Source organism: Tatumella sp. UCD-D_suzukii (assembly GCF_000611875.2).
GTDB lineage: Bacteria > Pseudomonadota > Gammaproteobacteria > Enterobacterales > Enterobacteriaceae > Tatumella > Tatumella ptyseos.
Genome location: NZ_JFJX01000067.1, coordinates 230,687 through 288,357, shown reverse-complemented (window position 1 = coordinate 288,357; position 57,671 = coordinate 230,687). Strand labels below are relative to the sequence as shown.

The window sequence follows — 57,671 nt, the reverse complement described above, 5'->3', positions numbered from 1 at the left end:
GTTAGCTCGTTTCAAGGGAGGACGTTCGGCGGATGTGCTAGCCTTTGAAGCACTAGGCTCAGTCACTGTAGAATATGTTTACAACCTCCTTTATCAAGAGACTTTCTTTAATTTCATGATGCTTACCTCTAAAGGTGTCAAAATGCCTCGTGGTGACAAAAAAGCGATAATGGGCTGGCAGTGCGTACATCCCGATAAGAAAATTTCAAACGCTTTCTCAAAAGCAGTTGGTGAATATTATTCATTCATTGAAATTAACAATGCGCAGAATAAAACGTTATCCCAACTCCGTGACACCCTCCTCCCTAAACTTCTCTCCGGCGAAATCACTCTGCCCGAAGCCGAGTTGGCGGTAAGCGAGGCGGAAAATGTATAAAGTCGATACGCCCACCAACAGTTTGCACTCCCTGCAGGAAGTGTCGTTCAGCAGCCTCGGTTTTACCGAGCGCTACCACCTGCAGGAGTGGCTGGCAAAAAACCCGCAGGCATTGACCCGCGATCACGACGATGAATTGCTGATTATCCAGAAAGAATTTGCCGGTTTTGACGACACCAAAGAGCGTCTTGACCTGCTGGCGATCGACAAACAGCGCAATCTCGTGATCATCGAAAACAAGCTCGATGACTCCGGGCGCGACGTGGTGTGGCAGGGGCTGAAATATGCCGGTTACTGCGCCAATCTGCGCAAAGAACAGATCCTCGATATCTTCCAGCTCTATCTCGACAAATACGAACCGGAAGAGACCCGTCCGGCGGCGGAAGTGATGGCGGAGTTTCTTGAGTGCGAAAGCCTGGATGAAGTGCAAATCAACCAGAGTCGCATGCAGCGAGTAATGATGGTGGCGGCCAGCTTCCGCAAAGAAGTCACCAACACTGCGCTATGGCTGATGCAGTTTGGCCTGCGGGTACAGTGCTTTAAGGTGAAGCCCTACAAATTCAACGACGATGTGTTTGTTGATATTCGCCAGGTAATCCCCACACCCGAAGCCGAATCATTCATGATTGGTATGGCACAGAAAGAAGCGGAAGAACAGTCCACCAGCGGCGAGCTGAAGAGCCGCCACCTGCAGCGTAAAGCTTTCTGGGCTAAAACATTAGAACGCCTTAAAGCCAGATCTTGCGCGCTGTACAACAATATCAGCCCGTCGACTGATCACTGGCTCAACGCCGGGTCAGGTATCAGCGCACTTTGTTACACTATGGTTTTTAGTAAGAAAGAAACACGCGTTGAATTCTGTATTGCCAAATCCTCGGCGGAGAGCAATACCTTTGCGTTTAACTGGTTGTATGAACGCAAAGAGCAAATCGAAAACATCTTTGGGCATGAATTGAAATGGGAACCACTGCCGGGCAAAAAATCATGCCGTATCTCTTTTGCCACGCCCGCCACCAGTCTCGACGAGAGCAACTGGCCAGCGATGATCGACTGGCTGCTGAAAAACCTGATAGCGCTTGAAAAAGCACTCGATCCTTTTATCGCCCCATTGAATATGGTGCTGAAAGATATTTCCAACGCACCGGAAGAAACAGAAAAACCTGAGACAGAGGAAGCCTGATGCTGAGCGAAGACGATTTGGAGCAGCAATGCCTGAAGTGGTTTGCTGAACAGGATTGGGAAGTGCTGCACGGGCCAGATATCGCCCCAGATGGCAACAATCCACTGCGTGCTTCATTTCATGATGTGTTTCTGCGCCCAGTGATGCTGGAGCAGTTGCAAACTATCAACCCCCATCTCCCTGTTTCCGTGCTGGAAGAGTTGATACTGCGTATTACCCGTCCCGAAAGCCCGGATCTGGTCGTTAGCAATAAGGCCTTTCATCACCTGCTACTCGACGGTGTGCCCATAGAGTACAAACGCGAAGATAAGACGGTTCACGATAAAGCTCTGCTGATGGATTTTAACCATCCTGGTAATAACCGCTTTATGGTCGTGAACCAGGTGGCTATTCAGGGGATAAAACAGGTCCGTCGCCCGGATATTATTGGCTATATCAACGGCCTGCCCGTGGCGGTGATTGAGCTGAAAAGCCCGATTGATGCCAATGCCGATATCTGGGCTGCGTTTAACCAGCTGCAGACCTATAAAAACGAACTCAGCGACCTGTTTATCTGCAACGAAGCGCTGGTGGTGAGCGACGGGCAGAATGCGCGTATCGGCTCGCTGACCGCTGATGAAGAGCGCTTCCTGCCGTGGAAAACCGTGGCTAACGAAGACGACAAGCCGCAGTTTGACTGGCAGCTTAAAACCGTGGTGCAGGGCTTCTTTCACCGGGAACTGCTGCTCGATTACATTCGCTACTTTGTGTTGTTTGAAAATGACGGTAAACGGCTGATCAAGAAGATTGCCGCTTATCACCAGTTCCATGCGGTCCGTGAAGCTGTCGCGGCCACTATTGTGGCATCTACCGGAAAACATCTGCAGTTGCGGAGTAACATCCAGCCCGGCAGTAAAAAAGCGGGCGTGGTGTGGCATACCCAGGGTTCCGGTAAAAGTATCTCCATGTGCTGTTACGCCGGGAAACTGCTACAACAGGCAGAGATGAACAACCCGACCATCGTGGTGGTGACCGACCGTAATGATCTCGACGGGCAGCTCTACTCCACCTTCTGCCAAGCGCAAGATTTACTGAAACAAACGCCGTTACAGGCCAACGACCGCGAAGAATTGCGTGAGCTGCTCAATGCCCGTGGATCCGGCGGTATTATTTTTACTACCGTGCAGAAATTTGCGCCGTTGGATAATGAGCAGAACCATCCTGCACTTAACGCACGTAGCAACATCGTGGTGATTTCCGATGAAGCGCACCGCAGCCAATATGGCCTGAGTGCCACGCTGGACAGACAAACGGGTTTCTATAAATACGGTTATGCCAAACACATGCGCGATGCGCTGCCGAATGCCTCATTTATGGGCTTTACTGGTACGCCGATAGCGTCTGAAGATAAAGATACTCGCGCGGTGTTTGGTGATTACGTCTCTATCTACGATATCCAGGATGCTGTCGATGACGGTGCGACGGTGCCGATTTACTACGAATCCCGACTGGCAAAACTCGACCTGAATCATGAGGAGTTGGAAACACTCTCCGATCAGGTGGATGAGCTGGTGGAAGATGAAGAGACCGGCCAGCAAGAGAAAACCAAAGGTGACTGGAGCCGTCTGGAAAAGCTGGTGGGTTCTGAACCGCGTATTAAGCAAGTTGCCGCTGACTTGGTTCAGCACTTTGAAACTCGTAACGCAGCCATGAATGGCAAGGCGATGATTGTCGCCATGAGCCGCGATATCTGCGTGAAGTTCTACAATGCCATCGTGGCGATTCGCCCGGAGTGGCATAGTGAAGATGTCGAACAAGGGGTAATCAAAGTCATCATGACCGGCTCGGCATCGGATAAAGACCCTCTCCAACCACACATCTACAATAAGCAGACCAAAAAGCGTCTTGAAGCGCGCTTTAAAGATTTGAATGATCCCCTGAAACTGGTGATCGTCCGTGATATGTGGCTGACCGGATTTGATGCACCATGCTGCCACACCATGTATATCGACAAACCGATGCGTGGCCATAACCTAATGCAGGCTATTGCGCGTGTTAACCGCGTATTCCGGGATAAGCCGGGAGGGCTGGTGGTGGATTATATCGGTATTGCGAACGAACTTAAGCAGGCGCTGAAAACCTATACCGACTCAAAAGGAAAAGGGCAGACCACGGTGGATGCCCGGGAAGCCTTTGCCATCCTGTTAGAAAAAATCGACATCATCCACGGGATGTTTGCGCCCTCAGCAGGAAAGTCCGGCTTTAGCTACGCGGGTTTTTCTGCCGATCCATTAGCGTTCTTACGCGATGCAGTGAACTACATTCTGGGCCTGGATGACGGTAAAAAACGTTATCTCGATGTTTCATTGGCGATGAGTAAAGCCTGGTCATTATGTAATACCCTGGATGAGGCGAAACCCTTACAGGAAGAATTCGCGTTTCTCTCAGCGGTCAGGGTGGGGCTTATCAAGCTTGATCCCAAGGAAAAATTTAGCCAGTCTGAAAAAAATTCTCTGCTAAGTAAGATCCTTGATAACGCGGTTATTGCGACTGGGGTTGAAGATGTCTTCGCGCTGGCCGGGCTGGATAAACCCAATATCGGCCTGCTATCGGATGAGTTTCTGGAAGAAGTACGGGAAATGCCGCAACGTAATCTGGCGGTGGAACTGCTGGAAAAACTGCTCAATGATGGCATTCATGCCCGTTCTGGTAATAACGTGGTACAGCAGAAGAAATACTCTGATCGCCTGAAAGCGGTTTTACTCAAATACAATAACCGTGCCATTGAAACCGCGCAGGTGATTGAAGAGCTGATAGAGATGGCGAAAGCGTTCAAGGAAGCGATGGCACGGGATGATGCGCTGGGATTAAATCCGGATGAAATCGCTTTCTATGACGCGCTGGCCGAGAATGAAAGCGCGGTGCGTGAATTGGGTGATGATGTTCTTAAGAAACTGGCCATCGAGGTTACGTTGAAGCTTCGTAAATCAACGACCGTCGACTGGCAGGTTCGGGAAAGCGTACGGGCGAGATTACGGATTCTGGTTCGTCAGACACTGCGTAAGTACAAGTATCCGCCTGACAAAACACCCTATGCCGTTGAACTGATACTGAAACAAGCAGAGATGGTGTCCAACAGTTGGACTGTGTGATGTGCTGTTCATTTATTTTTTCGGTCACTGTTTTCACAAAAGGTGAAACCTTAAAAAATCATAATATACAATAAGTTAACAATAATGATCACCTGAAAGTCGATCTAAGAGTGATCATATGAAAATATGTTTGGCTACATGATCACTTTTGAAGTACTTAGTGCGAAATTGGCCGCATATACATTTTCAAGGCGATTGGGCCGCAATACAGTTCAAACTTCATGGCGTCCGGTGGTTGGTCATTGGATCAGCCATGTTTTTTTCTGGGGGTTTGTTTCGATTAAGCTGTGCAATCTGTTAACTGAACTTATTGGCCCATTTATCGCTTACAGTTTTTTCTGGTTTAAATGCTCCGGTGCGATCGGTGGCTATTACATTACTGCGCGGTATTCAGCTTGGTATAGTAAGCCCATATTTAATTGTGACCCACTTGAATACATTAATATAGCTTAGGCCTGAACTAATATTCACTCCCATCATCAATTTTTTATCATCTCTACCCCTCAACTTCCAGTGTTTAGGTTCATTAAATGTATTATTAAGCCGTGTAAGATTTTTGGGATTAAAAGCCAGATGAAATAGATCATATTCATGCTGAAGTCGAACCCAATTTTCAGGTACGCCACCGAGCACATAGCTCAGTCGAAGCGCTAGTTCTGTTGTGATACGTGTATATCCAGTTACTATATAATGACAAGTAGACAAGGGCATTTGCATCGCTTTTGCAAACTGTGTCAGACTAACCTCTCTGAAAACCAGAATAGCTTTAATTCTTTCAGCAGGAATCAGACTGTCAAGGTTTTCATAGGCCAGAATTATTTTATTTAAGGAGCGCAAGGCTTTTCGCCTGGCTTGTCTTGCTTTTTCATAACTATGCTTAGTTGGCATTAAATTACCCCTATTGATATTCAGAATATATATGTTATGAGTAAAAATGTTATCACGACATCAAAAACCAGCTAAAATGTAATTCATAGTGGGTATAACTCTGCTGGCTCTCAGGACAAAAAAATGCCGATATTTACCCTTACAACGCTTAATTAATTATTGGCAGTATTTGACTTAATGATTTCTTTTGCTTTTGTTGACTTCCTAAAATTCGTCGATTTCCATGTCGTTTAGTGTACATGTTAAAACGTTTTTTAGTCGTGTTCTTGGCAAGATAGCTCAATCGATAGATAATCTGTCCAAATAATCTGTTATCACCGAGCTGCCAAAAATAATAACAGTTTTTTGGCAGGCTAAATGTCCCTTCTGAAACTTCATACCAACACTGTTCAATAAATTTATTTAGCTTTCCTGGGCGGTTTATTTTTTGCCCATTAACCATTAATACACAGTGATAGTGCTGACATGGACTGTTGCCATGCTCACGGACCCATATCAGATGAAACCAAGTTTTCGCATAGTTATTATGCAATTTTTTAGTTAGCATCTTACTAAACTGGCTGATGATGAGGTTTGTTTCGCTATGTTCTTTGATATGCAGGTCGAAACGAACCACCAGCACTTTAGTTGAACGGCTAAATATTTCCAGAACTGTATCCAAAATACTTCGCATAATTTTTGGATCAGGATGGATCATATGTTGTGACCATTCATATACCGGCAGCGCATGATCCTGATAAAAAAAATAACCGAGTTTCTTTCGTGACACCTGAAACAGGCCTGAGGAAGTGATACTAGCCATATATTATAAATAATCCTGATCGCATATTAACTTTAACACCCAGTGTTACACAGTCTAACGGGAATTATATTACATTTAAAAATTGAAATATTTACTCATCAAAAAGGCGAGAGAAAGCGACAGGAAATTCACCTGTCGCATTGACTTAACTCATTCAGCTCACGGATAATTTTTGACGTATTTAATTAATTCCGGAGGCCAACCAATCACCCTTTTACCTACTTTAAGTGGCGCTGGGAAATTACCATTTCTAATCCAACGATTAAGTGTGGAGACGCCAATTCTAAGGTGTTGGCATACATAATATTTACCATGATATCTAATGAGCGATACTGGTGTTAAGTTTATATAGGTAGGTATAGTCATTATTAATGATACCTTAACGCTGGTTACACCAGAGTAATAAATCTGATAGTAGCCATGCGCAACTACTATTACCTAACCTTTTGCGTTGAGGGAAGTAGCCCTCTCTTTCAAGCTTCCACGCCTGAGAGCGCGAAATAGCTGTAATTTTATGGCGTTCGCTTTCTCTAACTAATCGGTCTGTTTCAATACCGTAAAAAGCGAGAATTTCTTTTTTCGTATAATTTTTGAGGTTCATGCCCATCCTCCGTAGGATTTAGTTGTTGATGGGCATTTTCAATTGCTTCTGATTATGCAGGTACGCACCCAGGGGCTGGGTAAAACTTATCTGCTTTAGATTTAATCAGCTCATACCCCTTTTTAACCTGTTTCCGAATCTCGCGAGTTATTAATTCTAAAAAAGGCATATGTATTTTTTTATCACGAGCCCCGAAAGTACTCTCGTTGCCATAGGTTTCCACATGTGCTCTCACTTCGGTGGCAAAATCGTCATGTATCTCATATGCAACTTCCGAAGCCGAGAGCTTAACTTCTAACGGTTGCCTATACAGAACTTCGCGAACCAGACGACAGATTAGGCTTAAGCGGAATCTTGCACGTTTTTTAGAGGCAAGCCCGCCCACTCTCCCTGCATCAACAAAAGATTGGAAAAAATCACTCTCATTTTTGTAAGTTTTAAAACCGTTCTTCTTAGTTGACGAACAATATTGCTCATCATGGCCGAAGCCTGAATCATGGGTGCAATAAATTGCTCCGGAAGGTAAGGAGGGGTTAACTAAGAGTACTGGGTTGATGCGGCTCATACGGTTCATGCCTTCTCGATTTTCTTATTTATTGACTTAAAAATGAAAATTTAGCTCAAACAAAAGTGAGGTCTGATCTGTCCAGATAATGGAGCTAAACGTTACCTGACCCATTACCTGACCCAAATTACAGGCAAAGAAAAAGGAGTCAGACGATTTCTCATCTAACTCCTTGTTTTATCTGGTGGCCCCTGCTGGACTTGAACCAGCGACCAAGCGATTATGAGTCGCCTGCTCTAACCACTGAGCTAAGGGGCCAGTGAGTGGCGGGGATTATAAGGTATCTCTGGCGGCTAATCCAGCACCTCCGGGTTTAGTTGCTGTTTTTTACAGCAATTGTCACAGAGTGCGGCGGATCCGTCGTGCGGCCAGTCACCGGGCCTCTCAGCCTGGCGGGGCCTGCAACACCTGGTAGCAGTAAATTATCGCGCCGGCGCGATGATTTTTATAACATTTATCCGGGAAAATAATTACGCCTGTATCAATTCGGAGATAACCCATGAAGTTCCCCGGCAATATCCCTTCAGTGATCGAAAAAAGCGGATTAATGGTCATCCTGATTTCCACCATTATTGCGTTAGTCAGTCATGTCGTTACCATGATCATGGATCGTCAAATCACGGTCAGCGATATCCTGCTGTTGTTTATGTACCTTGAGTTTATTTCGATGACGGAAACCTACTGGAAGATGGGCCAGTTACCGGTACGCATGCCGCTGTATATCGCGATGGTCGGTATTGCCCGTCATCTGATGACCGAACCCAGCGATATTAAACCGCAGGAAATCGTTCTTTATTCCCTGGGGATCGTGCTGCTGGGCGTGGCCGTGCTGATTGTCCGCTACGGGCACTTCAAATACCCGTATAAAAACCACGAAGCCGACGAAGACAGCTAACACCCCGCCCGGAACGGCCGGCCAGTGGCCGGCTGCTCTCTTTGCTTTATCACCGCATCAATACCGCTTACTGCCTCTCACTCTTTCCCGATAATTTTTACAGGACAGAGGAAGCAGCGCATAATTATCCGCGAAATATTTGCTCTCCCCATGCCCAGGGACTTTGAAATGATGGAATCAAAACGCGAACAACGAATACAACGCCTGCTGCAGGAAATAAGCTCTGCCGGACAGCTTCACCTGCACCGGGCCGCGGCGTTGCTCGGCGTTTCCGGAATGACCGTCCGCCGGGATATCAGCCAATACCCGCAGCAGTTATTATTACTGGGCGGATATATTCTCAATGCCACTCCGCGCACCACTGACCACTATTTCATTTCTGATCAGGCCACCCGCCAGGTGGCCCGGAAAAAACAGATTGCACAGCTGGCAGCCACGCTGGTCACCAAAAATGAGACCGTCTTCTTTGATTGCGGAACGACAACGCCGCATATTATTGCCGCGATCAATGACGATTTGCCGTTGACTGCCCTCACCGCATCCATGAATACGTTTCTGGCATTACAGGAAAAATCGTCCTGTCGGGTGATCCTTAGCGGGGGTGAGTTTCATCCGGATAATGCCATTTTCACCCCGACCGGAACGCATCCGTTACTGGACGAATTCTGCCCGACGCTGGCCTTTATCTCTGCCGCCGGTCTGGATGAACATCAGGGGGCGACCTGCTATAACTTCAATGAGCTGGCCATGAAACACCATGCACTCAAGCGTGCTGCCCGCAAGGTACTGGTGATGGATAGCAGCAAATTTGGCAAAGTCTTTCCGGCACGGATCGCCAGCATTACCGCTTTTGATATGTTGTTAACTGACAGGCCTTTGCCTGCCACACTGGCGCAGCAACTGGCGGAGGCGGGTGTAGAGGTGCTGATCGCCTGAGCCTTCCGGTCGTCCTGACCGCCGCAGTGGTCACCGCCCCGCTCTTTGCCTATGATGGGATCTTCCCCCTATCACAGGATATCCCGATGAAAGTTGCTCTCGGACAGTTCGCCGTCAGTCGTGAATGGCAGGAAAATGCCGATACCTGTCTGGCCTTAATGGCCCAGGCCGCCGGGGCCGGGGCCGATTTACTGGTTTTACCGGAGGCTATTCTCGCCAGAGATAATACTGCCCCTGCCTATGTGGTGGAAGCCGCCCAGCCGGAAGATGGCCCGTTCCTGCGCCGGTTACTTGCCGCCAGTGAAGGCAACCGCTTAACCACTATCTTTACCCAGCATGTCCCGGCCCCGGGAGAACGGGCTATCAATACCCTGTTTGCCCTGCATCAGGGGCAGATTATTGCACGCTACGAAAAGCTGCATTTGTACGATGCCTTTGCCGTACAGGAATCCGCCCGGGTGAACGCCGGGCAGCGGATCCCGCCCCTGATCACGGTGGCCGGAATGCAGGTCGGTCTGATGACCTGTTATGACATCCGTTTTCCGGAAATGGCCCGACGGCTGGCGCTGGACGGGGCAGATTTACTGGTACTGCCCGCCGCCTGGCTACGCGGGCCACTCAAAGAAAAACACTGGCAGATGCTGACGACTACCCGTGCGCTGGAGAATACCTGTTACCTGGTTGCTGTCGGAGAGTGCGGACCGAAGAATATCGGGAACAGTCTGGTCGCTGATCCGCTGGGCGTGGTGATTGCCAGTGCAGCCGAAGCGCCGGCCCTGATTTTTGCTGATATCGATGCCGGGCGACTGCGTTACGCCAGAGAGGTGCTGCCGGTGCTGGAAAACCGCCGGTTTGCGGCGCCAACACTTCGTTCGTCCTAATCATTTATCGCGGTAGCGCTCACTGCTGCTGCGCTTTTTCTTTTTTATCAGATTATTTTTTTACTTGTCATAACAAAAGGATATTAGCCAGAACAATCGTCAGGCTTTACAAGCTGCCCTGCACTTTTTATAGTCAAAAAACACAAAAAATCATCAATATATATTATCTGATCATCACCGCTGCTTTTGACTGAAAGGGATAACGCTTGAAAACTGCAATTGCGATCCATGGCGGTGCCGGGACCATTACCCGCCAGGCGCTGAGTAAAGAAAAAGAACAACAGTACCGCCAGGCCTTAGAAGATATTATCCGCGCCGGTCAGCAAATTTTACTGGCCGGCGGCAGTGCGCTGGACGCGGTGACCGAAACCGTACGTCTGCTGGAAGAGTGTCCTCTGTTTAACGCAGGTAAAGGTTCGGTGTTTACGCATCAGGCCACCCATGAGCTGGATGCCTGTGTGATGGATGGCCGCACACGTCAGGCCGGTGCCGTGGCTTGTGTCAGTCAGGTACGTAACCCGGTGCTGGCTGCCCGGGCCGTGCTGGAAAAAACACCTCATGTCTTACTGGCGGGTGCCGGTGCGGAGACTTTCGCAGCCGAACAGGGTCTGGAAACGGTTCCTCCTGATTTTTTCTCTACTCCGCAACGCTATGCCCAGTTACAACAGGCACTGCAACAGGGCGATATTCTGCTCGATCATCAGCAGGATACCGCCGACCCGCAAGGTGACCCTATCGACCCGCGCAACAAGTTCGGTACCGTCGGGGCTGTGGCACTGGATAGCGCCGGCCACCTGGCGGCAGCAACATCTACCGGCGGTATGACCAACAAACGTCCCGGACGCGTAGGCGATACTCCCCTGCCTGGTGCCGGCTGTTATGCCGACCGCCGGGTTGCGGTGTCCTGCACCGGCACCGGTGAAGTCTTTATTCTGACTCAGGCCGGATACGATATCTCTGCTCAGATGAACTATGCAGGCCGTTCCCTGGAACAGGCTTGCGATCATCTGATGCACACTCTGGGTGAAATGCAGGGTGTTGGTGGTCTGATTGCTATCGATGCCGGGGGTAACCTGGCACTGCCGTTTAACAGCGAAGGGATGTATCGGGCTTCTGCCAGCGGTCATGAGCCACCACAGGTGGCTATCTACCGTTATCCGCCAGCCTCCTGAGGAAATATCATGACTGATTTGCAGAATATCCTGCTCCACGATCCTGACCGGGTTCTGGTGGCTGAAAACCTGAGCGTGACCTTCCGTCAGGATAATCAGGTTTTTCAGGCCGTGGATTCCTTATCTCTTTCCGTCAGCCACGGCGAAACGCTGGCACTGGTCGGGGAATCCGGCTCCGGTAAATCCGTCACCTCGCTGGCACTGATGGGGCTTATCCGGCAGGCCGGTGGCCGTGTCACCGGCGATCGCTGGCTGCGCCGTCGCAACGGCGATCTGTTTGATCTCGGCAATGCGGATCAACAACAACTGCGCCGGATCCGCGGTTCCGACATCGCGATGATCTTTCAGGAGCCGATGACGTCACTAAACCCGGTTTTTTCTGTCGGTGAACAGATTGCCGAGTCCCTGCGACTTCATCAGGGAAAAACAGCGCATCAGGCCTGGCGTGAAGCCCGGGAATTACTGGATCGCGTAAGAATCCCGGCAGCAGCGGACACTATGCAGCGCTATCCCCACCAGCTATCCGGAGGAATGCGTCAGCGGGTCATGATAGCCATGGCACTCAGTTGCCGTCCTGCCCTGCTGATTGCCGATGAACCGACCACCGCACTGGATGTCACTATCCAGGCTCAGATACTGAACCTGATCCGCGAGCTGCAACAGGAAATGCATATGGGGGTGATTTTTATCACTCACGATATGGGCGTGGTAGCCGAAATGGCCGACAAGGTGACGGTCATGCACCGTGGTCGCCAGGTGGAATCCGCACCGTTACGGGAACTATTCCGCCAGCCCCGGCAGGAATATACCCGCGCCCTGCTGGCTGCCGTGCCAAAACTCGGCGCCATGCGCGGTCAGCCATTGCCGGCAAAATTTATTTTACCGGGAGAAACCGCCCCGGTCAGCGCACAACCGGATACGGTACAACGTGATCGTCCGCCGGTACTGGAGGTGCGTGATCTGGTCACCCGCTTTGATATCCGCGGCGGCTGGCTGAATCGCGTGCAGCGGCAGGTACATGCGGTGGAACACATCAGTTTTGATCTTTACGCCGGAGAAACCCTGGCGCTGGTCGGGGAATCCGGCTGCGGCAAATCCACCACCGGTCGTTCTCTGCTGCGACTGGTGGAAAGTCAGGGAGGATCGATTACCTTCAATGGTCAAAGGATCGATAAGATAGGCGGATCCGCACTGGCGCATTTACGCCGGGATATTCAGTTTATTTTTCAGGATCCTTACGCCTCACTCGACCCCAGGCAGTCCGTCGGGTATTCCATTATGGAGCCGTTACTGGTTCATAAGGTGATGGACCCGCAAGCCGCGGCAAAGCGTGCCGAAGAATTACTGGTGCGCGTCGGCCTGGAGGCCGGACACGCCGCACGCTATCCCCATGAGTTTTCCGGTGGTCAGCGACAGAGAATTTGTATTGCCCGGGCCCTCGCCCTGAACCCGAAAGTTGTGATTGCGGATGAATCTGTTTCTGCGCTGGATGTCTCCGTGCAGGCCCGGATCGTCAATCTGATGATGGATTTGCAGCAGGAGTTCGGCATCGCTTTTCTGTTTATCTCTCACGATATGGCGGTGGTCGAACGCATCAGCCACCGGGTTGCCGTGATGTATCTCGGACAAATCGTCGAAATCGGCTCCCGTCAGGATGTGTTTGAAAATCCGCAACATCCTTATACCCGTAAACTGATGGCGGCAGTCCCGGTCGCAGACCCGGAGGCAGTGCGTCATCATTTTGCAACGAAGGCAGAAGACGTGCCGGATGCCATCTATGCCCGCGGGGAATCTCCGCCGGTCGTTTCCCTGACCCGCGTTTCCGGTCAGCATTTTGTTGCTAACAGCAGCCACCCTTTTAGCTAACGTTACGATGCCCTCTGCGCGTGACCGGCAGTCAGGCAAAGCATCATTACAGGAGAGCAGGACGATGAACCAGAAAACAGTAAAGTGGCTGATCGCCGCAGGCATTATCGGCAGTAGCAGTGTTTCACTGCCCGCGTTTGCGGCTAAAGATATCGTGGTTGCCGTATTGTCAGACTTCACCACCATGGATCCTTACGATGCGAACGATACCCTGTCGCAGAGCGTCGCCAAGTCGTTCTATCAGGGGTTGTTTGGTTTCGATAAGAATATGAAGCTGGAAAACGTGCTGGCGGAAAGCTATACAGTAAGCCCGGATGGGCTGACGTATACCTTTAAGTTACGTCCCGGGGTGAAATTCCAGGATGGTACCGATTTTAATGCAGAAGCCGTGAAGGTGAACCTTGATCGAGCCAGTAACCCGGCGAATCACCTGAAACGCTATAACCTGTTTAAATATATCGCCCATACCGATGTCGTTGACCCGCTGACGGTCAAAGTGACCCTGAAACAGCCTTTCTCTGCCTTTATTCATAATCTGGCGCATCCGTCTGCGGTGATGATTTCGCCGGCGGCACTGAAAAAATACGGTAAAGATATAGGTTTCCACCCGGTCGGGACCGGCCCTTACCAGTTTGTCAGTTGGGATCCGACCGATGATATGAAGGTGAAAAAATGGGATGGTTACTGGAAAAAAGGCTATCCGAAGCTGGATGAAATCACCTGGCGTCCGGTAGAAGATAACAATACCCGTGCCGCCATGCTGCAGACCGGTGAAGCCACCGTCGCTTTCCCGATCCCTTACGAGCAGGCACCGTTACTGAAAAAAGACAGTAAGCTGGATGTCGTGACCTGGCCGTCCATCATGCAGCGCTATATCAGCCTGAATGTGACACAGAAACCGTTTAATGATCCGCGAGTACGCGAAGCATTAAATTATGCCATTAACCGCCAGGCGCTGGTCAAAGTTGCCTTCTCCGGCTATGCCACTCCGGCCACCGGCATTGTGCCACCGGCTATCGCCTACGCACAGACCTTCCCGGCCCCGGTGTATGACCCGGCCAAAGCCCGTGAACTGCTGAAAGAAGCCGGTTACCCGAACGGATTTGAAACGACCCTCTGGTCATCCCATAACTACACCACGGCGCAGAAAGTGCTGCAGTTTGTTCAGCAGCAACTGGCGCAGGTGGGCGTAAAAGCACAGGTGACGGCGATGGATGCCGGTCAGCGGGCCTCACAGGTAGAAGATAAAGGACAGAAAGAGAGCGGCGTCCGTATGTTCTATACCGGCTGGTCAGCTTCCACCGGTGAAGCAGACTGGGCATTAACCCCGCTCTTTGCAACGGCCTCCTGGCCACCGGCTATCTTTAATACCGCGTTCTATAGCAATCCGAAGGTCGATAAAGACCTGGCAGATGCGCTGAAAACCACCAACGAAGCAGAGAAATCTGCCCTGTATAAAGATGCTCAGGAGCGTATCTGGCATGACCAGCCCTGGATCCCGTTGGCGGTGGAAAAACTGGTGTCTGCAAACAACAAAAATCTGACCGGCTTCTACATTATGCCGGATACCTCATTTAACTTTGATGATGCGGATCTGAAGTAACTGATCGGGCAGGCGGTAACGCCTGCCCCCTGCCACCAGGACTGTGCATGCTTAATTATTTTATCAAACGTCTGCTGGGGATGATCCCGACGCTTATCATCGTGACGGTGCTGGTCTTCCTGTTTGTGCACCTGTTGCCGGGTGACCCGGCACGCTTACAGGCCGGGGCGAATGCCGATGCAACCGTTGTGGCCATGGTCCGTCACCGTCTGGGTCTCGACCTGCCGTTACCGCAGCAGTTCTGGAATTATCTGGTGCGGTTACTGCACGGCGACCTGGGCCAGTCGATGGTTTCCAGGCGGCCGGTCAGCCAGGAAATTGCCATGCGTTTTATGCCGACCCTGCTGCTGACACTGACCAGCATGGTCTGGGCCTGCGTCTTCGGATTAATCATCGGCTTAATTTCGGCGGTATGGCGGAATCGCTGGCCGGATAAGCTCGGTATGCTGCTGGCGGTCTCGGGTATTTCATTCCCGGCCTTTGCCCTGGGCATGTTACTGATGCAGATTTTTTCTGTGCAGCTTGGCTGGCTGCCTACCGTGGGTGCCGGCAGCTGGCAGCACTATATTCTGCCTTCGCTGACGCTGGGTGCCGGTGTGGCGGCAGTGATGGCCCGCTTTACCCGCTCCTCTTTTATTGAGGTCATGGGCGAAGATTATATGCGCACCGCCCGGGCGAAAGGGGCCACTGAATTCTCGGTGATTTTTAAACACGGTCTGCGCAATGCGATGATCCCGGTCGTCACCATGATGGGCTTACAGTTCGGCTTTCTGCTGGGCGGCTCCATTGTGGTTGAAGTGGTTTTTAACTGGCCAGGCCTTGGCCGGTTACTCATCGATTCGGTTTCCATGCGCGACTATCCGGTGATTCAGGGAGAGGTACTGCTGTTCTCCTTTGAATTTATTCTGATTAATTTGCTGGTTGATCTGTTGTATGCGGCGATCAATCCGGCTATCCGTTACCGCTGAAGGATCACAATGAAAAACTGGCGACGTGATGCAGCGCTAAAAGCGATGCCTCTGCTGAGCGAACACCGGCCACGGACACCGTGGCGGGAGTTCCTGCACCGCTTCCGGCAACAACCGGTGGCCATCGCTGCGGCGGTCTTTATCCTGCTGTTGCTGATCCTGGCGGTGATTGCCCCGTGGATCAGTCCCTACAATGCAGAAATGTATTTTGATTATGACCGGTTAGACCAGGGGCCGACCCTGGTGCACTGGTTCGGTGTCGACTCGCTGGGACGGGATATTTTCAGCCGGGTGCTGGTCGGTACGCGGATCTCCCTGCTGGCGGGCGTGTTTTCTGTCGCGATCGGCTCAGTGATTGGCACCCTGCTGGGCCTGATGGCCGGCTATTATGAAGGCTGGTGTGACCGGATCATTATGCGTATCTGCGATGTGCTGTTCGCCTTCCCGGGGATCCTGCTGGCGATTGCGATTGTGGCTATCATGGGGAGTGGCATGTCCAACGTGATCCTGGCCGTGGCCATTTTCAGCGTTCCCGCGTTCGCCCGACTGGTACGGGGAAATACCCTGGTACTGAAACGGCAAACCTTTATTGAAGCTGCCCGCAGTATCGGTGCCTCTGACAGCCATATTTTATGGCGACATATTCTGCCAGGCACTCTCTCCTCCATTGTGGTTTATTTTACGATGCGGATCGGTATTTCGATTATTTCCGCGGCCAGCCTCTCGTTTATCGGCCTCGGTGCCCAGCCGCCAACCCCGGAATGGGGTGCGATGCTGAATGAAGCGAGGGCGGATATGGTGATGGCACCGCACGTCGCGATTTTCCCCTGTCTCGCTATCTTCCTGACCGTACTGGCCTTTAATTTACTGGGTGACGGACTGCGGGATGCACTGGACCCGAAACTGCGCGGGGATAACGGTAAGTAAGCCCGCCCCGGGCTGAGACTTACGGGGAAAAGGCCCCCGCTTTCCTTTTTACCGTCAATCAGGGAATAAATACCCGGGGTCCCCCCGGGTCCTTCTCCGTAACGTCCGGAATTCTCCGCAGCCTGCTGTTTTTTCTGCCTCCGCGATTAGCCATTACCCGGCGTCGTCTGTCTGGTCTCCTGCACTTAATCTTCAATTGTCAGAGGGTCACCGGGCGTCAGATTTCAGTTGGCCGTTGGCCGGGTTCAGAGGAGCAGATTTGATGATTCAGTCATACTGCGGGGCTAAGGTTCCGGGACGTTGTGGCTCTGTACAAAGTGTTTTTTTGGCAGGCAACAGGTCTGCGGTATCCGCACCGCGTCGATCCCGCGATACTGATACCACAAAGAAACCGGCACGATGGCCGGTTGATGATTAATAAGTAATTCCGGGCGGGTTCACCTGTGAAACGGTCACTGCCTCTTTCTGTTCCCCCCAGCGGGTCATCACCTGCTGATAGGTCCCGTTTTTGATACTGCTGTTCAGCGCCGCCTGTAAGGCATACACCAGCCCGTTGCCTTTTTTCGTTGTGACCGCCACCTGAGCCAGCTTCGGACCCAGTCCGACAACGCGGGTTTGACCGGTGAGTGCTGCTTTGTAGCTGGCCGCGGCCTGCGGACCGAACAGAACATCGACCCGTCCGGACAGCAGTGCCAGGTTGACGGCTGCATCATCGGTCAGATAGACCGGCGTCGCCTCCGGCAAATGCTGGCGCTTATTCTGCGCATTCCAGTCCAGTAAAATCCGTTCCTGGTTGGTGCCCGAACCGACCACGACTTTTAATCCGGAGAGGTCACGGGCATCGTGGATCTGCCGGATAGGGCTGTTTTCCCGGACACTGAACGCCAGCGAATCCGTCCGGTAAGTTGCGAAGTCATACTTTTTCTTACGGTCTTCCGTCACGGCAATATTGACCAGCGCCGCATCGTACCGGCCACTGCTGATCCCCAGCGGCCACTCTTCCCACGACACAGGAACCAGCCGTAACTTCAGCCCCAGTCCTCCGGCAAGCAGCCTGGCGATATCCGGGTCACTGCCGATGCGGGTCCGGTTATCGTTGCCCAGCAGGGCCAGCGGGGGGGAGTTCATCGCCGAAATCGCTACCGTCAGCTCGCCGGGATGCGCAAACCGGAAACCTTTCGGGATCAACGCCACGGCGGCCGGGGACGCCGGGGCAATGACCGGCGTCTGATTTGCGTCTGAATCCAGCGGAGTCCGGGCATACAACGGGGCCGAAGCTATCATCAGTAATATCAGATAGCCACGTCTGTGCAGAAAGCGGGTCATAAGCAGGTCCTCAAAGTACACTCGACAGAAAATTTTGTGTTCTGGCATGTCGCGGATGATTCAGCACCTGATCACTGCTCCCCTGCTCTACAATTTCCCCGTCCACCATAAACACCACCTGGTCGGCGACCTGGCGGGCAAACCCTATTTCATGGGTGACAATCACCAGTGTCCTGCCGGACTTCGCCAGCTGTGCGATGACCTCCAGCACTTCCCCCACCAGTTCAGGATCCAGTGCCGAGGTGGGTTCATCAAACAGCATCACTCCGGGGTCCAGCGCCAGCGCCCGGGCGATGGCGACCCGTTGCTGCTGCCCTCCGGAAAGGTGACGCGACCAGGCGTGGGTTTTATGCTGTAACCCGACCGATTTCAGTAACTGTTCAGCCCGTGCGATAGCCTGTGGCCGCGTCAGTCGCTTATGCACGACCGGAGCTTCAATAATATTGTCGAGCACGGTGAGATGCGGAAAGAGGTTAAAGTTCTGGAAGACATAGCCGACATTCAGCCTCTGTTTCAGAATATCTTTTTCTTTCAGTTCATAGAGCTTGCCGTTTTTCTGCCGGTAGCCGATGTAGTCCTCATCAATCCGGATAAAACCGGCATCCGGTTTCTCCAATCGGTTAATGGTACGCAGCAATGTCGATTTACCGGATCCCGACGGCCCGAGGATCACGGTCACAGATCCCGGTGGGATCTCCAGGTCGATATTCTTCAGCGCATGGAAGTGACCATAGGTTTTACTGATCCCGGTGATGGAAATCTTTCCCTGCGGATTAACTGTTGCGGACATAGGAAACCTCCTGAGGCAGATGACTGTTTTTAATCAAGGCCGGGACCGGGGTCTGCACTGCGGCTGCATGCGCCGGGGAGTGGGGAGCCGCCTTACGCTCACTTTTTGCCATCATTTTTTCAGCCAGTAACTGAATAACCGCCAGTACACTGGTGATCACCAGATACCAGCAGGCACCGACCATCAGTAAAGGGATCACTTCCTGGTTGCGGTTATAGATCATCTGAATGGTGTAGAAGAGTTCAGGCATTGCCAGCACGTACACCACTGAGGTGCCTTTCACCAGACCTATCAGCTCATTAAAGCCGGTCGGCAGAATAGAGCGTAATGCCTGAGGCAGAATAATACGCCAGGTACGACGCCAGACCGGGAGACCGAGAGCGGCGGCGGCCTCATATTGTCCGTCATCCACCGAGCGAAACCCTCCGCGGATCACCTCGGCCGTATAAGCGCTCTGTACCAGCGTCAGCCCGACCACAGCGGTCTGGAACTGTCCCAGCACATTGATGGTCTGAAAATGCCCCCAGCTCAGCGAGGTAAAAGGCAGGCCAATGGATAACGTGTCATACAGGTAAGAGAAGTTATAAAGAATAATCAGCACCACAATCAGCGGCAGTGAACGAAATAACCAGATGTAGGCCCAGGCCAGCACCCGGAGTAAGGGTGAGCGGGAGAGCCTCGCCATCGCCAGTATTCCGCCAAAAAGCACACTCAGAAAAGCACTGAACACGGTGATCAGTAAGGTTCGTCCCAGCCCTTCCAGGATCACCGGGTTAAAGAACCATTTTGCAAATACCGGCCATTCCCAGCGTGGATTCAGGGCCACCGACTGGATAATGCCACCCAGGATCAATACCGAAAGTACCGTCCCGGCGATCCGCCAGGGGTAACGGGCCGGCACAATTTTCTGTGATAAAGGTAAATCAGACATGAGCATTCACTCCTTTACGCGCGGAACGGGCCGGTGCCACCAGCGTTTTAGTAAACCTCAGCCGTCCGTCATACGGAGGATGGCTGTATTCTTCAAAATTACGATGAATATCAAAACCGGGCTGATAGCCCAGAGAGAGATACAGTGCCACCGCCTCCGGCTGCCGGAATCCGGTGGTCAGATACATCTCCCGGTAACCGGCATCGATGGCATGTTGCTCAAGCTGGCTGACCACGCACCGGGCAATCCCCTGCCCGCGTAATATTTTATCTGTCCAGATCCGTTTAATTTCGGCGGTCTGTCCGCGATATGACTTATACGCCCCGGTGGCGATGATTTTCCCGTCTTCTTCAAGCACAATGAATAGCCCCTCAGGCGCAACATAGCGTTCCGGTAAATCATCTTCCGTATGCCCGGCAAAATAATCACCGTAGCGCTGCCGGTACTCGTCAAACAGCCCGCTCAGGACAGGCTGCAACTCTGCCGCCTCAGGCGAAATGATCCTGAATCTCCTCTGTGCCATAACGCTCTCCTAGTCGCCCAGTCCGGGAGGATTAATTTCCGCGGCAGGGATCCCTTCCAGACCTTCTCCCCAGCGATCCAGGACTTTCTGATAATCACCGTTCGCAATCGTGCCGTTAATGGCCGTCTGTATCGCCCGGGTCAGACCACTGCCTTTTTTAAGGGTCACGGCGATATGGGCCGCTTTTGGCCATCCGCCATCCACCGCACCGGCAAAACGTAAGTGACCCCCGTTCGCCGCTTTCCAGGCACCCAGGACATGCGGGCCAAAATAGGCATCAGCACGGCCTGATTGCAGATCCAGCGTTTCCGAGGCTCCATCCTGGGTGTAGACAGGCGTAAAAGGTGCCAGCCCGTGACTACGGTTCTCTTTATCCCACGCCAGTAAGATGGCTTCCTGATTCGTGCCTGAGCCGACAATAATTTTCAGTCCGGCAATGTCAGCCGGTCGGTTAATCGCTTTGATTTTTGAAGACTTTTTGACATAGAACGCCAGTAAGTCCTTGCGATAAGTCACAAAATCAAACTTCTTTTTTCGTTCCCGCGTCACGGTAATATTGGAGATGGCCGCATCATATTTGCCGCTGCTGACGCCCAATGGCCAGTCATCCCAGGAGGTGGGCACGATACGCAGTTTAAGGCCCAGACTATCGGCAATCAGCCTGGCAATATCCGGTTCACTGCCGATCAGCGTTTTATTGTCATCAGCCACAACGGTGAGAGGTGGCGAGGTGGCACCATCGACCGCCACGGTAAATTCTCCCGGATGAATAAAATGAAAATCCTTCGGTATTTGCGCAATGGCCGCAGGGTTTTTCGGGGTATCCACGGGCTGAGCATTTTTAGCCAGATTAATCGCCGTGTTATTGATGGTGACCTCTGCGGCACTGGCCGTAAAAACCGCCAGAGTGCCGGCGAATGCCAGTGTGCGCAGCGCTACGCCTGAAATCATACAACCTCCTGTAACTGTGACGACGGAGCAAACTGGTTCTCCGGAAGCGGCAAATCAAACGATTCGCGCAACGTGGTGCCCTGGTACTCTTTCCGGAACAGGCCTCTGGCTTGTAATAAAGGGATCACCTGGTCAACAAAACGCGGGAAGACTTCCGGTGTGCCTCCCTGAATAATGAAACCGTCAGCCCCCTCATTCTCAAACCAGAGCTGCATCTCATCGGCAATCTGTTCCGGCGTGCCATGAAATACCGGGCGAGGGGTTGCAGCTTCCAGAGCGACCTGGCGCAGAGTGAGTCCCCGTTCACGGGCCTGCTGTTTGATGTGATCCGTGGTACTGCGGAAACTGTTACCGCCCAGCTCACCGATATCCGGGAAAGGTTCGTCCAGCGGGTACTGACTGAAATCGTGGTGCTCGAAATAGCGTCCCAGATAATTCAGCGCATTTTCAATCGAGACCAGGGCTGCCGTCTGCTGATACTGGCGCTCCACATCCTGTGCATCCTCCCCGACGATGACCGAGACCCCCTGAAAAATGTGTAGGTCATCCGGATGACGCTGATGCCCGGCGAGTTGCTGTTTCACATCCCGGTAAAAGCGCTGCGCTTCACTGAGCGTGTACTGATGGGTGAAAATGGCATCGGCATGTTTTGCTGCCAGTTTTTTCCCGTCGCTGGAGGCCCCGGCCTGAAAAATGACCGGTCTTCCCTGAGGGGTACGGCCGATATTCAGGGGACCGGCGACGCGGAAAAACGGGCCGTTATGGTTCAGCGGATGAAGTTTATTTTTATCAAAAAACTCGCCAGTGGCTTTATTGCGGATGAAAGCATCTTCTTCCCAGGAATCCCACAGCCCTTTCACCACCTCCAGATACTCATCGGCAATACGATAACGCAGGGCATGTTCAGGGTGATGTTCACGGGAATAGTTTTTTGCAGATCCTTCCAGCGGCGACGTCACAACATTCCAGCCGGCTCTGCCGCCACTCAGATGATCCAGACTGGCGAACTGCCTGGCGACGGTGAACGGATCACTGTAAGAGGTGGATACTGTCCCCACTAATCCCAGATGCCGGGTGGCACCCGCCAGTGCAGATAAAAGCGTCAGGGGTTCAAACCGGTTAAGAAAATGAGGGATCGACTTTTCATTAATATATAAACCGTCGGCAATAAATAAAAAGTCCAGCTTCCCTTCTTCCGCTTTTCTGGCGGTTTCCCTGGCAAAATCAAAATTAATACTGGCATCTGCGGTTGCCGCAGGATGTCGCCAGGCGGACATATTTCCGGATGCGCCGTGTAAGATCGTACCTAATCGTAATTGCCTTTTATTGGACATAGTTCCTCCGGGAGACAAGTATTCCAGAAAGTAATCAGTGAATGACTGTCCGGCTGCAGGGCCGGTCAGATGAAAAATATGGGATATTCCCCCCCGCCCGGCGATCAGGCGACAGAACTTTCTGTCGTGACGGGTGAGACCTGGCGGGCCGCGGAGTGCTCTCTTTCCTGAGCCAGCAGACGCAGCGTGTTAATCCTGATCTCCGGCTGACTTAACGGAAGATCGAGCATAAATTCGCTGACCGAAAATTCCTGATGCAGGGCTTCAAGCTGAGAGAGCACTTCACGGGCATTCCCTGCCAGGATCGCGGTTTCTTTACGGCTGACCGATTTCACGGCAACCTCACTCTGGCGGATAAAGCTGTCTGCCTGAGTTTCGCTCCCGACCGTCACGTGCCGGCCGTTCACCAGTTCCACCTGCCATAATTCGCACTGCGCCGCCTGCCTGCGGGCCTCTTCACCGTCTTCGCTGACAATGACCTGCACCGCAATAATGACCGGCAACCGGGTCTCTGCCTGCCAGTAGTCGCTGAATGTCCGCAGAAGAGAACGGTCACCGTTCAGATGTGCGGCAAAGACAAAATTCCAGCCCAGGGACGACGCCAGTGCAGCGCTGTCAGTACTGGCGCCTAATAAATACTTATCCGCCGTCCGGCCGGGCAAAGGCGTTGCGCGCAGCCCTGGCTCATCCTGCGAGGGGTGTCCCGGGTGTTGCAGAAAACTGTCTAAGGATTGCAACTGACTGGCGAACGTCCCCTGTTTATCAGGGTCCTGCGCGGCCTGTAGTGCTTTTGTTGATAACGGTAACCCGCCGGGCGCCTTGCCGACACCCAGGTCGACTCTGCCGGGCGCGAGAGTGGCCAGCAGATTAAAATTTTCTGCCACTTTATAGGGGCTGTAATGCTGTAACATCACACCCCCTGACCCCACTTTCAGATGCTTTGTCTGTGCCAGTACCCAGGCGATGAGTATCTCCGGGGAAGGACTGGCGAGACCTGAGGTATTATGATGTTCTGCCAGCCAGAAACGCCGGTAGCCCCATCGCTCGGCAGCCTGAGCAAGCCCGGCCACCCGCTGTAATGCATCGGTTGCCGTTTCACCCTCATTCACCGGGCACTTATCAAGTACACTTAACTGATAAGACATATATTTACCTTACCTGACCGAATTATAAATCCATTATTAGCCTCCCGGCTCCGGTTAATGAAATATAAAATCGTCTCTTAGTTAGATAAAAATAATAATAAATAGAGCGTGTTCACTTTCTGATATTAATAATGAATAAAGTAAGAATAAATAATGATTAAGCGAATAAACGCCCCGATGAATAAATAAAATGTCAAACCGCCTCCCGGACGGGAGATAATAAAATACCGGCTAACCTGGCGGTCAGTTTATTTTATCGGCATATAACACAATATCCACGCGGATAGGATCACTGACAAGGGCAGGATATTGCCCCATACCAAAAGCACTGCGGGAAATGAGGGTTTGTGCGGATAAACGGATACGCTGCAACGAAATATCGCTCTGCTGTGCATTCAGGATCAACGGTTTACGCACAGTTTTAATCTGCAGGCTTCCCAATACCCGGTAGCGTCCCTTATCCAGAGCCACCACCCGGCTGCTGCCGAAAAACGCATCGGGGTAGCTTGCCGTATCGAAGAACGTCCGGCTGCGAAGTGCCCGGGTCAGCAGCCAGTGATGGGCGTCCAGTTGCCCGACAGAGATCGCCGACTGCAGCGTATTACGATCGTCCTCACGTGGATCATAGGTCAGGTCACCGCGGATCCCGGTGATCCTGGCGTGGTATTCGCCGCCGCCGATCATCCGCCAGCTCAACACCAGGGAGCTTAGCTGCGGATTAATATGATACCTCGCCCCGAAAGCAGGCAGTGAAGCCCAGGCCATTAGCATCGGCAGCAGGAAATTCCAGGGTCGCATAGTGTATCCGCAGAGGTGAAGAACGTGACTGCGGATGATAAGCGGTCTGTCTGATGTTTAACAGTTCTGTCGTATAAAGACGTCATCACATCGCCGGCAGAACCGCTTTATCGACGGGTTTCCTGAAGTATGTGCTGAGAAACGGTGACTGATTTGCCGGGGGAATGCGGCAGACCCCGTGTAACCCCCGGCAAAGAAATTCAGCAGTGCCCGGCCTTGCGCTACCGGGACCACGGTCAGGCGCTGGTCGTCTTCTCAGTGGCAGGCGTGGCCGTCTCCGCAGGAATAAACGGTTCCCCCAGTGTCAGCATCAGGCGGTTAGCCCAGGCAAAAAAGGCTGCCGACTGGATCAGATCGGTGATTTCGAGCGTACTCAGCGGTAACTGTTGCAGTGCCTGCAGATGTGCCGTGGTCAGCTGTGGCGGGGTCAGAGATAAGGCGGCAACGGCCTCTATTTCCGCCTGCCAGCGGGCAGACTGTCCGTCAGATAACGGGTCTCCGGGCTGCACCTGCAGCAGTAACGCCACTTCATCCTGTAATTTTGAAAGCTGGCTCGCTTTACGGGCATGAACCGACGCACAGTAGATGCAGCCATTCACTTTACTGACCACCGTAGCGGCCAGCTCCCGTTCCGCCCGGGCTAACCCCCCGTGAGTGTAAAAAATACCTTTGTCTGTCAGGGTACGTTGTTCCAGTACCGGCTGATCCCGTCCGAGCAGCCTGAAATAATCCGAATCCTGATGACCAAACTTTCTCAGACTCTCCTGCCCTTGCGGGCTGAAATCACTGAAGGGTTTCGCCGGCAGCCAGGGTTCCCAGCCCAGCGGTTTACGGGTAAAGGCGAGGGGGGCCTGCCGGTGTCCGGCCGTTTTTGGCTGAGTGTGCCAGCGTCCGGCAGTGACCGGAGCCGGTAAGGGAGCTACCGGCAGAGGCTCCGCCGCTGTCGTCAGCGACTCCAGCAAAGTGAATCCGTGGATCAGGCGGCTCTGGAAACTGACAAACGAGACCAGTTGCGCCAGAGTGATAATCTCATCTGTCTGCCATCCTGCCTGCTGCAACTCCGCGAGATCTGCCGGTGTGGCAGCCACCGGCTGAAACGTCAGTCGTCGGGCAAAACTCAGCGCACTGCTCAGACGTTGCGGATTAACGCCCTCCTCCGCCAGCCTCAGATAGTGCTGTAACAGTCCGGCAGACTGGTGCCAGTCTGCTACCTGTGCGGCAATCGCTGCCCGAAGGGCTAACGGAAAAGACTCACTGCCGGTACTGAACAAGGCCTGATAGCTGCCCCGGGTATGTTCTGTCGCTGCCGCACGGAATTGCCGGCTTTCTGCCAGCTCAGACCCGGCAGAAATTGCCGACAGTTCATCAATCAAATCGTGAATTTCGCTCATGCTATCCTCTCTGGCTGTAAGGTGGCCGCAGACCGACGTAACACCGGGGCGATATAACGGGATATCAGTTCCAGCGAACGCAGCACATCCTGATGTTCCGGTTCAACGGAGTGGACCTGGAAGGAAATATCGGTGACCCGTGACAGACTACTGTCAGCTAACAGCGACGACAGTACATCCGGAGGGTCACCAATATGGGCATCAAACTGACCGATAAAATCATCCAGTGTTTCGCCCCGTAACTGATGTCCCGCCTTCCGGTAGCTTTCGGCCTGTGCGGTAAGCCCGGGCAGAGCCACTTTTCGGGCATAATTCCGGTCATCAGCCACAAAGGCCGTCCGTGACGCCAGAATACGGGGAGCAATACCTGCCGGCAGCGCCTCCAGATACGCATCGATCACCGGGTTTTGCAGAGCATCCAGCGGCAATGACGGCTGCCCGGCCGGACGTGGCTGGGTGCGGGATAACATCAGTCCGTGACCGGCTTTTCCGGCCCGGGCAGCACCTTCCGGAGAAAAGGTCGCAATCCAGATCCTGTCATTCAGCCCCTGAGCGGCCGGATAAAGGTGATTATCCGTCCCTGACAGGGCATCCCCCTGCCAGGCCTGTGTCAGGGTGGCAAGGTTTGCGGCAAAGGCAGCACCGCGCTGTTCAAAAGTGAGGCCGAAAGGGGCAAAGGAGCCTGGCGTACCGCCGGACCCGAGGCCCAGCTCCAGCCGGCCGCCGGTCAGCAGATCCGTGACGGCAGCATCCTCCGCCACCCGTAGCGCATTTTCCATCGGCAGGGTAATGATCCCGGTTCCCAGCCGGATTTTTGAGGTGTGAGCTCCGGCATGGGCCAGGAAAACCAGCGGTGCGGGTAAGCCACCTTCCTGTTCATGGAAATGATGCTGGGCAACCCAGGCACTTTCAAACCCCAGAACTTCGGCATGGCGGATCTGCTCTGTCGCCAGGCGGTAGCGTTCCGCCGCAGGCGCTTTATCCAGCAACCGGGTAAAAAAACCAATACGTTTCTGCGTCATATGCTTACCTCCTGACGGCGATTAAAGGACGGGATCGCAGCAATCAGTTGCTGTGTATAATCCGTCTCCGGAGCAGTAAAAATCTTAGCAGTTGTCCCCTCTTCGATCACTTCGCCGCCTTTTAATACGGTCACCCGGTGAGCAATACGTCTGACCACCTGCAGATCATGGGTAATAAACAGGTAGGTCAGCGCCAGTGTTTGCTGTAGCTCTGCCAGTAATGCAAGGATCTGTGACTGAACCGTCACATCCAGGGCCGACGTGGCTTCATCCAGCACCAGGATTTCAGGTTGCAGGACCAGTGCCCGCGCAATCGCGACCCGCTGCCGCTGTCCCCCTGACAACTGATGTGGTCGCCGTGAGAGTAATTCAGGATCCAGCGCGACCTGCCTGGCCACTGCGATGACCTGTTGCTGGCGCTGTTCACGGGTCAACGTATGAAAATTAAGCAGAGGTTCCTCGATCACCGAGAACAGGCTCTGACGCGGATCCAGTGACGAAAACGGGTTCTGATACACAAACTGGATCTTCCTGCGCAACTGTCGCCAGCCTTCAGCCGATGCTCCCTGCACTGGGCTGTCACAGATCACGACCTCGCCGGCATCTGCCTGCTCAAAGCCCAGCAGGATACGTGCCAGCGTCGTCTTCCCTGACCCGGATTCTCCGACCAGTGCATGAGTTGTCCCCCGCCGGACCGTCAGTGAAATTGTGTTCAGCGCCTGCAGCCGCTGCTGACGACTGAGAGAAAATTGTTTACTGACTCCCTGTATACGAATTACCGGGGACGTGTCCCTGTCGCTTTCCGGCCGGGGGGCAGGTAACACCATGTTTGCGGCAACATCGGCCAGTAACCGTGCCGTGTAAGGATGCGACGGCTGCTGTATGACTTCAGCCACCGTTCCTTGCTCCAGTAATTTCCCGCCGCGGAACACCGCCAGCCGGTCGGCATGCTCCGCCGCCAGCGCCAGATCATGAGTCACAAACAGAACGGCAGTACCGTATTCCTGTCGCAGCTCATCGATAAGAGTCATAATCCGTTTCTGAACGGTCACATCCAGCGCACTGGTCGGCTCATCGGCAACGATCAGTGCCGGTTTCAGCGCAATGGCAATCGCAATCAGTACCCGCTGTTTCATTCCCCCGGAAAGCTGGTGCGGATACTGAGCAATTCGCTGTTCCGGATGGCTGAGGCCGACACGTGTAAACAGTTCGATAGCCTGCTGATCACGCTGTTTTCGCGACAGACGGGTACCTCCTGCCTGCAACACTTCGCCCAGCTGATCCCCGAGCGTTTTCAGCGGATCCAGTGAGTTCCCCGGGTCCTGCGGGATCAGTGAGATCTGCGACCCGCGCAGCCCGTCAAGCCGGCGTGAAGACCACTGACTGATGTCTTCTCCCTGAAACAGAATACGTCCGCCGGTGCGGCGACCGTTGTCCGGCAGTAAGCCGATCACCGCCTGGGCCGTGGTCGTTTTTCCGGAACCGGATTCGCCCACCACCGCCAGCATTTCTCCCGCTCCCAGCGTCAGACTCACCTGATGAACCGTTTCGTTCCAGCCATTCTCTGTGCGATAAGCCAAAGTCAGGCCATCCAGTTGCAGTACCGGCAGTGTGGATCCCGTCATAGGTTTTCTCCTGATAATGCACGGCTGATACGGTTGGTCGCCAGCACGATACCGATCACCACCACGCCCGGGAAGACGGTCAGCCACCAGGCCGTCGCCAGGTAATTTCTGCCTTCAGCGATCAGCAGTCCCCATTCCGGGATCGGCGGCGGGCTCCCGAACCCCAGGAAACTGAGGGTCGATAAGGCCAGAATGGCCTGGCCGAATTGCAGGGCTGAAAAAGCCAGAATATTCGGTAACGCATTCGGTAAAACATGGCGGAAAAATACCGCAAAGAAACGCCCGCCGCTGCCAAAGGCGGCTTCGATATAATCCTGCTGCCGGATGCGCAAAACTTCGGCCCGGGATAAGCGGGCGAAATGTGCCACGGAAGCACAACCCACGGCCAGTGCTGCATGTAACGTCCCGGCCCCCAGCAGAATAATGATCGTCAGCGACAGGAGTAATGCAGGGATGGACAACAGAACATCCACCAGCCGCATGGTCAGGGTTTCGGTGGTACGTCCGCTAAAAGCGGCCAGCATCCCGCCCAACGACCCGACTACCAGGCCGACACTCACCGCCGCACTCGCTGCCGACAGCGACCAGCGGGCACCGTAGATGATCCGGCTATAGAGATCACGGCCCAACTGATCGGTCCCCAGCCAGTGATGGCTGTCCGGGGGCATCAGTTGTGTCCCGGGGACACCGCTCTCAGGATCGTAATGGGTAAGAAGCTGCGGAAAAATCGCCGCCAGGATCGCGAGCAGGATAATCATCCACGCCAGCCAGACGCCCGGCCGGACACGCTGAAGCTGCAGGTATTTTCCGGGGCGACGGGGTTGCAGTCGAAGCGTTTCTGTCAGGCTCATTATCTACCTCTGTAGGCTGTTTTCAGGCGCGGGTCGAGCAACGGCGTGACCAGGTCGGCCAGCAGATTAATCACGACATAAGCCAGTGCAGAAATCATGACGACCGCCTGCAGAACATTCACATCCTGTGCATTCACGGCCTGCTGTGTCACTGCGCCCAGTCCGTTAAGGCCAAAGACTGTTTCCGTGACCAGGGCTCCGGCAATCAGCTCACCCAGTAGCAGGCCGGCGACGGTCAGTAACGGCAGGCTGGCATTCCGTAATACATGGCGGAACAGCACCCGTAACTGACTGACACCGCGTGACCGGGCCGCCGCAATAAAGGGCTGAGTCCGCACCTGATCAATACTGCGCATAAAGATCTGTGCCAGCGGTGCCGCTATGGGGATCGCCAGCGTGATCACTGGCAGGATCATGCCGCCGATGGGTGAGGGATCGATAACCGACACCCAATGCAACTGAAACGAAAAGATCTGGATCAATACGATCCCTGTCCAGAACACCGGCAGGGAGACCAGCAGAGACGGCAGTGAAAGCAACATATTCCGTAAACGGTTCAGTCCCGGCAGTGAGGCGAGGATGGCAAGCCCGGGGCCGATGATCAGCGCCAGCAGAAATCCCGGTATCACCAGCTTCAGGGTTTGCGGAAAGTTAGTCGCCAGAACCTGTGTGACAGGGACCCCGAGCTGTACCGAATAGCCCAGGTTGCCATGTAATACCGCCACCAGCGCCGAGAAGTATTGCTGCCAGACAGGGACACCTTCACCGTACACCTTACGCATCTGGTCTATCTGCTCTGCACTTAACCCCAGTGACGGGTCGAGGAACTTAATCATCACCGCATCGCCGGGCAGTAATTGCAGCAGAATAAATGAGAGTGTCCAGGCAGCCCAGAGCACCAGAAGCCCCTGTGCCAGCCGTTGCAGTAAATAGCGTCCCATGGCCTCGCCTCCGCTTATTTCTTATCTAACCAGGCATCGTAGAACGATGGCCGGCCTACCGCTTCAAAGCTCATCCCTTTCAGCCAGGTGGCACCTGCATACACCTGCGGCTCTTCAAAAATCGGGATCACATAGGCTTTTTCCAGCAGATAGCGTTGCGCATCGCCGGTCAGTTTCAGACGCTGAGCGTTATCCGTTTCTGTCGAAATCCGCTCCAGAAGATCATCCAGCGTATTATCACGGAACGATTTAACCTTATTGCTCTGGCCGCCTTTCTGCAGCAGTGCATCACGGTTTGCGGGGTAGAACATACTCTTCAGCACATCCGGGTCGGCCCGGCCCACTTCGGAAACGGTCAGCGGCGCTTTTAACGGATCGAGATTTTTCAGCAGTGACGATCCGCCATCGGAAGGCCTGACATTCAGCAGCACCCCGATTTTTCGCCACTGGCGGGCCACCAGTTCTAAAACTTCTTTGTTCTGCGGCTGCGGAAGAGATACCAGAACACTCAGGGACAGCGGTACCCCGTGTTTCTGGCGGATCCCCTGAGGGCCAGGTGTCCACCCGGCTTCATCCAGCAGTTTTTCTGCCTGCTGTGGGTCGTACTTCAGTAAGTTCTGTAGCGGAACATATCCGGAGGCCGTCGAGGCCAGCACCGAGGTGGCTGCAGGATAATTTGCTGAGAAGAGAGTTTCGACGATTTGCTGACGGTTGGTCGCCAGTGAGAGCGCCTGACGCACCCGGAGATCGGCCACCAGCGGGTTATCCGGGCGGAAACTCAGGCTATCATTCACCCCCCGTGTCGCTTCGGCATAGACAGGCAGATGTTGCGCTTCTACCCGTTTCTCATCATAAGCCTGGATCTGACGAATAAAATCGGCCTGACCTGCCAGTAATGCACCAATGCGTACCCCGTCTTCCGGAGTGACCAGGACTTTAATACCATCCAGCCAGGCCCGTCCCTGATGCGGGTCGCTGGCCGGTCCCCAGTGATAATCTTTCCTGGCGACCAGGTCGACTTCATGACCGAGGGTTTCAGATTTCACCACGAACGGACCGGAGCCTATAATATTCCGGGCGTCGCCCAGCTGATCGAAGTTTTTATTCAGAGTAGATAATGACACCAGGCCGGAACCAATGGTCGAGGTTCCCTGTAAAAAGCCGGGAGACGGTTTTTTAAAATAAAACCGGACCGTCAGCGGGTTAATTACCTCACTGTGATCATAATTATTGACGACTTCAGAGACCGGGAAATGCTTTTCTTTATTTCCCAGCCCGTAGGTATCAAAGTTTTTGGCGACCGCCGCGGCATCCAGAGGTGTGCCATCAGAGAAAGTGACTCCCGGACGCAATTTAAATGTCCATTCGGTTTTTTGCGGGTTGCTGCTCCAGCTTTCGGCAATCCAGGGTTCAATCGCCAGGGTTTTCGGGTTTTGCCAGGTCAGTTTATCGGTGATCTGATTCAGTATCCCGCCATTGGGATAGAACCCGCCGGCCGGGGGATACAGGTTAGTGTGTGCTTGCTGCTCAAGATAAATCAGCGTGCCCCCCTGGACAGGCTTATCCGCGGCCCATGCCGCTGATGACGCCAGTACCAGCGATACCAGCAAATGTTTCCTGAAACGACCTGAACTCAACCCTCTCATATGCTGCCTCGTTATTATTTTTTCCTGAAACCGGAAATTCATAATAAGAGTCATCGTTTTCATAGTTGAAATAACAAAAATGGCATAGCTTGTGTGAAAAAGAACTAACCCCGCCGGGACGGCGAATTTTCTGCCGTTCCGGGCCGTATTTCCTGTTATTTCACCGCAGAAGAATTTTTTAAGGTCGTATTTTATGTACATATATCTTTCAGGAATATATGTGAAGTTTTAATTATTTACTCCGCCGGACGATTTTTTTTATTTTAGCCAGGTCACCCCTAAGCATAAAAAGTGAATAACATGAACTTCCAGCAGCTAAGAATTATCAGGGAGGCCTCCCGGTGCCAGTTCAATCTGACCGAAGTGGCCAAAACGTTATACACCTCTCAGTCCGGGATCAGTCGCCATATCCGTGAGCTGGAAGAAGAACTGGGTGTAGAGCTGTTTATTCGCCATGGTAAACGTATGCTCGGCCTGACCGGACCGGGTAAAGAAATGCTGACCATTGCGAAACGCATACTGGATGATGCCGGAAAAGCGAAGCGGTTAGGGGAGCTTTTCACCGGCCAGCAGGACGGGATACTGACGATTGCCACCACCCATACCCAGGCCCGCTATTCTCTGCCGGGTAAGATCAAGCTGTTCCGTGAGTTATATCCGAATATCCGCGTCGTGCTTAATCAGGGCACGCCTGAAGAAATCCGCAGTATGGTCAGTGGCGGTAGCGCAGATTTAGGTATCGCCTCCGAAGCCTTATCACACAGCGAAACATTGCGGGCGTTTCCCTGGTTCAAATGGAACCATAAGGTTTTGATCCCTAAACAACATCCGCTGGCGGATCTGCAGGACATTACTCTGGAGCATCTGGCCGCGTGGCCGTTAATCACCTACCGCAGCGGAATGACCGGACGGTCGGTGATCGACCAGGCCTTTGAGAGTGCCGGTCTGAAAGTCGATATTGTGCTCAGTGCACAGGACTCAGATGTGGTGAAAACTTATGTCAGACTGGGCATGGGGATCGGAATTGTCGCCGAAACAGCGGTCTCCGGGCAGGAAGAGGAAGTGATTGCACTGGATGTCCGCCATTTATTCACTGCCAGTACCGTCTGGCTGGCAGTGAAGCGGGGTCAGTTACAACGGGATTATCTGTGGCAATTTATGATGCTATGTAATCCGAACCTGTCCGTCGATGAGCTAAAAGCAAATACACAGGAAGCGGTTTCCGGCCATGAGGTTCCCTATAACTTCGAAATCTGACCCTGCGCGCTTCAGGGCAACACGTCATCGGATGGGAATCGAACCCCGGTCTGCCGGCGAATTTCGGTCAGCAGCCTGGCCGGAGTCTGCGCATGCACGCATCCCTGAAAGGACCAATGACGGGCGGACAGTAGCGATGGCTTCCGGAGTCAGGTTCGGCAGTAAACCTCATCCGGCTACAGCTTCGGCTCTTGCGCTGATTAGGCGGAGAGTGTCATTCAAGGCCGTATCGGAGAAAACAGGTATATCGGAACCGACATATTTCCGACTGAAACGACGGTTATTTACAGCTGAACATAAAGGGGTATTATCGGCGATGTAATATACAGGGAGAATAAAAATGGATGCTGCATTACTTGATATGATGCGCTCAGGCAGGAATAAAGACCGGGCAGAGACAATGGTTAACCTTGAGGCCAGAAAGCTGATTAATATAGCGAATACGCTGTCCTCCTTCCATCTTCGGGAGGGCCTGACCCGGATGAAGTTTGTCCGGGAAATAAAAGAGGTTGTTGAGCAGCAGTTTGCAGCCGCACGACGCGCAAAGTCTGATGAAGAATGCATGGCCTGCGTAAAAAACCTCAGGGCAGAGACCGAAAATCTTGAAGAGCAGGATCGAATGCTGCGCACGAAAGCGGCGAAACTTTATGCCAAAGTGATATTTGACCTTATCAGCACAGATAATAACTAATTTTTATTTACCCGACAAAACCGCCAGCATTTAAATGAAATGATTGGCGGCTGAGAAAATCCAATTATCAATACAGCAACAAATAACGATATACCACCACCAAAAACATATCCGATGTCATCAATCTTTGAATAAATAAGAAACCAAAAACACGCAACACAGCAAAAAAAAACCCACAAAAAAATTTTAAACCTTTTGGCTAAATCGCTGACAACTTCCTCAAACGTACCGCCAAAGTTATCGATATTATGTTGAAGTTTCTGTAATTCCTTCACCGTAAAACCCGATGCCAGAAGACGATCTTTACTGAAATCCATAGTCATTTCATTAACTTCCTTATCTAATCAACCTGACACTTGTTCTTCAATTTTTGTAGCTCTGAACGGTTTAACCCTGACTTCAATAGTGATGTGATCCAGCATAGCCATTCCCCCCCGGCTCTGTCCTGCAGCCACGGCTAAATCTTTACTCTTTACGGGCGGGTTCACAGGAATGTCATCTGCGGTTGCCATGCTGGCTCTGCAGATCCACTATTCAGCAACCATGGAGTTTTCTGATGCCGACAACTTATGCGATGCAAATTGAAGAGATCCTGGCCACCGGTCAGCGTTACCTTTCAGATGATTCACGGGATCCGGGCTGCCCTGCCGCCAGCGGAAATGAGGAATATGACGATCAGGGGGCTTCCCCCGAACTCTGTTTTGATGAGTAACCGCAACTTCCCTGTTCGGTGATCCCGCTCCCCCATCCCCGGCCGGGGCGCGGATCCTCCCCCCGGCTGACACCCGGAAGATCCGACCCGGAGAGTGCGATCCCGGACAGAAAGATCATCCTGATCCCAAACCCGGCGACAGACGAATAATCATCACCGGTTCGCCAGGGGTAAACCCCACCGTTTCAGGGTAACAGCATGACCTGTGGCCGTTGGTGGGGGGTTGCCGTATGGACAATCAGTTCCGCTCCGTACCAGTGCTGTAATGTCTCTGTATTCAGCACCTGTTGTGGTATCCCCTGCGCAACAAGGCTTCCCCGATGCAGTAATATAATGCGGTCTGCCCAGAGCGATGCCTGATTAAGATCATGCAGCACAGTGCAGACCATCAGTTTCCCCTGCCGGGTCAGCCGATGCAGTAACCTCAGAATATGTTGCTGATGGTAGAGATCCAGAGCCGAGGTGGGTTCATCAAGAAACAGAAATCCCTGTGGCTCGCCGTCACGCCAGAGTTGTGCCAGCACACGGGCCAGCTGAACCCGCTGCTGTTCTCCGCCGGATAAGTGCAGATAACTGCGATCCAGTAAGCCGCCGCAACCGGTCAGTCCGGCCACCTCTGCCACGATGTCATCCTGCTGATAGCGGGGCCAGGCAGCCCTGCCCAGACAAATGACCTGCCTTGCGGACAGTGAAAAAGTCAGGTCGCTTTGCTGGCGCATGACCGCACGTTGCTGTGCCAGCAAGCGCCCTTCCCATGCGGTCAACGCTTTTCCCTGTAACCGGCACTCGCCACTGTCCGGAGAGAGATAACCACTCAGCACCCGCAGTAATGTGGATTTTCCGGCACCGTTCGGGCCTATCAGTGCGACCATTTCTCCCGGCGATAACTGCAACGATACCCCTGACAACAACGTCTTTGGCCCGCGTTTCAGAATGAGGTTATCCGCCTCAAGGTTAAGAACCATCACTCCCCCGTTGACGACGAATAATCAGCCAGAAAAACCACGGTGCGCCAATCAGGCTGGTGAGCAATCCGACCGGCATTTCGGCCGGGGCCACTATCGTACGGGCCAGCGTGTCGGCCAGCAGCAGTAAAATAGCGCCACATAGCGCCGATGCCGGCAGGACAGTGCGGTGATCACTGCCGAAACACATTCGCATCACATGGGGGATCACCAGCCCGATAAAGCCAATGACCCCGCTGACAGACACGGCAGTCCCCACCAGTAAGGCATTCAGCACCAGTAACTGTCGCTGCGTACGGCGGACATTGACCCCCATATAATGGGCATCTTCCTCACCCAGTTGCAGTAAGTTGAGTCGCTGTGAAAAGAATACTGTCCCGAAGGTGGCGGGCAGAATGAGTAAACCACACACGAGGATCACCGGCCACTGTGCCTGAGAAAGTGTCCCCATGCCCCATAACGATAGCTGACGTAACTGCTGATCATTACTTACCCATGACAGTACACCGACGATTGCCCCGCACACTGCATTGATGGCCACACCAAACAATAATAAACGGGACAGATGTCCGCCGGTAAACCGGCTAAGCTGAAAGATCAGCACGGTGACCAGCAGGCTGCCGATAAACGCCGCCATCATCGGTAACCACAGGGCCAGGGCCGAAGGCAGGGAAAACGGAATAATCAGGGCGATAGCCACGGCAAGGCCCGCCCCGCTGCTGATCCCCAGTAATCCCGGGTCGGCCAGCGGGTTACGAAATAATCCCTGCATCACGGTACCGGAGACGGCCAGAGCCAGCCCGACCAGCGCCGCCAGCAACACCCGGGGCAAGCGGATATTCAGCCATATCTTCCGGGTCAGGCTATCAGGATCCGCATGCCAGACGGTGGACAGAGAAAGAGGTAAAGCCCCGGACAGGCTGGAAATCAGTAAGGCTGCCAGCAGGATCCCCCCCATCACCGGCAGCCAGACGAAAGTACGGCGGTTACTCCGCATGGATCTTTTCTGCCGCCTGACGCAGCTGCAGGATAGCTCCCGGCGTCTCCGGACCAAAGCCCAGCAGCGCCACCTGGTCAATAATGATCACCCGGTGATCCCGGCCGGCCGGGGTCATAGACAGTCCAGGTAACTGCCACAATTTGTCTGTTCCCCCCAGGGCAGCCACACCGCGACGGTCGATGAGAATGACCTGCGGAGCCGCGGCAATAACGCCCTCCGCCGACAGGCTCTGGTAGTGAGGGACATTCCCCATCACGTTACTCAGCCCGGCGCTGCGCATCGCCACATCTGCCGCCGTCTCTTTACCCGCCACCAGGGTGGTCATACCGCTGTTGGCCATAATATACAACGCTTTGATCGACAAAGGCCGGGTCGGCAATGCCTGTATCTGTTCACGGACCTGACGTAACAGAGGTTTTGCGGCCTCTTCTTTATGCAGGGCGTTGGCAACCGTCGTAATTTTTTGCAGAATGGCCGGCAGGCTGTTCTCGCCGGTAACATGCACCACGTTCACCCCGACCTGCGATAGCTGTTCCAGAACCTGTGAGGGTTTCGCCTGGTTATTGGCAAGTACCACCGCCGGTTTCAACGCCAGAATACCTTCGGTATTCAGCTGGCGCATATAGCCGACATCGGGAAGTTTTTCGGCCTGTGCCGGATGGATACTGGTACTGTCACGGCCCACCAGCTGGTCACCGGCGCCCAGTGCATAGACGATTTCGGTGACATCTCCGCCAATGGAAACCACCCGCGGGCTGGCAAAAACAGGTAATGCCAGCAAACAAAGCATCAGGCCAAAAAATCTCATGCCATTATACCCCTGTGAGTGATTCGATTTGCTGACGCCAGAGATCCTGCTCCGGCTGCCCTTCACTGCGCTGTCCGTAGAGCTGCGCGATTTGCGTGCCATCCGCGGCAAATAACTCCAGGCTGGTGACGTGTCCGTCCACCGTGGGTTTACGGGTGATCCAGCTTTCAGCTATCTGCTTATCCTGTAAATGCAGGGTAAAGCGGGGATTAAAGATATTCAGCCAGCCCTTCATCGGTTCAAGTTTTTCCACCTGACCGGTAAAAATCTGTGTGCAGCCCCGGTTACCGACAAAGATCATAATCTCATTACCTGCCTCCTTAGAAAGCGTCAGGATCTGTGCCAGTGCCCCGGAATTTACCCGCCAGGCCAGATCATCACTGACCGCCGCAAAGGCCTGTTGCCGGCTGATATTATGACGGCTGAGCAGACGGAAAAACTGATGTACATCGGTCATTTCCCGCCATTCCTGCTCTATCAGTGACGCATCAATCTGTTCTGCATACGCAGGGGCAGGTGCCTGGTTCAGAGAGATCACCGCAGGTCCAGGCTGACGGAAATCAGTGATCAGTTGCTGCCAGGCCGCCTGATCGGTATTCCCGGTGGCATAGATTTTGATCACGGCATCGCCCTGACTATCAAAGATCTGAATACTGTGGCGTTCGCCGCGGGTGCTCTGCTCCTGCAGGCTGAAAACACTGTGCCATTTTGCCAGGAAAAAACGCAGGTCCAGGTGCCGCGGGTTTAATACCAGCCCGGCATGCGGACCAAGATGCAGGTTATCAAAGGTGCCAATCTGTTCGTGTACTGCATATTCGTTGCGGGTAATACTTTTAATTTCACCCACACTTTTCAGCGCATTCAGTAACGCCGGGAAGTCTGCCCGCAGAGGTTGCGCTTCGTCTGCCCTTGCCTGCGTCAGCTCAGCTTCACTGATCCCCATCATTTTCGCCAGATCCCGGGCATAACATCCCGGATGTTCGGTTTTTAACTGCAGATAATGCTGATAAAGGGTTGTCATAACTTCTCCTGCTCTCTGTTCCCTGAGTGCCCTGCCGCCATGGCAGGGCGGATAATGGATCATCAGAAATCAACGTTCAGACCTAACTGATACGTCCGGCCCGGCATCACGGCTAATGCAATATCATTGTTGTTCTGCGCGGTCGATGTTTTCAGATCACGACTGCTGAGGTAATCGATATATTTACGATTAGTAATGTTATAGATCCCGCCGCTCAGTTTGACATTTTTTGTGATACGCCAGTAAGCGGTCGCATCCATCAGGCCATAACCCGGAATACGCAAATACGGGCTTTCTGTACTGGTCACCGGACCGGTCGTGACGGTATTACGCGTGGTCTCGCTGGCTTGTTTCCCTTTCACAAACGTCGCCGTTACTGCACTGCCCCAGACGCCTGACGGTGCATCCCATGCCACACCGACCACTGCCTTCATTGGCGCTACGCTATCCAGATCGGTGTAGCTATCACCGCTGAGTGAAGACTTAGACTCACCTTTGGTATAACCCAGCGCCAGGGTTGTGCTCAGGCCTTCAGCAGACTCCAGCCAATGACCGATATGGAATTTCGCACTGATATCTCCGCCATAGATAAAGGCTTTATCGCGGTTTTCAGCCTGATAAATCGTATAAATATTCGATGGTACCTGGGTAAACGCCTCCGGGGAGCCGCTGCGGGTATAACGTGTGTACGCAATGAAGTTATCGTACTGGTTGTAGAAGACCGAGCCGCTCAGGGTCACCCCCGGGTTCAGTTGCCCGGTCAGGCCCCACTCAAAGTTATTACTGGTTTCTGTTTTCAGTGACGGGTTACCGATCAGTGCATATTGCTGGGTTCCTGCATAGCTTGAACCCAGGTTCCATGAACCGTACAACTGGCTGGCATCCGGGAATTCGGCCCCGCGTTTATACTGAACATAAGTCAGCAGCGTCGGAGTTAACGAATATTGCAGCGTCAGGGACGGTAAGACCTCGGTATCGCTGGTGCCTGAACCGTATAAGGTCTCCAGATCCTCAGTGGTCAGCACTGAACTCCCCGCGGCGAGAGAAGAGAGATTCTGTGGTTTGGTTTTCTGATAGGCGACACGAACACCCGGTGTGATCGCGAAATTATGGCCCTGCAGATCAAAGTTAATTTTATCCTGCAGGAAAGCACCGAGGGTCGTGCTCCGGCTGTCAGCCTGCGGCTGCATGACTGAGAAGTACACCAGCGGAGCCGGTGACTGAGCGAACGGACGCGCCGTATTTTCCAGACCGGCGTTCACTCCCCCGCTCAGCTCATGGCGACCCAGGGTTTTACGCAGTTCGCTGGAGAACCCCAGAGAGTTCGTATTGTAGTCCGAGTAGGTACGGCCTATCACCCCGGTATCATAAGGTGCCAGCGTATTGTCATGCGCCTGGGTTTTTTGCCAGTTAACCCGGGTGGTCAGGGAATCTATCCAGTCATTATACGGGGTATATTCATCCTGCAGATTGACACCTAACCGACGGGTTTCCCCGGACTGATGACTGGTACCGATCACTTCCGCGCCGGAGGAATCCCAGGTGTCATAATGCGTATGGGTGGTTTTATCATAGTAACTGAACGTTCCGGTCAGCTTATGCTGATCATTCGGTTGCCAGATGCCGGTGGTCAGGAAGGCGTCGGAATGCCAGTTCTCCGGATACGCAGAAACGGTACCGCTGTTATTACGGGTTTGCTGGCCGTCACGACGACTATAGACAAAAATCCCGCGCAGTTCTTCATCACCGGCTGCCGCAGTGATCCCGTTGTGCCAGCCCCGATCTGAAGAATCGTAATCTGACTGGTAACCGAAATAGGCCGGCTTTTCCGGGTTCAGATAATCGTCCGGGGATTTAGTCCGGAAGGAAACCATGCCGCCGATAGAGGTATTCGGCTGTGATACCGCTGTCGCTCCTGCATCAATATTCATTACACCAAACAGGTACGGGTCAATATAATCGCGACCGATACCGAAAGTATTCACGCCGGTACGTCCGACATAGCCACGCCCGGTAGCCGACGGGAGTTCCACCCCATCCACATCAATGCCGACACGGTTACTTTCCAGACCGCGGATGTTGTAGCCGGTGTAGCCGCCGCGGTCAAAACCACTTTTTCCGTTACCGGAGCCGCCACTGGCTCCGGTAGCACTGACCAGCGTCTGATAGCGCATCAGCGTACCAAAGTCCGTTGCTCCCTGTTTTTGCATCTGATCAGCCGTTATCGTTTTCTGATTATCTGCACGCAACGGCAACGGGGTAGCCGTGACGGTCAGTTGCTGTTCAGAACTCCCGGCCTCGCCGGCAGTATTCGCTGTGGTTGCGGCAAAAGTACAGGCCGAATGAACGGACAATGCCACCGCGGTGAATTTGAACAATGCGGGTTTCAATTTACCCTGAGTCAGAAATTTATACATAATTATCAGTATCCAGACACGCCAAAAATGTCGTTTGCCGGCAAGTGAATGCAAACGAATGACTTTCCTCTCAATGGAATAAACTGTGCAAATATCAGCCACTTATTCTTGGATGAGAATCTACATCAATATGATAATAATTATCAACTGCATTTACACTTTTTAAACACTAAGTCTGTCAGGAAAGAGTAAAGATGCCGGATGCTGCTGCGGGACAGTACGGGAGAGAGTGTTATGGATCGTGCGGGAGATAGTTCAATGAACAGTGCGGAGGATAGGTGAAACCTTCAGGGGTCAGCGTCGGACAGGAAACGGTGCACCCTAAGGGTTTGTATGCGATCTTCACCGCATAAAGCCGGTCGTCTGAATAACGAAGAACCGGAACCGGGGTGCTCTGTAAAAAACAGGATGAACCGTCAGGCTCCGGGCCTGCCGGACCATCAACAAAACAAAATAATAACGAGTAATTTACATTATTACAGGGAGAGGGTTAAACCGCGGTATATTTTGCATACGCGGTTTAACCCTACAGAAAACAATATTGATCAATTATTGATAAGCTTCCGCGAATATGCCGTCGGAAAATATTTTCCATACGACATCTCTGATTATTATCAGCGCTTACAATATTGATGGAAAGTTCAGTGGAAAAATCGTTATTAAGACTATTCCTATAATGCAGCCATTATTCGTTGTTCCTGATCCGCCATCGGAGCACATATAATTTTCTCCAGACTCTCTATCGTTTTAAAGGTGCATGAGCAGGTAATATCCTGACATTGATAGTATGCTTCCTTGGTCGTATCACTTAAGTAACGGCTTGTACGTGTGTGAGCCGGCTTGTTACAGATCGGGCAACGCATCATAAGTACCACCTATTTTTACTGAATAATTTTAAAACATGTAGAGGTATAAATGATCAATCACTACATTAATGGCTGATAATAGATTAAAGATTCTATCTGCTTTTTATCTGGCTGTAGATACTTATTTATATACCCGGCCAGCGCCATCATTCTCTGGTCTGTCACTCACTACACAACAACACAGCCCTTTTTTTAATTATGTCTGTTGTGTGGTGCATTACAAAATTAAATCCGTTTTAATTATTTTCGGGTGCATGATTTTATTAAACCTCATTCAATTACGGAGGTTTAATATGAAAAATTTAATAGATAAAGTGAAAACTACTGCATGGAGCCGTGCTGACGCCCTTAAAGTTCGTTCTGATGATCCCACCACCACACAGCCGTTGGTCGGTATTGATTTTCCGGTCATGAGCGATGAAGTATTTATCTGGGACACCATGCCGCTGAAAAAATATGACGGTAATATCGTTTCCGTGAATGGCTGGTCTGTCATTTTTACGCTGACGGCAGAACGCCAGCCTGAGGTCTATACCGATGCCGATGGCAACTACGATATCGACAGTGACTGGGTCAATCGCCACAGCCGCGCACGCATTTGCTTCTGGTATTCCAAAGACAGCAAAAACTGGATTTACGGTGGCCGTGTCATGCCGGACGGCGTTTCACCGACCACCCGGGAATGGGCCGGTACACCTGTCCTGCTCAACGAGCAGGGTGACATTGAACTCTATTATACCTGTGTCACCCCCGGCGCGACGATTGTTAAAGTTAAGGGTAAGATCGCTGCCGATGGCAACGGAGTAACGCTTTCCGGGTTCAGAGAGGTGATTGAACTCTTTTCTGCCGATGGTTTTATTTATCAGACAGAAGAGCAAAATGAATACTGGGGCTTTCGCGACCCGAGCCCGTTTATCGACCCTAAAGATGGCAATCTTTATATGGTCTTCGAAGGGAATGTGGCCGGCGACCGCGGGACCCACGTCATCACCAGCGAAGATATGGGTGAGGTGCCTCCGGGGTATGAGAATGTCGGCGGAGCCCGTTATCAGACCGGCTGTATCGGCTTTGCGGTAGCGAAAGATGCCGAAGGGAACGACTGGCAGTTACTGCCACCATTAATCACTGCCGTCGGCGTCAATGACCAGACCGAACGTCCTCACTTTGTCTTCAAAGACGGTAAGTATTACCTGTTTACTATCAGCCATAAGTTTACCTATGGCGACGGAGTCACGGGTCCTGACGGGGTTTATGGTTTTGTCAGTGATTCATTATTTGGCCCTTATGAACCCTTAAATGGTTCCGGCTTAGTTCTGGGGAATCCATCGTCACAGCCTTATCAGACTTATTCACACTGCGTGATGCCAAATGGCCTGGTGACCTCTTTTATCGATACTATTCCGCAATCGAACGGAGATTATAACGGTAGCTATCGTGTGGGAGGGACGGAAGCCCCTACCGTACAAATTAAAATAAAAGGGAACCAGACATTTATGGTTAAAGAATTTGACTACGGTTATATTCCTCCTATGGAAAATGTCATCGTCAAATAATATTCATTACGGCGCGACCGATGTCGCGCCTTTATCAGGAAAAATAAAATGGATATTAACAGCATTATTAATGCCGCTAAGGGGGCCGTACGAGGAGATTCTGTTTTCTTTGGCGTTTTCATCTCCTTCTTTATGGCTATCCTGCGAATGATATATTCCGGCCGGGGGATTATTGAAACATTACTTGAAGGAGGAATTTGTGGCTGCCTGACATTTGTTTCCGTATCATTAATGAATTATTTTGGTGTATCCAGTCAGTTAACCGTTTCTGTGGGCGGATTTATCGGATTTATGGGCGTAAAAAAAATCAGCTTCTGGATAAACCGGATTATCATGAAGAAATTAAATTAATCCGCAAAATTGACACCCCTGGAAAAATGAATATCAGGGCAGTGAATAACAGGATGAACGCCGGATAAAATTATTGCCCGATAATTCATCCCCCCACACCATAACCTTATATAGCGTGTGGGGTTTTCATTTATTTAACATTATTCCCACATCCAACGTCAGATAAAGGATATTCCCCTGATTATCGCAGGGGAATATTTATCGCGGTTATGCACGATAAGTTAAGCGCCCGACATGAATAACTTTCTGAGCGGATTTATGCCTTCCTGAAACCGGATTAACCCGTGGCCCGGTGATGCTCGTTTATATTTCCCGGCCCAATGACCGTAACATGACAGCCCTGATCACTTATCTGACTGTCGCCGTCATAAAGCTCAGGTTTCGATATTTCCCCCACCATTCACCGGAAAACTCAGGGATGACGTATTCAGCAATCGCAGTCCTTCCTCCCGGGCGATCCGCAGCCGAAGACACACCGTTCTGTGCTTATTTCCCCCGATTAGCGGCTCTTTCCCCGCCGTGGCCGGCAGGCAGGCAAGGCGGCCGGGCCGGAGGATATTTCTCTGCAACCAACTTTGCGGCGGGCATACCGTCTGACAGAGTCTCTCATCCCCTGTCAGACCGGCGGCATAAACATGGGATCACAGGGGATGAGTACAGCAGTGCCCCCTGTTCCGCGTAATGAAAAACATCATATCAGCACGTCTGAAAAACAGAACAGAAAACAGTAACGGGTTCAGAAGTTACATCATCGTTACCGGAAAGGTATATCTGATATACAACCGGAGAAATATCAAAGAATAAAGATCAGACATCGGCAATTAAGTACACAGATACCGGACAACGTCCGGACGAAAATATGAATCATCCGGAAAATCTCAGAAACAGGATCTGTCATAATCCTGACAATTTCTTATCTTTCACCGCTATTTATTTCATAGTAATGGTTGAACGCTTTTCCGGTTAGTGGATCACATTGACTGTTCAGGGAGGTGGTTCCCGGATATCTCAACCTCACCCTCCTGTTATTTTAAACACCCATGAAACACAGCACTTTTTTACCGGGATATTCCCTTAAAAACCGATCACCCCCACATTTTAAGAAAAAGTCGCAGGGATATCGCCCCATTTTTTTCTTGTCATCTTATCAATAAAATGATTCCGGTGATATCTACCCCGAAGGAAACCGGTTAGCTTTTAATAAAAAAATTAATATTGATATATTTCCCCGTCGTGTCCTCCACCACACAACAAAAAATAAGTTTATTTTCTGAATCTGTTGTGTGGTAAATGACAAATCCGGGATACGTTTAATTAAATAACACGCCATGTTTTTATAAAGCCTCACTTAACTACGGAGGTTTTAAAAATGAAAAATACTGAAATTAAAAATTTGCAAGATAAAGTAAAAACAACAGCATGGAGCCGTGCCGATGCACTGAAAGTCCGGGCCGATGATCCCACTACCACTCAACCTGTGGTCTCTATCGATTTTCCGGTAATGAGTGATGAAGTCTTTATCTGGGATACTCTGCCACTGCGTAAATATGACGGTAATATTGTTTCCGTCAATGGCTGGTCCGTTATCTTCACGCTGACAGCTGATCGTCTTCCGGAAGAATATATCGCAGAAGATGGGACTTACGACATCTACACCGACTGGAATGCGCGTCACGGCCGTGCCCGAATCTGCTTCTGGTACTCAAAAGACAGCAAGAACTGGACATTCGGCGGCCGTGTGATGGCAGAAGGTGTGTCACCCACCACCCGTGAATGGGCAGGTACCCCGATTCTGCTGAATGAACAGGGTGATGTGGAACTGTACTACACCTGCGTGACACCGGGAGCGACCATCGTGAAGGTGAAAGGTAAAATTGCTGCCGATGGTAACGGTGTAACGATGTCCGGCTTTAATGAAGTGATTGAGCTGTTCTCCGCTGACGGTTTCTACTACCAGACAGAAGAGCAAAACCCGTACTGGGGCTTCCGTGACCCTAGCCCGTTCATCGACCCGAATGATGGCAACCTCTATATGGTCTTTGAAGGTAATGTGGCCGGGGAACGTGGCAGCCATGAAATCACCACTGAAGATATGGGTGATATTCCTCCGGGCTATGACGATGTCGGTGGCGCACGTTATCAGACAGGTTGTATCGGTCTGGCGGCGGCGAAAGATGCGGAAGGTAATGACTGGCAACTGCTGCCACCACTGATCACGGCGGTAGGCGTCAACGACCAGACTGAACGTCCTCACTTTGTCTTTAAGGACGGGAAGTACTACCTGTTTACTATCAGCCATAAATCGACCTATGCCGATAACCTGACCGGCCCGGACGGCGTTTACGGTTTTGTCAGTGATTCACTGTTTGGCCCTTACGAGCCTCTGAATGGTTCCGGCCTGGTACTGGGTAACCCATCGTCTCAGCCGTTGCAGACCTATTCACACTGTGTGATGCCAAACGGGCTGGTCACGTCATTTATCGATACCGTGCCGGCATCTGACGGTGACTACGATGGCGAATACCGTATCGGTGGTACCGAAGCCCCCACCGTACAGATTAAGATCGAAGGTAAACGGACCTTTATGGTCAAAGAATTCGACTACGGTTACATCCCGCCAATGGAGAACGTCATCATCCGTTAATACTGCTACCGGCACAGTGAGGACTGTGCCGGTCTTTATCGGTGATAACTGCAGCATGGCTTCCGTTCGTTCCGGGCAGACGTTATGTTGCACTTTTCTGATGCCCTTCACCTTTATGATTGTAAACATTTACTATCATTAACTGCATTGAAATAATCATAGTTCTCAGCAGCCGGATTTATTCTTATACATTACCTGCGTTAATCCACACCTTTCGATGATGCGTTACCGGCTCAACAGTTGATGAACTCTGTTTATCCTTTTATTCTGCTCATCCTTTTTGGTAACAATAAGCCTCTGCCACCTTTCAGCAATACATCGGCGCATCCTGCCGTTACCCTTCCCGGGCAGATATTATCCGCTAAAATGTTAGTGTGTACCCACACCTTACTCATACCTTGAAATTACTGAATAATTCCGGATCTGCCAGCCCTCTTTCACCGGTAAATCTTACCCCGGAACCCGAAAATACCTCCTGTTTTTCTGTAAACCACGGGGGAGACGTAGCGCTATCGTGGTAAGCGGCCCTTCACTTAAGCGATCTCTCACCGGAGCCACTCAACGTCACCGGAGTTTCTGTCACCCGCCGGGTTCACAGTCATCGCTCCAGCGAACTGCAGACTCTGAGTCTTTTACGAAGCCCTCGCCACCTCAATGTAAGTGATTACTCACAATCTTTCTGTGGCCCGTAAATACTCATGAATACCGGACGTATATAACACCGCGGAACAGGCAACAGATCAGACAGGACTTATCAGAAGGTTTGCGGGTATTCACCGGAGGCCACCGCTCTTTAAGCCGATACCGTTAAGGTTAAGACATAACTGATGCAGGCGGTTCGCATAACGCGTTATACCCGAGAGGGGTGATAAAGAACGGCGAGAAATCAGAACCGTCAAAGGGGGGATTACAGCGGTCTTATCAGACCGGTACCGCCTGAGCGATACCGGGACTGTAAAGGACAGGATCAGGTATAAAGAGAAGCTTCACCCATCGGGCGGGTTTTAAAGCGGCGATGTACCCACATATATTGCTCAGGTGCACGCATAATTTCCCGCTCAATGATCTGGTTCATATAAGCCGCCGCGTTCCATTCCGTGGTCGGGAAATCCTCTAAAGGTGCCTCTATATGTAACTGGTAACCTCTGCCGTCTTTTTTTCGGACGAGCGTAATGGTTAACAGCGAAGCATGCGACAGACGGGAAAGCACATAGGTTCCGTTGGTTGTCGCCACATCTTTTACCCCGAAGAACGGCACAAAGGAGCTGCCTTTCATTCCGTAATCCTGATCCGGCGCGAACCATACTGCTTCACCCTGTTTCAGCTGACCGACCATGCCACGCAGATCACGGCGGTCAATCATCGCTTTATTCGAGCGTAAGCGCCCGCGGGTTTGCAGCCATTCCATCAACGGATTATTGTGCGGACGGTAGGTCGCCATCATTGGCTGACAAAGCCCCATGACTCTGCCGCCCAGTTCAAGGGACATAAAATGAACCCCGACACACATCACACCGCGTTTGCCGGACTGTGCCTTCTTCAGGTTTTCCAGCCCTTCAACATCAAACCATTTACGGATACGTCTGTCGGACCAGAACCAGGCCATGCCGGTTTCCAGAAATCCCAGTCCCAGGGATTCGAAATTTTGTTGTAACAACGCTTCCTGTTCCTGAGGACACATATCAGGAAAACAGAGACGGATGTTTTGGCGGGCGATAGATTTACGTCGTTTCAGGAACGGCTGCGACCAGGTGCCGAGACGTTTCCCCAGAGCAAGAAGCAGCGGATAAGGGAGCTTAACCACACACCACAAAACACTGATCCCAAGCCACAGGGTGAAATACTTAGGATTCAGGAAGCTTAATTTGAACCCATTACTTTTTTTCATGCTTGCATCACCAATTTATTAGTCGACATTATTTTATGTCTCATCACTAAGACAAACTGGCGAGTCAATGATTCAGGGACCAAAATGTAACAAATTGCGTCTGTCTTTTTTTCGCCATAAGGAGATGGTACGAACTCCTGAATGATTATGATATAGGAAATATGAGTGCTTGCGCACAATTATTCATTTCCTGACAAAAACAGGCGAGATCATTCCCGGAAGCTGCTTCCGGGCCACTGACAAAATTCCTTAAAAACCGGTGAGGCCCCCCTCTTCCGGCCGTATTTCTCCCGTTTATCCCCCTGTTTTTTCTGCCTCCCCGCAGCTCATAATCATAACTGATATATTCTGTATCAGCGTGATGAGAACTCTGCTCAATAATGACACACTCACAGAGATTTTCCATAAAAAAAACTCATCATAAACGGCGGTGAAAAACGTAAAAAGTAACGTGTTTTCATCATGTAAGATAACTTATACCCGTTAGTTGAAGCCGGATTGATAATCGCTGCATCATACTTTACAGACATCAATATTTTTTATTCATCGTATTAAGGGTTGTCATATGACCAAATCACTACGGTTCGCAAGCGCGGTGGTAATGACCGGGATACTCTCCGGGCTGGGCGGAATGTTACTGGCGATGCTGCTGCATGCCGTTCAGCATCTGGCTTTCGGATACAGTCAGGATGCCATTATCAGCAAAGAGAGCTTTTTACAGGGAGTGACCGCGGCCAGTGGTGAACGACGGCTCCTGGCGTTGCTGACGGGAGGGATCATTGCCGGGGCAGGCTGGTGGTTACTGGCTCGGTATGGCCGCCCGCGGGTTTCGGTCAACGCGGCAGTGAAAGATCCTGCCAAACCCATGCCGGGGGTTACTTCCCTGATCCATGCCTTATTACAGATTATCACGGTTGCGTTAGGCTCACCGTTAGGTCGTGAAGTGGCTCCGCGGGAAATCGGGGCGCTGGGCGCCACCTCTCTGGCTCGTGCTTTCGGGCTTGCCCCTGAGGATACCCGGGTTCTTATCGCTTGTGGTGCCGGGGCCGGGCTGGCCGCGGTATATAACGTCCCGCTGGCCGGAGCTATCTTTACCCTGGAAGTGCTGCTGATCTCTTTCCGCTGGTCCTGCGTACTGCCGGCACTGGTGACTTCTGCATTGGGAGCCTATGTCGCCACTTTTGGCCTGGGCAATGAGTCGCAATACCATTTTTCGGCACCGGCCGCAGATACGCCTCTGATTATCTGGGCTATCGTGACCTCACCGCTGTTCGGCTATGCCGCGCATCTTTTTCGCCGTTATACCGGACATGCCCGTAAAGGCATTAAGACTAACTGGCAAATGCCGGTGCTGTGTCTGCTCAGTTTTGGCCTGACCGGTATTCTGTCACTCTGGTTTCCGCAATTACCCGGTAATGGTAAGGGGCCGACGCAACTGGCTCTTTGGGGTGAGTTAACCGGTCTGTTACCCGTGATGTTGCTGTTACTGAAACTGGTGCTTATCTGGGCTGTCTTACGGGCCGGGGCTGAAGGCGGCGTTCTGACACCAGGCTTTACCGTCGGTGCTCTGCTCGCCAGTATTCTGTTCACGGTTTTTTCTCCGTTCTTACCTGCCGGAGATCAGACGGCAATTGCGCTGTCAGGAGCGGCCGCCTTCCTTGCGGCGTCAATGCAGATGCCGCTGACAACGGTGATGCTGGCGGCAGAATTCACCCATATGGGCAGTACTCTGGTCATTCCGGTAATGCTGGCCGTGGGCGGCTCCTTCGCGACCTGTTGTGCCATTGAGAAACGGGCGAAGTAATCCGAAAAACAGCCGGAGATACGGTTGTCGTCCCCGTCATGTGACTATTGGCTGAGCGATGCTAGAGTTAAGGGATGACTGACAAATCCACAGGAGTGACTGTGCTACCTTTTATGACCCCTGTAATGGCGCTGGTGATTGGCTGGCGTTTCATTTTACATCTTCCGCTGCCCGCTTCCGTCAGAATACTGTTGTTTGTTTTTGCCTTGCTGGTGGCGGAGTGTCACCTCATTTATCGTCTGGTGTTCGGCAATATGTTTTCACCGGAATTTCCGCAGCCGGTCATGGTGGCGATTAACGTACTGTTCGGCGCAGAGATCCTGTTTACGCTGCTGCTAGTGCTGCATGGTCTGATCGCCGGGGTAGCTTACCTTGCGGGACACCCGTTATCCCATGAAGGGGCCACCAATAGTTTGTTATGCGCCATCTCACTGGCTATTTCAGGATATGCGGTATGGCAGGCCGTGAAGGTACCTGCAGTGAAAAATGTGACGGTGAATATCTCCGGGTTACCTTCCGCCTTTGAAGGCTACCGGCTGGTACAACTGACCGATTTGCATGCCAGTACCTTATTACGGGGTAAGCGAATGGCAAAGATCGTCAAAAAGACCAATGCATTACATCCGGATTTGATCACCATCACCGGGGATATCGCCGATGGTACAGTGGCAGACCGTCAACAGGATGTCGCGCCACTCAGATTACTGCGGGCCGGGGATGGCGTGGTCGCGATCCCGGGGAATCATGAATACTATGCTGATTTTTCAGGCTGGATGCGTGAAATTGAGGCCGCCGGGATCCGCGAACTGATGAATCAGTCGGTACGGATTTATCGCGGTGAACAGAGCATCGTGGTCGCCGGAGTAACCGATGAAGCGGCCCTGCGGTTTTCTCAGCCCGGTCCTTCACTGTCTGATGCCCTGCAGGGCGTGACGCAACAGGATACCGTGATCCTGCTCGACCATCGGCCGGTGAATGCCCGTCAGAATGCGGCCAGCGGAGTCGACCTGCAACTTTCCGGTCATACCCACGGCGGTATGGTTCCGGGGCTGGATATTCTGGTGAAACGAGCCAACCACGGGTTCTATTCCGGTGAATATCGTCTGGGCAGGATGTTGCTGTATGTCAGCAATGGTACCGGCTTATGGAATGGCTTCGCCCTGAGGCTGGGCTACCCGGGTGAAATTACGCTATTTACTTTACAAAAGGGCCGTTAGTCCCCCACACGGTGATGCCGGTTTGATAGCCCACTGAGACGGGTGGCCGGTGCAGCAACGGGCACCCGCCTCCGCCAGGCCCGGGATTACCGGGAAGCCGGCCGGAAACAGAACTGACGCCTTGAAGGAATTACGACCTCCCGGTCCCGGGTCACAAAGATAGCCTCTATCCCCTCAATATCCGTCTGTGTCGCAAGCCACTCACAACCCTTTTCCAGCCCCATACCATATAACTGCGTTGAGTATATTTCGCCATCGATGGAGTACGGTGAAATCACGGTTACGCTCAGTAAATCGTTATCCAGCGGATAGCCACTGCGCGGATCCAGAATATGATGGTAATGGATCCCCTGATGGACGAAGTACCGTTCATACACTCCGGAGGTGACCACCGAGCCTTGTGATAATCTGATGCTCCCCAGTAATGCCTCAGGGCCGGCAAAAGGTACCTGTAGCCCGACCGACCATCCATCAGAGCCGGGCGGGCTGATGGCCCGGATATTCCCCCCCAGATTGATCAGCGCGTGATCAACAGCCTGTGCCTGCAAGAAATCACAGATCTGATCAGCCATGTACCCCTTGGCAATCGCACCGGCATCGACAGACATCCCGGGCCGTGTCAGAAAGACTGAACCGGCTTGCGGATCCATACGGATCGCATGCGGATCGGTCAGCGGTAATAATTCAGCAATATCCGCCGCCGGAGGTACGGAATCTCCGCTGAACCCGATCTTCCAGCGCCGCACAAGCGGGCCAATCGCCAGGTTAAAACATCCGCCACTGAAACTGACCTCCCTGGCCCGCCAGAGCAGTGCAAATACCTGCGGTGGCACCACCACCGGGTGAGACCCGGCGGCACGATTAACAGACATCAATGCGGAGTCCGGCCGGTTCACGGTCAGCAGGTCTTCCATCTGCTTAATCCGGTGGAAGACCTGACGCGCCAGATCCGGCTGATGTGCCGCCAGCTGCAGTTCAACGCGTGTCCCCATCATCACCGCCGAATAATGGTATCGGCCCGGGATCTCCGGCATACATTCTCCTGAAAGCTAGCGCCCGTGCCCTGTCAGGCTGAGGTGACGGCCGGTGAGTTCCGGTGTACCAGGGCATATTCCGCGGCGTTTTCACCTGCAATCCGGCCAAAGATCACAATATCTGCCACGGCATTACCGCCGATACGGTTGCCGCCATGGATCCCCCCGACAACTTCACCCGCCGCAAAAATACCGGCCAGTGGCTGCTGTTTTTCATCCAATACCTCAGTATGGGTATTAATCGTTACGCCGCCCATCGTGTGGTGTACGCCCGGAGCAATACGAATAGCATAGAAAGGCCCCTGGCTGACGGGCTGGCGCAGGGCTGTGGTGCGACCAAAAGGATCCGGCTGTTTCTTTTCAACGACCTGATTAAAACAGGTTAACGTCGCCTGCAACCGTGCGGCATCCATCCCCGTCTTTTCGGCCAGTGCTTCCGGGGTGTCGGCGCTCACCACAAACCCCCGCGAGAGATAGGTCTCAATAGCCTTATTCTGTTCACGGATTTGCTGATCAAAAACAATCCAGGCTGATTTTTCCGGCAGGCCGATGATCTTTGCAGAAACCTTATCCCGGGTGTCCATCTCATTAATAAATCGTTCGCCTTTCTGACTGACCAGAATAGCCCCGCCGCCACGGACAGATTCAGAAATCAGGTAAGAGGTGGTTTGTTCTACGGTGGGATGGATCTGTATCTCGCCCATATCCACTGTACCGGCACCGATGGACTGTAACAACGCGATCCCGCTGCCGGTCGCGCCGGGATGGTTGGTGGTCACAAATCCGGCCAGATCCGGGCGGTAACTGACCACCATCTCCTGATTGGCACTGAACCCGCCGGTCGCCACGATCACACTGTGGCACTGCACCCGGAAACTTTCCTGCTGCTCATTCAGTAAAGTCACCCCGGTAACCCGGCCATCTGCAGAGTCAATCGCACTGACGGTGGTATCCGTCATCATTTCAATGTCCGTGCGCTGCTGAATGTTTTTTAATAAGCCGCTGATCAGATAGCCCCCGACGGCTGAAGCATCTGCCGGGCGATGAGTACGATCGATACTCATTCCCCCTGTAATAGTGATATCACTCAGAACAATGTCATGCTTCGCCAGCCAGTCCACCGCCTGAGGTGCCTGTTCCACAAATTCATGCAACAGCACGGTGTTATTTTTTCCGTGGCCGCCCTTCAGGGTTTCCTCATAAAACAGAGATTTACTGTCACTGATACCTTTCAGTGCCTGATAGCGGGTTTCGGCCGCGTTCATCCCTACCGAGGCTTTCAGCGTATTGCCGCCAGGTATCGGCATTTTTTCGACAATCAGCACGCTGGCTCCCGACTCGCTGGCCTGTATCGCGGCCGTCAGCCCGGCACCGCCACTGCCCACCACCACGACATCATAGTGTGCGACGGCCCCGCCCTCACCGCCAGCCTGCTGTAAACGCTCTCTTGCGGATGACATCAGCACTTTGGCGACCACTTTTTTCACGGCTTCGCATTGTGTCGTGGCTCCGGTCACCGCATCCACATAAGGGCTGTTAGCGTCCAGGATCCGCGCGCGTAGCTCATTAAAATGGGTGGTAAATTCGATCTCAGCCGGTTCTGTGGTAGACAGTTCGAGATCTGTGATGCGATCCTCCGCCAGAGTGACCGTGATGCGGCATTCTCCCTGCTCATCATGTAAGGTTTCACTGTAGTGGCCGGGCATAAACTTCCCGCCCGCCAGACTCACATCGCGGACCATCGCCGCGACCTGGGGGAAGTACCACAAAGGCTCGGGAATAAATAAGGCTTCACGCTGAGTACTGTCGATGGCCAGCGAAAGAGTCTGCCCCTCTATGATCCTTGTGGCCCAGTCAGTGTAAGCAATACTGCCTTTCCCGACGGCGACCAGCGAGTAACCATGAGTCAGTGCCTGCGTTGTTTCCTGCTGGCTCAGCACACTGCCGACACCAATCACCGGGACACGAGCCAGTGCCGCGGTTCGCTTTGCCATGTATTTATCGATTAACGGCTCACTGTCTGCGGTATCGACCAGCGAACTGCGCAAAATATGGTTCATTGAGAAGTGCAGATAATCCAGCCCCTGGACAGCCAGCTTATCCAGCAGAAAGAGCGTATCGTCAAAACGGATCCCCGGTTCTTCGATCTCTTCAGGAGAAAAACGGTAGCCGATAATAAACCCTGGCGGCGCATACTGTTTTGCCATCTTTTGGGCCGTTTTCAGCACTTCCAGCGGGAAACGGGCCCGTTTTTCACGACTCCCCCCCCATTCATCATTTCGCCGGTTAGCATGCGGTGAGAAGAACTGCTGAATAAGGTAAGTATTCGCTCCGTGGATTTCAACGCCATCAAAGCCGGCCAGGATGGCCCGGTGGACCGCCTGCCCGAATTTTTCCACCATGTCCGCCACTTCCTGCGCTTTAAGCGCGCGGGGGGTGACAGCGCCTTCCCTTGGCATGGCGATAGCATCCGGGGCCACCGGCTGCCGGCCGCCAATCAGCATCGGTTCGCTCATTCGACCGCCATGATAAATTTGCAGAATTGCTTTTGAACCGCGCTCTTTGATAGCACTGGCGATGTTTGCCAGACCGTCGATTTTACTGTCTTTATCGATACCGATCGCCCCGGGGAATGCCGGGCCGTTATCCTCCACAAAGGCGCATTCAACAATAATGGCTGCAGCATCACCCGCACGCTGTCGATAGTATTCCACCAGCTCCCGGGTCACGCTGCCTTCATGAAAACCGGCACAGGTTGTCATCGGGGCCATTACCAGCCGGTTTTTTAAGGTCGTACCACAAGGAAGCGTCAGGGGATCTAATAGCTGCGGGTTACAATTCGTCATTATCTGCTCCGGATGTTCAGGACTATTTTCTTAAGGCCGTTATCGGAACCCCGTTATTCAGGTCATGTCCGATATCCGTATTCAAGCAAAAACAGAAGACACAAGTTATGACATAAATTAATTAAAGTGCAAAGGCAACAAAAAGGAATGATAAAATATTTTTCTGTTAAAAGTTTTCACTCTCTTTTATTACAGAATAATATAGGGGGACAGTAATCATTAAAAGACTGAAAAACCATTAAAATCATCATGAAACCGTGTTTACTCCGGCCATCCCTCCGGGCAGGAAGGGCATCCGGCTGACGGTAAATAAGCAGGTAACTGATATAAAAGGCAATTACAAAAAATAATTTAAAAATAAAAAAATAGTTATATTTCATTGATCAGGATCAACGGTAAAAAAAAGAGATAATAGATCATATAAAAACTTTATCCGTTACGCAGATGATGTAACATGCTCTGCATAATAATAATTTTGCGTAAAGGCTATTCTGAACCACAGATACGTTCTGACACCGGAAACGCAATATATCTGCACGCTACTTCCATGACTATTCTAACTCCATACAGAAACTGACTATGAACGTAAAATCAAATGCAACTCAGCCCGCGACGGGAGTTCCCCCCGCCACCGGCAAAAAAAATCGTCTGATATTATTGCTCCTTCCCATCGTCGTCTCCCTTCTGCTTTTACTCGTCCCCGTGCCTGCCGGTCTGCCGCCTTATGCCTGGCATTTCTTCGCGGTGTTTGTAGGGGTCATCGTCGGGCTGATTTTTGAACCGTTGCCCGGTGCCGTTATCGGCCTGACCGGAGTGGTGGTTATCGCCCTCTTCAGCCACTGGCTCTTGTTCAGCCCGGAACAGCAAGCGGCACCAGGTTTCAAACTGGCAGGCCAGTCATTTAAATGGGCCGTCAGCGGATTTGGTAACTCAACCGTCTGGCTGATTTTCGGGGCCTTTATGTTTGCTGCCGGTTACGATAAAACGCAGTTCGGCCGTCGACTGGCACTGATACTGGTCAAATATCTGGGACGTCGTAGCCTGACTCTGGGTTATGCCATTACCTTCGCCGATTTGTTACTGGCACCGTTTACGCCCTCCAATACGGCGCGTAGCGGCGGGACTATCTACCCGATCATTGCCAACCTGCCTCCGCTGTATGGGTCCAAACCGAATGACCCCAGTGCAAGACGTATCGGTTCATATCTGATGTGGGTTGCCATTACTGCCGCCTGTATCACCAGCTCAATGTTCCTTTCCGCACTGGCTCCCAACCTGCTGGCGCTGGCGCTGGTGAAAAGTATTACCGGAATTACTATCTCCTGGGGGAACTGGTTTCTGGCCTTCCTGCCGCTCGGTATTATCCTGATCCTGGCGATGCCCCTGCTGGCCTATCTGTTTTATCCGCCGGAGGTGAAGATTAACGATGAGGTGCCCCGCTGGGCCACCCGTGAGCTGGAAAAACTGGGTAAGCTTTCACGTAACGAAATTCTGCTGCTGGTTTTTGTGTGCTGCGCACTGGCCATGTGGATTTTTGCCGCCAGCTGGATTGAACCTGCCATGGCGGCTCTGCTGGTGATCACCCTGATGTTATGGACCGGGGTACTTAACTGGAGCGATATCACAGGTAATAAAGCCGCCTGGAATACATTTACCTGGTTTGCAACGCTGGTTGCTCTGGCGGATGGTCTTTCTTCCACCGGCTTTATTGGCTGGCTGGGGAAAGAAGGCGGTGCACTGATGGGCGGTATCTCGCCGGGCGTGGCGCTGATTGTACTGGTGATTGCCTTTTATCTGCTGCATTACCTGTTTGCCAGTACCACCGCACATACCACGGCATTATTACCGGCTATGCTGACCATCGCCGCCACCATTCCGGGCATGAATATGCAGGTCTTTTGTCTGATGATGGTCACTTCGTTGGGTGTGATGGGCATTATCACCCCTTACGGGACCGGGCCTAGCCCGATATACTACGGAAGTGGCTATTTGCCTACCGTAGACTACTGGCGTCTGGGCACCATTTTTGGTGCTATCTTCCTGGTCGCATTACTTGTCATCGGCTACCCCTGGATGATGATGATCTTCGGATAACAGCGTCGTTTTTATCGCTGCAGGTATTTATGTCAATGAGCCTCTCCCGGCACCGGCAACGTATCGGGGACCGGGAGAGAATTTCCATTACCATCGGTATTTTGCGAAACATAGCAGCAGCCCGTCGGCTGCTCTTTAAGTGAGAAAACATGTCAACTATCCCTTTTCATTATCAGGACCCGTTTCCTGTCTCCAAAGATGACACCGACTATTACCTGCTCAGCAGCGATTATGTATCAGTCACTGAATTTGAAGGGCAGGAGATCCTGAAAGTCGCCCCGGAAGCACTGACTCTGCTCGCTCAGCAGGCATTCCATGATACTTCGTTTATGTTGCGCACCGCCCATCAGCAACAGGTGGCCGATATCCTTGATGACCCGGAAGCCAGCGAAAATGATAAATATGTTGCGCTGCAGTTTCTGCGTAACTCCGAAATTG

49 protein-coding genes, 1 tRNA gene and 2 pseudogenes (2 of these 52 running past the window's edge) are annotated in these 57,671 nt (G+C 52.4%); 21 read left to right on the top strand and 31 right to left on the bottom strand.

All coding sequences use genetic code 11. The features are described 5' to 3' along the window. The 3 genes in view from CG67_RS16400 to CG67_RS16390 are tightly spaced (each overlapping or abutting the next) and all read left to right on the top strand, a layout consistent with a single transcriptional unit that may run on beyond the window. A protein-coding gene (locus CG67_RS16400; RefSeq protein WP_025904020.1) for a restriction endonuclease subunit S crosses the window boundary here: on the top strand, positions 1 to 376 show its 3' end. It extends 1,007 nt beyond the left edge of the window; the window shows 376 of its 1,383 coding nt (coding positions 1,008–1,383); the start codon falls outside the window, past its left edge; its stop codon occupies positions 374 to 376. Further along, positions 369 to 1,556 carry a DUF4268 domain-containing protein gene (locus tag CG67_RS16395; RefSeq protein WP_025904019.1) on the top strand — a complete coding sequence of 396 codons (1,188 nt, stop codon included), beginning with the start codon at positions 369 to 371 and terminating at the stop codon, positions 1,554 to 1,556. Before CG67_RS16400 ends, CG67_RS16395 begins: the two co-directional genes overlap by 8 nt. Next, positions 1,556 to 4,687, top strand: coding sequence for a type I restriction endonuclease subunit R (locus CG67_RS16390; RefSeq protein WP_025904018.1), 3,132 nt, complete (start codon positions 1,556 to 1,558; stop codon positions 4,685 to 4,687). Before CG67_RS16395 ends, CG67_RS16390 begins: the two co-directional genes overlap by 1 nt. 390 nt (positions 4,688 to 5,077) lie before the next feature. On the opposite strand, the gene CG67_RS16385 is transcribed toward CG67_RS16390, so the two are convergent. From CG67_RS16385 to CG67_RS16370, 6 genes are all read right to left on the bottom strand, one after another. Then, positions 5,078 to 5,575, bottom strand: a complete 498-nt coding sequence (locus CG67_RS16385) for a HigA family addiction module antitoxin (protein WP_025904017.1) — start codon at positions 5,573 to 5,575, stop codon at positions 5,078 to 5,080. Between the two features lie 148 nt (positions 5,576 to 5,723). Then, positions 5,724 to 6,377 (bottom strand): inovirus-type Gp2 protein, encoded by a 654-nt coding sequence (locus CG67_RS16380; RefSeq protein WP_025904016.1) that lies wholly within the window; start codon positions 6,375 to 6,377, stop codon positions 5,724 to 5,726. Positions 6,378 to 6,536: 159 nt separating this feature from the next. Continuing rightward, a complete protein-coding gene (locus CG67_RS18855) occupies positions 6,537 to 6,743 on the bottom strand; it encodes an AlpA family phage regulatory protein (RefSeq protein ID WP_074011272.1) in 207 nt (68 codons plus the stop codon). A gap of 13 nt (positions 6,744 to 6,756) precedes the next feature. After that, positions 6,757 to 6,978, bottom strand: coding sequence for an AlpA family phage regulatory protein (locus CG67_RS17720; RefSeq protein ID WP_084765004.1), 222 nt, complete (start codon positions 6,976 to 6,978; stop codon positions 6,757 to 6,759). Between the two features lie 52 nt (positions 6,979 to 7,030). Further along, entirely contained in the window at positions 7,031 to 7,543 is a 513-nt protein-coding gene (locus CG67_RS16375) for a hypothetical protein (RefSeq protein WP_025904015.1), read from the bottom strand. A gap of 182 nt (positions 7,544 to 7,725) precedes the next feature. Next, positions 7,726 to 7,801: transfer RNA gene (locus CG67_RS16370), tRNA-Ile, on the bottom strand. A 241-nt stretch (positions 7,802 to 8,042) separates the two neighbouring features. Between CG67_RS16370 and CG67_RS16365 the strand changes: the two genes are divergently transcribed. The 8 genes from CG67_RS16365 to gsiD all read left to right on the top strand — a co-directional run bounded on the left by CG67_RS16365 (position 8,043) and on the right by gsiD (position 16,791). Then, positions 8,043 to 8,438 carry a phosphate-starvation-inducible protein PsiE gene (locus tag CG67_RS16365; RefSeq protein WP_025904014.1) on the top strand — a complete coding sequence of 132 codons (396 nt, stop codon included), beginning with the start codon at positions 8,043 to 8,045 and terminating at the stop codon, positions 8,436 to 8,438. A 171-nt stretch (positions 8,439 to 8,609) separates the two neighbouring features. After that, complete coding sequence (gene deoR / locus CG67_RS16360; RefSeq protein WP_025904013.1) at positions 8,610 to 9,374, top strand: DNA-binding transcriptional repressor DeoR; 765 nt, start codon at positions 8,610 to 8,612, stop codon at positions 9,372 to 9,374. Between the two features lie 86 nt (positions 9,375 to 9,460). After that, positions 9,461 to 10,255, top strand: coding sequence for a deaminated glutathione amidase (locus tag CG67_RS16355; RefSeq protein WP_025904012.1), 795 nt, complete (start codon positions 9,461 to 9,463; stop codon positions 10,253 to 10,255). Positions 10,256 to 10,461: 206 nt separating this feature from the next. Next, the gene (locus tag CG67_RS16350; protein WP_025904011.1) at positions 10,462 to 11,427 is read left to right on the top strand and encodes an isoaspartyl peptidase/L-asparaginase family protein; all 966 of its coding nucleotides are present in this window, start codon (positions 10,462 to 10,464) and stop codon (positions 11,425 to 11,427) included. Positions 11,428 to 11,436: 9 nt separating this feature from the next. Next, the gene (locus CG67_RS16345; RefSeq protein WP_025904010.1) at positions 11,437 to 13,293 is read left to right on the top strand and encodes a dipeptide ABC transporter ATP-binding protein; all 1,857 of its coding nucleotides are present in this window, start codon (positions 11,437 to 11,439) and stop codon (positions 13,291 to 13,293) included. 64 nt (positions 13,294 to 13,357) lie between these two features. Beyond that, positions 13,358 to 14,896: a glutathione ABC transporter substrate-binding protein GsiB gene (gene gsiB, locus CG67_RS16340; RefSeq protein ID WP_025904009.1), complete on the top strand. Its 1,539-nt coding sequence runs from the start codon at positions 13,358 to 13,360 to the stop codon at positions 14,894 to 14,896. 47 nt (positions 14,897 to 14,943) lie between these two features. Further along, positions 14,944 to 15,864 (top strand): glutathione ABC transporter permease GsiC, encoded by a 921-nt coding sequence (gene gsiC / locus CG67_RS16335; protein WP_025904008.1) that lies wholly within the window; start codon positions 14,944 to 14,946, stop codon positions 15,862 to 15,864. A gap of 3 nt (positions 15,865 to 15,867) precedes the next feature. Further along, a complete protein-coding gene (gsiD, locus tag CG67_RS16330) occupies positions 15,868 to 16,791 on the top strand; it encodes a glutathione ABC transporter permease GsiD (RefSeq protein ID WP_025904007.1) in 924 nt (307 codons plus the stop codon). A gap of 414 nt (positions 16,792 to 17,205) precedes the next feature. Here gsiD and CG67_RS16325 read toward each other — a convergent pair whose 3' ends face one another. The 14 genes and pseudogenes from CG67_RS16325 to CG67_RS16260 form a co-directional block, all read right to left on the bottom strand. Continuing rightward, the gene (locus CG67_RS16325) at positions 17,206 to 18,075 is read right to left on the bottom strand and encodes a transporter substrate-binding domain-containing protein (RefSeq protein ID WP_152975080.1); all 870 of its coding nucleotides are present in this window, start codon (positions 18,073 to 18,075) and stop codon (positions 17,206 to 17,208) included. A gap of 52 nt (positions 18,076 to 18,127) precedes the next feature. Continuing rightward, complete coding sequence (locus tag CG67_RS16320) at positions 18,128 to 18,907, bottom strand: amino acid ABC transporter ATP-binding protein (protein WP_025904005.1); 780 nt, start codon at positions 18,905 to 18,907, stop codon at positions 18,128 to 18,130. Further along, on the bottom strand, positions 18,891 to 19,838 hold the full coding sequence (locus CG67_RS16315; protein WP_371190696.1) for an amino acid ABC transporter permease: 948 nt from the start codon (positions 19,836 to 19,838) through the stop codon (positions 18,891 to 18,893). The genes CG67_RS16320 and CG67_RS16315 overlap by 17 nt, the downstream gene beginning before the upstream one ends. Further along, on the bottom strand, positions 19,831 to 20,361 hold the full coding sequence (locus tag CG67_RS16310) for a GNAT family N-acetyltransferase (protein WP_025904003.1): 531 nt from the start codon (positions 20,359 to 20,361) through the stop codon (positions 19,831 to 19,833). The genes CG67_RS16315 and CG67_RS16310 overlap by 8 nt, the downstream gene beginning before the upstream one ends. A 9-nt stretch (positions 20,362 to 20,370) precedes the next feature. Next, complete coding sequence (locus CG67_RS18850) at positions 20,371 to 21,312, bottom strand: ABC transporter substrate-binding protein (protein WP_025904002.1); 942 nt, start codon at positions 21,310 to 21,312, stop codon at positions 20,371 to 20,373. A 31-nt stretch (positions 21,313 to 21,343) separates the two neighbouring features. Continuing rightward, a pseudogene (locus tag CG67_RS18845) lies at positions 21,344 to 22,646 on the bottom strand (LLM class flavin-dependent oxidoreductase); the annotation flags it as partial. Positions 22,647 to 22,750: 104 nt separating this feature from the next. Further along, positions 22,751 to 23,791 (bottom strand): MsnO8 family LLM class oxidoreductase, encoded by a 1,041-nt coding sequence (locus tag CG67_RS16295; protein WP_025904000.1) that lies wholly within the window; start codon positions 23,789 to 23,791, stop codon positions 22,751 to 22,753. A 243-nt stretch (positions 23,792 to 24,034) separates the two neighbouring features. After that, the gene (locus tag CG67_RS16290) at positions 24,035 to 24,589 is read right to left on the bottom strand and encodes a YceI family protein (protein ID WP_025903999.1); all 555 of its coding nucleotides are present in this window, start codon (positions 24,587 to 24,589) and stop codon (positions 24,035 to 24,037) included. A gap of 236 nt (positions 24,590 to 24,825) precedes the next feature. Next, a complete protein-coding gene (locus CG67_RS16285; RefSeq protein ID WP_025903998.1) occupies positions 24,826 to 25,980 on the bottom strand; it encodes an alkylhydroperoxidase domain protein in 1,155 nt (384 codons plus the stop codon). Continuing rightward, positions 25,977 to 27,002, bottom strand: coding sequence for a putative FMN-dependent luciferase-like monooxygenase (locus CG67_RS16280; RefSeq protein WP_025903997.1), 1,026 nt, complete (start codon positions 27,000 to 27,002; stop codon positions 25,977 to 25,979). Before CG67_RS16280 ends, CG67_RS16285 begins: the two co-directional genes overlap by 4 nt. Further along, positions 26,999 to 28,627, bottom strand: a complete 1,629-nt coding sequence (locus tag CG67_RS16275) for an ABC transporter ATP-binding protein (protein ID WP_038024907.1) — start codon at positions 28,625 to 28,627, stop codon at positions 26,999 to 27,001. The genes CG67_RS16280 and CG67_RS16275 overlap by 4 nt, the downstream gene beginning before the upstream one ends. Then, a complete protein-coding gene (locus tag CG67_RS16270) occupies positions 28,624 to 29,478 on the bottom strand; it encodes an ABC transporter permease (protein WP_025903995.1) in 855 nt (284 codons plus the stop codon). Before CG67_RS16270 ends, CG67_RS16275 begins: the two co-directional genes overlap by 4 nt. Beyond that, complete coding sequence (locus CG67_RS16265) at positions 29,478 to 30,419, bottom strand: ABC transporter permease (protein WP_025903994.1); 942 nt, start codon at positions 30,417 to 30,419, stop codon at positions 29,478 to 29,480. Before CG67_RS16265 ends, CG67_RS16270 begins: the two co-directional genes overlap by 1 nt. A 14-nt stretch (positions 30,420 to 30,433) precedes the next feature. Beyond that, a complete protein-coding gene (locus CG67_RS16260; RefSeq protein ID WP_029990637.1) occupies positions 30,434 to 32,065 on the bottom strand; it encodes a TIGR04028 family ABC transporter substrate-binding protein in 1,632 nt (543 codons plus the stop codon). A gap of 300 nt (positions 32,066 to 32,365) precedes the next feature. On the opposite strand from CG67_RS16260, the gene cbl reads away from it, so the two are divergent. After that, positions 32,366 to 33,322 carry an HTH-type transcriptional regulator Cbl gene (gene cbl, locus CG67_RS16255; protein WP_025903992.1) on the top strand — a complete coding sequence of 319 codons (957 nt, stop codon included), beginning with the start codon at positions 32,366 to 32,368 and terminating at the stop codon, positions 33,320 to 33,322. 340 nt (positions 33,323 to 33,662) lie between these two features. Next, positions 33,663 to 33,986: pseudogene (locus CG67_RS16250) on the top strand (hypothetical protein); the annotation flags it as partial. 23 nt (positions 33,987 to 34,009) lie between these two features. Here the strand turns inward: CG67_RS16250 and CG67_RS16245 are convergent. Together CG67_RS16245 and CG67_RS18385 are read right to left on the bottom strand one after the other, a co-directional pair. After that, positions 34,010 to 34,336 (bottom strand): hypothetical protein, encoded by a 327-nt coding sequence (locus CG67_RS16245; protein ID WP_051546428.1) that lies wholly within the window; start codon positions 34,334 to 34,336, stop codon positions 34,010 to 34,012. A 21-nt stretch (positions 34,337 to 34,357) separates the two neighbouring features. Then, positions 34,358 to 34,525, bottom strand: coding sequence for a hypothetical protein (locus tag CG67_RS18385; protein WP_160318978.1), 168 nt, complete (start codon positions 34,523 to 34,525; stop codon positions 34,358 to 34,360). Between the two features lie 44 nt (positions 34,526 to 34,569). On the opposite strand from CG67_RS18385, the gene CG67_RS18380 reads away from it, so the two are divergent. Further along, positions 34,570 to 34,725, top strand: coding sequence for a hypothetical protein (locus CG67_RS18380; protein WP_156022693.1), 156 nt, complete (start codon positions 34,570 to 34,572; stop codon positions 34,723 to 34,725). A 185-nt stretch (positions 34,726 to 34,910) separates the two neighbouring features. Here CG67_RS18380 and CG67_RS16240 read toward each other — a convergent pair whose 3' ends face one another. The 6 genes from CG67_RS16240 to CG67_RS17710 form a co-directional block, all read right to left on the bottom strand. After that, on the bottom strand, positions 34,911 to 35,690 hold the full coding sequence (locus tag CG67_RS16240; RefSeq protein ID WP_025903989.1) for a heme ABC transporter ATP-binding protein: 780 nt from the start codon (positions 35,688 to 35,690) through the stop codon (positions 34,911 to 34,913). After that, a complete protein-coding gene (locus CG67_RS16235; RefSeq protein WP_025903988.1) occupies positions 35,680 to 36,687 on the bottom strand; it encodes an iron ABC transporter permease in 1,008 nt (335 codons plus the stop codon). Before CG67_RS16235 ends, CG67_RS16240 begins: the two co-directional genes overlap by 11 nt. Then, positions 36,677 to 37,498, bottom strand: coding sequence for a hemin ABC transporter substrate-binding protein (locus tag CG67_RS16230; RefSeq protein ID WP_025903987.1), 822 nt, complete (start codon positions 37,496 to 37,498; stop codon positions 36,677 to 36,679). Before CG67_RS16230 ends, CG67_RS16235 begins: the two co-directional genes overlap by 11 nt. Positions 37,499 to 37,502: 4 nt before the next feature. Then, positions 37,503 to 38,519: a hemin-degrading factor gene (locus CG67_RS16225; protein WP_025903986.1), complete on the bottom strand. Its 1,017-nt coding sequence runs from the start codon at positions 38,517 to 38,519 to the stop codon at positions 37,503 to 37,505. A 62-nt stretch (positions 38,520 to 38,581) separates the two neighbouring features. Beyond that, positions 38,582 to 40,936 carry a TonB-dependent receptor domain-containing protein gene (locus CG67_RS16220; protein ID WP_038010665.1) on the bottom strand — a complete coding sequence of 785 codons (2,355 nt, stop codon included), beginning with the start codon at positions 40,934 to 40,936 and terminating at the stop codon, positions 38,582 to 38,584. A 671-nt stretch (positions 40,937 to 41,607) separates the two neighbouring features. Continuing rightward, positions 41,608 to 41,802, bottom strand: a complete 195-nt coding sequence (locus tag CG67_RS17710) for an ogr/Delta-like zinc finger family protein (protein WP_071780122.1) — start codon at positions 41,800 to 41,802, stop codon at positions 41,608 to 41,610. A gap of 293 nt (positions 41,803 to 42,095) precedes the next feature. Between CG67_RS17710 and CG67_RS16210 the strand changes: the two genes are divergently transcribed. From CG67_RS16210 to CG67_RS16200, 3 genes are all read left to right on the top strand, one after another. Continuing rightward, positions 42,096 to 43,355: a glycoside hydrolase family 68 protein gene (locus tag CG67_RS16210; RefSeq protein WP_025903983.1), complete on the top strand. Its 1,260-nt coding sequence runs from the start codon at positions 42,096 to 42,098 to the stop codon at positions 43,353 to 43,355. Positions 43,356 to 43,403: 48 nt separating this feature from the next. Continuing rightward, positions 43,404 to 43,706 (top strand): phage holin, lambda family, encoded by a 303-nt coding sequence (locus tag CG67_RS16205; protein ID WP_025903982.1) that lies wholly within the window; start codon positions 43,404 to 43,406, stop codon positions 43,704 to 43,706. Positions 43,707 to 45,075: 1,369 nt separating this feature from the next. Beyond that, positions 45,076 to 46,350, top strand: coding sequence for a glycoside hydrolase family 68 protein (locus CG67_RS16200; protein ID WP_025903981.1), 1,275 nt, complete (start codon positions 45,076 to 45,078; stop codon positions 46,348 to 46,350). Positions 46,351 to 47,317: 967 nt separating this feature from the next. Here CG67_RS16200 and lpxP read toward each other — a convergent pair. Next, positions 47,318 to 48,238, bottom strand: coding sequence for a kdo(2)-lipid IV(A) palmitoleoyltransferase (gene lpxP, locus CG67_RS16195; RefSeq protein ID WP_025903980.1), 921 nt, complete (start codon positions 48,236 to 48,238; stop codon positions 47,318 to 47,320). A gap of 565 nt (positions 48,239 to 48,803) precedes the next feature. Here lpxP and CG67_RS16190 point away from each other — a divergent pair. Further along, positions 48,804 to 50,042, top strand: a complete 1,239-nt coding sequence (locus CG67_RS16190; protein WP_025903979.1) for a chloride channel protein — start codon at positions 48,804 to 48,806, stop codon at positions 50,040 to 50,042. 101 nt (positions 50,043 to 50,143) lie between these two features. Beyond that, positions 50,144 to 51,259, top strand: coding sequence for a metallophosphoesterase (locus CG67_RS16185; RefSeq protein WP_200910044.1), 1,116 nt, complete (start codon positions 50,144 to 50,146; stop codon positions 51,257 to 51,259). 86 nt (positions 51,260 to 51,345) lie between these two features. On the opposite strand, the gene CG67_RS16180 is transcribed toward CG67_RS16185, so the two are convergent. Further along, complete coding sequence (locus CG67_RS16180) at positions 51,346 to 52,293, bottom strand: FAD:protein FMN transferase (RefSeq protein WP_025903977.1); 948 nt, start codon at positions 52,291 to 52,293, stop codon at positions 51,346 to 51,348. Positions 52,294 to 52,325: 32 nt separating this feature from the next. Continuing rightward, positions 52,326 to 55,139: a flavocytochrome c gene (locus tag CG67_RS16175; RefSeq protein ID WP_025903976.1), complete on the bottom strand. Its 2,814-nt coding sequence runs from the start codon at positions 55,137 to 55,139 to the stop codon at positions 52,326 to 52,328. A 579-nt stretch (positions 55,140 to 55,718) separates the two neighbouring features. Between CG67_RS16175 and CG67_RS16165 the strand changes: the two genes are divergently transcribed. Together CG67_RS16165 and fumA are read left to right on the top strand one after the other, a co-directional pair. Then, positions 55,719 to 57,233, top strand: a complete 1,515-nt coding sequence (locus tag CG67_RS16165) for an anion permease (RefSeq protein ID WP_025903974.1) — start codon at positions 55,719 to 55,721, stop codon at positions 57,231 to 57,233. Positions 57,234 to 57,382: 149 nt separating this feature from the next. Next, positions 57,383 to 57,671, top strand: the 5' end (the start) of a protein-coding gene (gene fumA, locus CG67_RS16160) for a class I fumarate hydratase FumA (RefSeq protein WP_025903973.1). The gene runs 1,364 nt beyond the window's last position; 289 of the gene's 1,653 nt are visible here — the first part of the coding sequence; it begins with the start codon at positions 57,383 to 57,385; its stop codon lies off the right edge, out of view.

Bases quoted from the DNA above. Each gene is read 5' to 3' on its own strand.
- CG67_RS16395 (WP_025904019.1), top strand. From the start codon at position 369: ATGTATAAAGTCGATACGCCCACCAACAGTTTGCACTCCCTGCAGGAA.
- CG67_RS16390 (WP_025904018.1), top strand. From the start codon at position 1,556: ATGCTGAGCGAAGACGATTTGGAGCAGCAATGCCTGAAGTGGTTTGCT.
- CG67_RS16385 (WP_025904017.1), bottom strand. From the start codon at position 5,575: ATGCCAACTAAGCATAGTTATGAAAAAGCAAGACAAGCCAGGCGAAAA.
- CG67_RS16380 (WP_025904016.1), bottom strand. From the start codon at position 6,377: ATGGCTAGTATCACTTCCTCAGGCCTGTTTCAGGTGTCACGAAAGAAA.
- CG67_RS18855 (WP_074011272.1), bottom strand. From the start codon at position 6,743: ATGACTATACCTACCTATATAAACTTAACACCAGTATCGCTCATTAGA.
- CG67_RS17720 (WP_084765004.1), bottom strand. From the start codon at position 6,978: ATGAACCTCAAAAATTATACGAAAAAAGAAATTCTCGCTTTTTACGGT.
- CG67_RS16375 (WP_025904015.1), bottom strand. From the start codon at position 7,543: ATGAGCCGCATCAACCCAGTACTCTTAGTTAACCCCTCCTTACCTTCC.
- CG67_RS16365 (WP_025904014.1), top strand. From the start codon at position 8,043: ATGAAGTTCCCCGGCAATATCCCTTCAGTGATCGAAAAAAGCGGATTA.
- deoR (WP_025904013.1), top strand. From the start codon at position 8,610: ATGGAATCAAAACGCGAACAACGAATACAACGCCTGCTGCAGGAAATA.
- CG67_RS16355 (WP_025904012.1), top strand. From the start codon at position 9,461: ATGAAAGTTGCTCTCGGACAGTTCGCCGTCAGTCGTGAATGGCAGGAA.
- CG67_RS16345 (WP_025904010.1), top strand. From the start codon at position 11,437: ATGACTGATTTGCAGAATATCCTGCTCCACGATCCTGACCGGGTTCTG.
- gsiB (WP_025904009.1), top strand. From the start codon at position 13,358: ATGAACCAGAAAACAGTAAAGTGGCTGATCGCCGCAGGCATTATCGGC.
- gsiC (WP_025904008.1), top strand. From the start codon at position 14,944: ATGCTTAATTATTTTATCAAACGTCTGCTGGGGATGATCCCGACGCTT.
- CG67_RS16325 (WP_152975080.1), bottom strand. From the start codon at position 18,075: ATGATAGCTTCGGCCCCGTTGTATGCCCGGACTCCGCTGGATTCAGAC.
- CG67_RS16320 (WP_025904005.1), bottom strand. From the start codon at position 18,907: ATGTCCGCAACAGTTAATCCGCAGGGAAAGATTTCCATCACCGGGATC.
- CG67_RS16315 (WP_371190696.1), bottom strand. From the start codon at position 19,838: ATGTCTGATTTACCTTTATCACAGAAAATTGTGCCGGCCCGTTACCCC.
- CG67_RS16310 (WP_025904003.1), bottom strand. From the start codon at position 20,361: ATGGCACAGAGGAGATTCAGGATCATTTCGCCTGAGGCGGCAGAGTTG.
- CG67_RS18850 (WP_025904002.1), bottom strand. From the start codon at position 21,312: ATGATTTCAGGCGTAGCGCTGCGCACACTGGCATTCGCCGGCACTCTG.
- CG67_RS16295 (WP_025904000.1), bottom strand. From the start codon at position 23,791: ATGTCTTATCAGTTAAGTGTACTTGATAAGTGCCCGGTGAATGAGGGT.
- CG67_RS16290 (WP_025903999.1), bottom strand. From the start codon at position 24,589: ATGCGACCCTGGAATTTCCTGCTGCCGATGCTAATGGCCTGGGCTTCA.
- CG67_RS16285 (WP_025903998.1), bottom strand. From the start codon at position 25,980: ATGAGCGAAATTCACGATTTGATTGATGAACTGTCGGCAATTTCTGCC.
- CG67_RS16280 (WP_025903997.1), bottom strand. From the start codon at position 27,002: ATGACGCAGAAACGTATTGGTTTTTTTACCCGGTTGCTGGATAAAGCG.
- CG67_RS16275 (WP_038024907.1), bottom strand. From the start codon at position 28,627: ATGACGGGATCCACACTGCCGGTACTGCAACTGGATGGCCTGACTTTG.
- CG67_RS16270 (WP_025903995.1), bottom strand. From the start codon at position 29,478: ATGAGCCTGACAGAAACGCTTCGACTGCAACCCCGTCGCCCCGGAAAA.
- CG67_RS16265 (WP_025903994.1), bottom strand. From the start codon at position 30,419: ATGGGACGCTATTTACTGCAACGGCTGGCACAGGGGCTTCTGGTGCTC.
- CG67_RS16260 (WP_029990637.1), bottom strand. From the start codon at position 32,065: ATGAGAGGGTTGAGTTCAGGTCGTTTCAGGAAACATTTGCTGGTATCG.
- cbl (WP_025903992.1), top strand. From the start codon at position 32,366: ATGAACTTCCAGCAGCTAAGAATTATCAGGGAGGCCTCCCGGTGCCAG.
- CG67_RS16245 (WP_051546428.1), bottom strand. From the start codon at position 34,336: ATGACTATGGATTTCAGTAAAGATCGTCTTCTGGCATCGGGTTTTACG.
- CG67_RS18385 (WP_160318978.1), bottom strand. From the start codon at position 34,525: ATGGCAACCGCAGATGACATTCCTGTGAACCCGCCCGTAAAGAGTAAA.
- CG67_RS18380 (WP_156022693.1), top strand. From the start codon at position 34,570: ATGCCGACAACTTATGCGATGCAAATTGAAGAGATCCTGGCCACCGGT.
- CG67_RS16240 (WP_025903989.1), bottom strand. From the start codon at position 35,690: ATGGTTCTTAACCTTGAGGCGGATAACCTCATTCTGAAACGCGGGCCA.
- CG67_RS16235 (WP_025903988.1), bottom strand. From the start codon at position 36,687: ATGCGGAGTAACCGCCGTACTTTCGTCTGGCTGCCGGTGATGGGGGGG.
- CG67_RS16230 (WP_025903987.1), bottom strand. From the start codon at position 37,498: ATGAGATTTTTTGGCCTGATGCTTTGTTTGCTGGCATTACCTGTTTTT.
- CG67_RS16225 (WP_025903986.1), bottom strand. From the start codon at position 38,519: ATGACAACCCTTTATCAGCATTATCTGCAGTTAAAAACCGAACATCCG.
- CG67_RS16220 (WP_038010665.1), bottom strand. From the start codon at position 40,936: ATGTATAAATTTCTGACTCAGGGTAAATTGAAACCCGCATTGTTCAAA.
- CG67_RS17710 (WP_071780122.1), bottom strand. From the start codon at position 41,802: ATGATGCGTTGCCCGATCTGTAACAAGCCGGCTCACACACGTACAAGC.
- CG67_RS16210 (WP_025903983.1), top strand. From the start codon at position 42,096: ATGAAAAATTTAATAGATAAAGTGAAAACTACTGCATGGAGCCGTGCT.
- CG67_RS16205 (WP_025903982.1), top strand. From the start codon at position 43,404: ATGGATATTAACAGCATTATTAATGCCGCTAAGGGGGCCGTACGAGGA.
- CG67_RS16200 (WP_025903981.1), top strand. From the start codon at position 45,076: ATGAAAAATACTGAAATTAAAAATTTGCAAGATAAAGTAAAAACAACA.
- lpxP (WP_025903980.1), bottom strand. From the start codon at position 48,238: ATGAAAAAAAGTAATGGGTTCAAATTAAGCTTCCTGAATCCTAAGTAT.
- CG67_RS16190 (WP_025903979.1), top strand. From the start codon at position 48,804: ATGACCAAATCACTACGGTTCGCAAGCGCGGTGGTAATGACCGGGATA.
- CG67_RS16180 (WP_025903977.1), bottom strand. From the start codon at position 52,293: ATGCCGGAGATCCCGGGCCGATACCATTATTCGGCGGTGATGATGGGG.
- CG67_RS16175 (WP_025903976.1), bottom strand. From the start codon at position 55,139: ATGACGAATTGTAACCCGCAGCTATTAGATCCCCTGACGCTTCCTTGT.
- CG67_RS16165 (WP_025903974.1), top strand. From the start codon at position 55,719: ATGAACGTAAAATCAAATGCAACTCAGCCCGCGACGGGAGTTCCCCCC.